Here is a 44,290-nt window from a genome sequence, read left to right on the forward strand (position 1 = left end):
CGGGTGCTGCGCGACGGCGTGGAGGTCGGCCGGGTCACCAGCCTGGCCGTGCGGCCCGACCTCGTCCCGGAGGTGCGGCTGCTCACCGTCGGCGAGCGCGGGCTGCGCGCCGCCCTGCTCTACCCGACCGGGCACGTGCCCGGCACCAAGGTCCCCGTGCTGCTCGACCCCTACGGCGGCCCGCACGCCCAGCGCGTGCTCTCCACCCGCAACGCCTACCTGATGCCGCAGTGGCTGGCCGACCAGGGCTTCGCCGTGCTCATCGCCGACGGCCGGGGCACCCCCGGGCGCGGGCCGGAGTGGGAGCGGGCCATCCACCACGACCTCGCGGGCGTGACGCTGGCCGACCAGGTCGACGCGCTGCGCGCGGTCGCCGCCGAGCACTCCGACCTGGACCTGGACCGGGTCGCCATCCGCGGCTGGTCCTACGGCGGGTACCTGTCGGCGCTGGCCGTGCTGCGCGCGCCCGAGGTCTTCCACGCCGCGATCTCCGGGGCCCCGGTGACCGACTGGACCCTCTACGACACGCACTACACCGAGCGGTACCTGGGCCACCCGGACGAGCAGCCGGAGGTCTACACGCGCAACTCGCTCATCGACGACGCCCCCGGCCTCGACCGGCCGCTGCTGCTGATCCACGGCCTCGCCGACGACAACGTGGTGGTCGCGCACTCGCTGCGGCTGTCGTCGGCGCTGGTCGCGGCGGGCCGCCCGCACACGCTGCTGCCGCTGCCCGGCGTCACGCACATGACGCCGCAGGAGGACGACGTCGCGGAGAACTTCATGACCCTGCAACTGCGCTGGCTCAAGGACGTCCTTGGCGCGTGAGGACCGTCCGAACAGGCCGGTCGTGGTCTGCGGCGATCCGGTTCATCAGGTTCACCGAATCGGAGTCATCCAGCGCGGCGGCGGAGATGGTCGCGGTGATCGCGGTGAACACCTCGACCGGGCCCGGGGTGTCCAGGAAGCCCGACGACCCCTCGTGCTCCAGGTACACCAGCGGGGTCGCCTCGCGGAAGCGCAGCACCGAGAACCGGCCCGGGTTGCGGTAGCCGCCGTGGCGGAACGGCACCACCCGCACCGAGATGTGCGGCTCGGCGGCCCGCGAGACCAGCCAGCGGATCTGCTCGGCCATCGCCGCGCCGCCGCCCACCGGCCTGCGCAGCACCGCCTCGTCCAGCAGCGCCGCGTACCGGGGCGCGCTCAGCCGCGACAGCACCCCCTGCCTGGCCACCCTGGCCGACACCCGCTGCTCGGGCGCCTGCCGGTCCGGCGCGTCGGCCACCGCGTCGGCCTGGGTCAGCAACGCCCTGGCGTACGCGCCGGTCTGCAGCAGGGCGGGCACGGCGGTGGGCGCGAAGTCCAGCACGGCGCTGGCCTGCGCCTCGAACCTGGCCAGCACCGCGGGCTCGGGCGGCAGCCCGAGCCAGCCGGGCAGCGGCAGCTCCCCGGCCAGCTCCAGCACCGCGTGCCGGTCCCGGTCCGTCGCGCCGTAGACGGCGAGCATCCCGCCCAGCTCCTCGGTGGAGGCGGCCCGCTTGGCCTTCTCGGTGCGGTTGAGACTCGCCGAGGAGATGCCCAGCGCCCGCGCCGCGACCCGGGTGGTCATCCCGGAGCGCGCCCGCAGGTCGGTCAGCTCACCGGCCAGCGCCCGCATCCGCGCGGGCAGTCGATCGCTCATGCGCTCAACTGTGGACACCCGGGCCGGGGCGGGCAACCAGCACCGGCGGGGGACGCGTTCGGGGGAGTGAAATCCGTCGGTGGGTTGTGCTAGGGCGTGTCCTAGTGCTTGGGGGACAACGCCCGCACCAGGTCCACCGGGTCCGCCCCGGTGGGCAGCACGGCGATGACCGGCGTGGTCAGCCCGTTGTCCACGTAGGACTGGATCTTCTCCCGGCAGGCCGCGGGCGAGCCGTGCACGATCAGGTCGTCGACGACCTCGTCGGGGATGGCGGCGTTGGCGCCCTTGCGGTCGCCCGCGGCCCACAGCTCGTGCATGGGGCGCAACAGCTCGCCGCGGCCGAGCCAGTCGTGGAACGCGGCGTAGGCCGGGACGGTCAGGTAGCTGCTGATCAGCAGCCTGCCCAGGCCGCGCGCGGCGTCGGCGTCCTCGGTCGGGCAGACGAACACCCGCGCCACCAGCTCGGTGTCCGGCCCGGTCTCCGCGCGCACGGCAGGCACGTCGGACGGGGCCAGCCAGTTGGTGATCGCGCCGTCGGCCTCGCGGGCGGCCAGCCGCAGCATCCCGGGCCGCAGCGCGGCCACCATGATCCCCGGCGGGGTGTTCGGCGGGCGCTCGAGCCGGAACTTCGAGACCGAGAACGTGTCGTAGTCCGCGCTCACCTTCTCCCCCGCCAGCGCCGAGCGCAGGAACCGCAGCGTGTCGCGGGTGCGCTTGAACGGCTCGGTGAACTCGGCGGCGTTCCAGCCCCGCACGATGGTCGGCGAGGACGTGCCGATGCCCAGGGTGAACCGGCCGGGGGCCAGCTCGGCGATCGTCGCCGCCTGCATCGCCAGCAGGCCGGGGCCGCGAGTGTAGACCGGCACGATCGCGGTGCCCAGCCGCAGCTCCGGCGCCCACTCGGCGGCCAGCGCCAGCGGCGTGAACGCGTCGGCGCCCGCGGTCTCGGCGGACCAGGCGTCGGTGTAGCCCAGGTCGGGCAGTTCCCTGACCAGGTCCCGGTGGGCGGCCAGGGGCACCCCCGTCAGCGGGAGCGTGATACCCCAACGACTCATCCGACCTCCTCGTCAGCGCCTGCCCCCCGACCCTACCGGGAAGTAGCGGGAATTCACCCGACGAGCAGCGCCCGCGCCCGCCCTACCAGGTAGAGCGACCCCGTCACCAGCCGCACCGGTTCCGGCCTGGCCCGCAGCGCGTCCAGCGCGTCGACCAGCCCCGGGCGCGCCTCCACCGAGGCGAACCCCAGCCCCCGCGCCCGCTCGGCCAGATCCCCGGCGGGGACCGAGACCTTGCCCAGGTCCCCCACGACGGTGAAGTCCGGGACGATCAGGTGCGCGGTGACCGGCAGCAGGGCCCGCAGCGCGGCGTCGAGCTTGGCGGGCGGGGCGCTGAGCAGGTTGGCCAGGACCGCCGCGGACCGCACCCCGTCGACCGCCAGGCTCGCCCGCAGCGCGGTGAGCTTCTGCGGGTTGTGGGCGCCGTCGAGCAGCAGCCCCGCCACCCGCTCCAAGCGCCCGGGCGGCTGCGCCGAGACCAGCGCGGGCGGGTCCAGGTCGCGCCCGGCCACCAGCGACGCGGCGGTCCTGGCCACCGACCAGTTCGCCCGCTGGAACAGCGGCAACTCCTCGGGCCCGTCCCCGCCCGCCACGACCAGCCGCGCGCCGACCCGCTCGGCGTGCGCGCGCACGACGGCCATCGCGGCCGGGTCCTGCGGGGCCAGCACGACGTCGTTGCCCGCGTGCGCGATCCCGGCCTTCTGCGCGGCGATCTCCGACAGCGTCTCGCCCAGGACCTCGGTGTGGTCCAGGCCGATCGCGGTGATCGCGCACACCTTGTCGGCCCTGGTGACCGTGTTCGTCCCGTCCAGCAGCCCGCCCAGGCCGGTCTCCACCACCGCCACGTCCACGCCCACCTCGGCGAAGGACCAGAAGGCGAAGGCGATGAGCACCTCGAAGTAGGTCAGCGGCACCGCGGCCGCGGCCACCCTCGGCAGGAACCGCGAGAGCAGGTCCAGGAAATCGCGCTCCGGCAGCGGGGCCCCGCCCACCTGCACCCGCTCGGTCAGCGACGTCAGGTGCGGGGAGACGGTCAGCCCGGTGCGCAGCCCGGCGTCCTCGAGCATCGCGCGGGCGAAGTACGCGGTGGAGGTCTTGCCCGACGTGCCAGCCACGTGCAGCACCCGCACCGCGTCCTGTGGCGAGCCCACGGCCCGCAGGAAGGCGGTGAGCCGGTCGAGGTCGTACCCCGCGCGGAGGGACGTGGTGTTGGCGACGAACCGGAGCAGTTCGGCCTGCGCCTCGTCGAGGGAGGTCACCATGCCCGCTCCCGTACTATCCGGGGCCATGAAGGAATCCACAATCGGGTCGTGGCTGGCCGACCTCGGCGATCGTACCCCGACACCGGGCGGGGGCGGCGCCGCGGCGCTGCTGGCCGCCACCGGGGCGTCGCTGGTCGGCATGGTCAGCTCCTACACGACCGGCGGCAAGTGGGCCGACCGCGAGGAGGACATGCTCAAGGTCAAGGCGGAGGCGGACCTGCTGCGCGACCAGGCGCTGGCGCTGGCCGACGCCGACGCCGACGCGTTCGCCGCCGTGGGTTCGGCCTACGGGCTGCCGCGCGGCACCGACGAGGACAAGGCCGCGCGCCGCGAGGCGATCCAGGCCGCGCTCAAGGGAGCCGCGCAGCCGCCGGTCGACACCGGGGGCGTCGCCGCCCGCGTGGTGGAGCTGGCCGAGGGCCTGGTCGAGCGGGGCAACCCGAACGTGGTCTCCGACGTGGCCGTCGCCGCGTCCAGCGCCGCCGCGGCGCTGGAGTCGGCCATCGTGAACATCGAGATCAACGCTGGGTCCATCAAGGACACCGAGGTCGTCGACGGGCTGCGCGCCGAGGTCGACAAGCTCACCGGGGCCATCGAGCGGGCCCGCCGGGTCGTCGAGCGCGTGCGGGAGGGCCTCCGTGGCTGAGTCGCTGTCCGGCAAGGCCCTCGCGGCCCAGATCCGCGCGGACGTCACCGAACGCGCGGCCAAGCTGGCCGCCGACGGGACCACCCCGACCCTGGCCATCGTCGTGGCCACCGAGGACGAGGGCACGCTCTGGTACGTGCGCTCGATCGTCAAGGCCGCGGCCAAGGTCGGCGTCGAGGCGGTCATCCGCACCGTCGGGCCGACCGCCGAGGCCATCGCCGCCGAGCTGTCCGAGCGCGCGGCCGACGACGCCACGCACGGGATCATCCTGCAGACCCCGCTGCCCGACGGCGTGTCGCTGTCCGACCTGGCGCACCTGGTCCCCGCGGCCAAGGACGTCGACGGGGCGAGCCCGGTCAGCGCGGGCAACCTGGTCATCGGCACCCCGGCGTTCGCCCCCGCCACCGCCCAGGCGTGCCTGGAGCTGCTGGCCCACCACGGCGTCTACCTCACGGGCAAGCGGGCCGTGGTCGTCGGCCGCTCCGCCGTCGTCGGCAAGCCGGTCGCGCAACTGCTGCTGCGCGCCGACGCGACGGTCACCGTCACCCACTCCCGCACGGCCGACCTGCCCGCCGTGGCCCGCACCGCCGAGGTGCTGGTCGTGGCGATCGGCCGGGCGAACTTCGTCAGCGCCGACCACGTCGCCCCCGGCGCGGTCGTCGTCGACGTCGGCACCAACACCGCCGAGGACGGGTCGCTGGTCGGCGACGTGCAGGCGTCCTCGGTCGAGCCGGTCGCCGGGGCGCTCTCCCCGGTCCCCGGCGGGGTCGGTCCGGTCACCACCGCGCTGCTGCTGCGGCACACCGTGTCCGCCGCCGAGGGCGGGTTCGACCGGTAGCCGCGGCGGGTCGGTGGTGCGGGCCAGGGCATGTCCTAGGTCACCCTCGCCCGCTGGTGATCCACTCGTATTGTCGGGTGGGGCCGCCGGTAAGGGTAGCCTCACTTCCCGACTCGAAGGGGTCCGATGACGCACGAGATCGCCGCGCTGGCCGAGCCGGACGCGGTCCGCGCGTTGGTGTCGGTCGCCCTGGACGCGCTCGCCGCCGGGGTGGCCGACCGCGGCGGCCCGCTGCCCCGGGGCGGCCCGGACGCGCTGGTCTCGGTCGACGACCCGCTGCCCGCCGCCGGCATCGGCGCCGCGGCCGCGCTGGCCGGGCTGACCCGGCGGCTGGCCGCGGGCGCCGCCGACCCGGCCGACCCGTGGTGCGCCGCGCACCTGCACTGCCCGCCGCTGGCCGTGGCCGCCGCGGCCGACCTGGTCGCCAGCGTGCTCAACCCGTCGATGGACTCCTGGGACCAGGCGCCCGCGGCCAGCAGGCTCGAGGCCGAGCTGACCAGGGGCCTGGCCCGGCTCTGCCACCCCGGCGCCGCGGCCCCGGACGCGCTGGTGACCACCGGTGGGACCGAGTCGAACCTGCTCGGGCTGCTGCTGGCCCGGGAGAACCTGGGCCCGGTCACCGTGCTGTGCGGGCGCAACGCCCACCACAGCGTCGCCCGCGCCGCCTGGCTGCTCGGCCTGCGCGAACCGGTCGCGGTGGACTGCTCCGGCGACCGCGTCGACCCGGCCGCGCTGACCGCCGCGCTGGCCGGGGTCGACGGGCCGACCGCGGTCGTCGCGACGATGGGCACCACCAACACCGGCGCGCTGGACCCGCTGCCGGAGATCACCGCCGCCGCCCGCGCCGCGGGCTCCTGGCTGCACGTCGACGCCGCCTACGCGGGCGCGCTGCTGTTCAGCGACCGCCGCCGCGACCTGGTCGCGGGGCTGGCCGGGGCCGACTCGGTGGCCATGGACCTGCACAAGTTCGGCTGGCAGCCGATCGCCGCCGGGCTGCTGACCTGCGCGGACGCGGGCGTGCTCGCCACCATGACCGCCCGCGCCGACTACCTGTCCGCCGACGACGACACCGAGGCGGGCCTGCCCGACCTGCTCGGCCGCTCGCTGCGCACGTCCCGGCGCCCGGACGCGTTCAAGATCGCCGTGACGCTGCGCGCGCTCGGCCGCTCCGGGGTCGGCGCGATGATCGACCACTGCTGCGACACCGCCACCGCCGTCGCCGCCGAGATCGCCGACCGGCCCGACCTGCTGCTGTGGGGGCCGCCCGCGCTGTCGACCGTCGTGTTCCGCCCGTCGGAGGCCGCCGACGAGGCCGTCGCCCGGTTGCGGCGCGACCTGCTGCTGTCCGGGCGGGCGGTGCTGGGCCGGGCCACGCTCGACGGGCGGCTGTGGCTCAAGCTGACCCTGCTGCACCCGCACGCCACCGCCGACGGGTACCGGCCGCTGCTCGACCTGGTCGCGGGGGCGGCATGACCGTGCGGGTCCTCGACCTGGCCGGGGTCGGCGCGGGTCCGTTCAACCTGTCGCTGGCCGCGCTGGCGTCGGGGACCGGGCTGGCCACGGCGTTGTTCGAGCGGGAGCCGGAGTTCCACTGGCACCCGGGCATGATGATCGAGGGCGCCACGCTGCAGGTGCCGTTCCTGGCGGACCTGGTCAGCCTGGTCGAGCCCGCGCACCCGCTGTCGTTCCTGAGCTACCTGCGCGACCGCGACCGGTTGTTCCCGTTCTACTTCGCCGAGAAGTTCCACATCCCGCGCGCGGAGTACGACGACTACTGCCGCTGGGCGGCGCACCGCTTGCCGTGCAACTTCTCCAGGAATGTTCGCACTGTCCGGTGGTCAGACAGGGATGAGTTGTTTGAGCTCGATGTGGACGGTGAGCGTGTTCTTGCGCGCGCGGTCGTCCTCGGTGTGGGAACAGGGGCACACGTTCCGGAACCGCTGCGGGGCATGGACCGTGTGACGCATTCCGCGCGGTACCTGGAATCCCGCGACCGGTTGGTCGCCGCTGACGACGTCACCGTCATCGGCTCTGGGCAGTCTGGGGCCGAGGTGTTCCTGGACTTGTTGCGCAGACGCGCTGGTGGGGTGCGCTGGCTGACGCGCACCCGCGCGTTCGCGCCGATGGAGTACTCGAAGCTGGGGCTCGAGCAGTTCACCCCCGACTACACCCGCTACTTCCGTGGGCTGCCCACCGCTGTCCGTGACGCTCTAGTCCCTTCGCAGTGGCAGCTCTACAAAGCAATCGATGCCGACACCATCGCTGAGATCCACGAAGAGCTCTATCGGCGCACCGTCGGCGGCGGATGGCCCTCGGCCGTGCTCGCGCCGGGCGTCGAGGTCACCGCGGCCACCGCTGTCGACGACGGGCTTGAACTGGCATTGCGCCACGTGGACCAGGGCGGTGACTTCACGCTGCGCACCTCCGAGGTCGTCTGCGCCACCGGATACGCGGAGCGGGACCTGGGCGAGCTGCTCGGCGACCTGCCCGCGCCCGACGCGTCCGGCAGGCTGGTCATCGACGCCGATTTCCGGGTGGCCCTGCGCACGGGGATCACCGGCAGCCTCTACGCGCAGAACGCGGAGAGGCACACGCACGGGGTGGGAGCCCCGGATCTGGGACTGGCGGCGTGGCGCGCCGCCACCATCCTGAACGCGGTGTGCGGGAGGGTGGTGCACCGGCTCCCGGACCGGACGGCGTTCACCACGTTCGGACTGGGCGGCGAAACCGAGGGGAGCGGTCTGTGACCGGGACGTGGCGCGAGGCGGGGTCGCTGGTGGCCCACAAGGCGCTGGGCGAGCTGAGCTACGAGGGCCTGCTGCGGCCGGAGCCCGACGGCGAGCCGGACGAGCGCGGGCACCGGCCCTGGCGGCTGGGGCTGGCGGGCGGCGCGGTCTACCGGTTCGCCGCCCGGCGCGGCGCGTTCGAGTCGTGGTCGGTGCTGGCCGGGAGCGCCACCCGCGACGGCGAACCCGTCGACGACCCGCGCGCCCTGCTGCTCGACGCCCGCGCCGAGCTGGGCCTGACCGGGTTGCGGCTGGCGGACGTGCTCTCCGAGCTGACCTCCACCGTCGCCAACGAGGCCGCGCGCCTCGACCGCGCCGTCACCGCCGCGGAACTGGTCGACATCGACTACGACAGCGCCGACAGCCACCTCACCGGCCACCCGCGCATCCTCGTCAACAAGGGGCGCGTCGGCTTCTCCGCCGCCGACCGCGCCCGCTACGCCCCGGAGTCCGGCGCGACCTTCGCCCTGCCGTGGCTGGCCGTGCACCGCGACCACGCGTCCTTCCGCGGTGTCGAGGGCCTGTCCGCCGACGGGCTGCTGACCGAGGAGCTCGGCCCCGAGCTGCTGGCCGCGTTCCGGGCCAAGCTCGACAACCCTGACGACTACGTCCTGGTGCCCGTGCACCCGTGGCAGCTCGACGACGTCATCGGCGTGCTCTACGCCGCCGAGATCGCGGAGGGCTCGGTGGTGCTGGTGGGGGAGAGCACCGACCACTACCGCCCGCACCAGACCGTGCGGACCCTGGCCAACGCCACCGACGCGGTCCGCCGCGACGTCAAGACGGCCGTGTCGGTGCGCAACACGCTCGTCTACCGGGGACTCGCGGCGGCGGCGACGCTGGCCGCGCCGGAGGTCACCACGTGGCTGCGGCGGGTGCACGAGTCCGACCCGCTGCTGCGCGACGAGTACCGGTTCGACCTGCTCGGCGAGGTCGCCAGCGTGTCGGTGCGGCACCCGGTCTTCGGCGCGGTCGACGAACTGCCCTACCGGTTCCACGAGACGCTGGGCGCGTTGTGGCGCGAACCGGTCCGCACCACCCTGGAGCCGGGGGAGAGGGCGCTGTCCTTCGCCGCATTGCCCTATCGCGGCCCGGATGGTGTCTCAGTCGTCTCTTATCTGATCGAGTCATCGGGGCTGTCGGCTGACGAGTGGATGGGGCATTTGCTCGACCTGGTGCTCACACCATTGCTGCACTGGCTCCTGGAGCACGGTGTCGGCTTCTGCCCGCACGGCCAGAACCTCATCCTCGTCACCGATGAGGAAGGGGTGCCGCTGCGGGTCGCCATCAAGGACTTCGCGCAGGGCGTCGACCTGTTGGACGAGGAGCTGCCCTCCTACGCGTGGCTGGGCGCCGAGGCGAACGCGGACATGCTGCGCTGGCCCGCGCACCTGTTGGTGCAGTCGCTGTTCAGCTCTGTCTTCGCGGGGCAGTTGCGGTTCATCGCTGAGGTCCTCTACGACGACTTGGACTACCCGCGCGCGCGGCTGTGGGAGCAGGTGCGCCAGATCGTCGGCCGCTACCGCGACGCGCACCCGTCCTCGGCCGCCCGGTTCGACGCGTGCGGGCTGTTCGCCCCCGACCTCGAACGGGTCTGCCTCAACCGAGAGCACCTCGCGGGCGAGGGATTCGACAAGGTCGACCGCGACGACGAGTTCGACGTCCGCTTCGGCCGCGCCCCCAACCCGCTGGCCGGTCCCGACCCCGAGGGGGCGTGGTGATCCTCGACCACCGCAGGCCCGTCGGCCCGCGCACCCTGGCCGACCGCGCCCGCAAGGCCTCCGCCCTGTCCGGGGTGCTGCGCGACGCCGTGTCCGCGGGCGAGGTCCGGCGGATCGCCTGCCTCGTGCCCGACCCGCACGCCCGCTTCGACGCGGTGGAGCTGGGCGCGACGTTCTTCGTCGACACCGTCCTGGCCTCGGGCTACGGCATGTGCGCCTACCTGTTCGGCACCGACGCCGAGCGCCGCGTCATCAACGCCCACGCCGTCGACCAGTTCCTCGGCGGCTACGGCGACCTGCGCCTGCGCCCCGACCTGGCCACCCTCGCCCCGCTGCCGGGCCGCGCCGGGGTGTGGGCCGTGGTCTGCGACGTCGAGTGGCCCGACGGGCGCCCGGTCCCCGAGGCCCCGCGCACCTTCCTGCGCGACCAGCTCACGGCGTTGGAGCAGGTCGGAGTGGTCCCCTCGGTCGGCATCGAGCACGAGGTCACCTTCACCGAGCCGGACGGCACCCCCCTGGTCCGCGACGGCCTGGACTACTCCGTGCAGGCCCTGAGCCCGCTGCGCCCCCTGCTGTCCCGAGTGGACGAAGCCCTCGACGAACTGGACCTGGGCCTGGAATCCGCCCGAGGCGAGGTCCACCCCGCCCAGTACGAGTACGTCCTCCGCCACCGCGACGCCCTGGCCGCCTGCGACGACGCCATGCTCCAGCAGATGGCCATCCGCTCCACCGCCGCGGCCGCGGGCCTGCGCGCGGGCTACCTCGCCGCCGAGTCCCCGGACACCGGCAGCTCCTGCCACGTCCACCTGTCCCTGGCAGACCCCAACGGCGCCCCTCTCGGCGCGGGCTCCCGCCCCACCGAGCTGTCCACCCTCTTCGGCCACTTCCTGGCCGGGGTCCTGCGCGCGGCCCCGGACCTCACCCCCTTCTGGGCCCCCACCTGGAACTCCTACGTCCGCCTGCGCAACGCCCCGTTCTCCCCCCGTGTGATCAGTTGGGGCATCGACAACCGCACCGCCTCGGTGCGCATCGCGGGCCACGGTCCCACCCTCCGCGTGGAAGCCCGCTTCGCGGGCGCCGACGCCCAGGTCCACCAGGTCGTGGCCGCTCTCATAGCCTCCGGCCTCTCCGGCGTCACCGACCGCCTGGACCCCCCACCCGAAGGCCGGGTCCAAGGCGACCTGGCCCGAACCCCCTGGGACGCCCAAAACCGCCTGGCCACCTCGAAACTGGCCCCCACCCTGCTGGGCGAGGCCGTCGTGGAGCACAAACTCGCCATCTTCACCGAGGAGATCAACCAAGCCATCGACGCCGTGACCCCCTGGCACCGAGCCCACGGCGACCTGCGCGCCTAGCCGATGCCGTGCCAACGGCCACCGCGCCAACTGGAGTACTCCTGCGCCACCTCGGTGACAAGGTCTCGCCAGCCGCTGGGGGTGGCCGGGAACCGGCGGTGGCGGGGCGAGATCAGCCAAGCCCGCGCCTGCTTGTCGACCACTAGGAGGACAACAGCGCGGAACTCGTCGTAGTCGTGCGTGACCGTCCAGAGCAGGCCGAGGGTGTACCGCCGAGTGACCAACCGCGGGCGCGCCAAGTCCAGGTCGTCAGGCCCGCGCTGATCCGAGTGCCACAGCGGCGTGATGCCGAGGCCACCGGTGTTGATCTCGGTGGGTTCCCGGGAGTGCTGGGTCAATTGGAAGAACGACCGACCGGTCCACCGGCGGAGCTTGTGCAGGACGCGCGTTCGGCGAACCGACCACCGCAGATCGCGGGACGCCATGCGGACGATCTCTCGCGTTCGCGCCAACGCGCTCGCCTGGCCAGTGCCCATGCCTGCGCCCCCTGCCGATGGTATGACCTGCGGAGGGTACGGCTGGGAATGGCGTAGACGTGCCACCTTGACCGGTTCAAGCCACGGCCATTCGGCCACTGAGGTTCGGCTGGGCGGGACACGGATTGCTTTCCGTCTCCGCCCTACGGGTTCTCCGGTACTGGCTTACGGTGCGGGAGTTTCTTCAGCCTGTCGTATGCGGGCGGGCCCGCGGTTGACGTAGGCGGCCAGGCCGCCGAGTTCCTCGCTGGCGATGAACGCCGTCCGCACGGTGAGGATGGCTTCCTCGACGTGGGCGGGGCAGCCCCATGCCGCGTCGCCCCACGAGTCGGCGACCTTGAGTTCGGCCGGTGCGGTGCACCCGTCGCCACCACCGAGTTGGCAGTGCTCGGGGTGGGGCAGGGCGGCCTGCGCGGCCGCGGCGGCGCGCATCCGGGTGTTCAGGTCCGCGGCGGCGGCGGCGCGCTGCTCGGCCTCGGCGCGCAGTTCGCGCTCGGTGCCGATCGCCTTGGCCAACTCGGCGTGCGCCGCCTCGGCGCGGGCTTCGGCGTCTCGCCGGGCCTGCTGGTCGTGGTGGCGCTCGATGGCCAGGGCCGCGGTGCCCGCGAAGACCCGGGCGAGGGCGAGGTCGGAGTCCTGGGGGACGCGCGGGACCCGGTGGTACATGGCGAAGGTGCCCAGCAGGCTCCCGTCGCGGGCCAGGATCGGGGTGGACCAGCAGGCGGCCAGGCCCGCCTGGTCGGCCAGGCCCCGGAAGTCGTCCCAGAACGGGTCGGTGGCGATGTCGGTGACGATCACCGGTTCCCGCCGGTGGGCGGCCGTGCCGCACGAGCCGACGCCCTCGCCGGTGGCGATCCCGTCGATGGCCTCGTTGTAGAAGTCGGGCAGGCTGGGCGCGGCCCCGTGGCGCAGGCGCAGGCCGTCGGGTTCGGCGAGCAGGACCGAGACGAGCACCTCCTGCGGTGCGAGGTTCTCGATGCAGCGGGCCATCCCGTCCAGGACCTCGGTCAGCGGTGCCTGCCGGGCGATCTGCTCCAGCAGGGCGCGGTGTTCGGCCATCAGCCGCTGGGCGTGCTTGACCTGGGTCGTCTCGACGCCGATCACCCGGATGCCGGTGACGGCGCCCTCGGCGTCGCGGCGCGGGTCGTAGGTGAGGTCGAAGAACGCCTCCCGGGCCTGCGGTCCGGTGCCGAGCACGACCCGGACATCGCGACCGGTGTAGGACTCACCGGTGCGGTAGACCTGGTCGAGGAGGGCGATGAACCCCTGACTGGCCAGTTCCGGCATCAACTCGACGAGCGGGACCCCGGTGCGCGCTCGCTGCTCGCCGATCGCGGCGAAGAACGCCGGGTTCGCCGTCTCCACCAGGTGCGTCGGCCCGGCGAGCGAGGCGAACACGGCGATGGACTGCCCGAACAGGACCCGCAGGTCCTCCGCCTCCTCCTGCCCGGCATCGGCGAGCCGCGCGGCGAGGGGGTGCTGGCCTGATGCCGCCGTCATGGTGTGGTCCGTTTCCGTCGGTGGGGCTTCACCTTAGACCCGGTCTCAAAACTTAAGGGTGTGTCACTGCGTAACCTGCCGGTCCTGGTCGTCGATCGTGGGCAGTCATGGCGAAGACGACGCAGCAGCGGCGGGTCGAAGACCGACTCCGGGAGCTGATCGAACCCCTGATCCGTCCCGACCAGCGCCGCGCGGTCCGGGTGGGCGGCCCCGGATCGATGACCGTGCCGCGCTAGAGGGGATCTTGTTCGTGCTCGACACCGGCTGCCGCTGGCGAGACCTACCCGAGCAGCTCGGATGCGGTTCCGGGCACACCGCGTGGCGGCGGTCACGTGAGTGGCAGGACGCCGGCGTGTGGGACCGGCCGCACCAGCTCGTGCTCGACGAGCTGTCCAACATCGACGAGCTCGACTGGACCAGAGGCTGCATCGACGCGGTGTCGGTGCGGTCGAAAAGGGGGGCGAGCTGACCGGCCGCAGCCCCACTGACCGGGGTGAAGCCGGCTCCAAGTACCACGTTCTGTGCGACGCGAACGGGCTACCGCTGCACATCATGTTGTCGGCGGCAAACACCCACGACAGCCTGCTGTTCGAGCCGCTGCTGGACACGAACCCGACCGTGCGCGGCCACCACGGCCGGGCGGGCCGGCCACGATGCCGACCGGACAAGCTGCACGTCGACAAGGGCTACGACTACCGCCGCTGCCGCCGCTACCTGACCCGCCGCGGTATCAAGGTCCGTATCGCCCGGCGCGGGATTGAGGGCAAGTCCCGCCTCGGCCGGGTCCGCTGGGTCGTCGAACGCACCATCTCCTGGCTGCTGCGGTTCAACGCCTCGGGCTGCGTTACGACCGGACCGAACGCACCACACTGGCGCTACTCACGCTGGCCTGCACCGTGGTCAACGTCCGCCCTTCTGAGCGCGGAGCAGGTCCTCGGGTCGGCACGGGGCCCCGTCACCACGAGGGAGATCGATCTCCGGGAGGAGGCTGCAGCCGCGTTGCTGACGGCACCATCGACGGGGATGAACGAGCACTCTCGTCGGGAAGTGGTCAGCCATCGGCGGGACCGCCTCTTCAGAGGCGTTCGATGCGGTCGGCCTGCGGGCCCCGGTCGCTCTGACGCACCGCGTACCGGACCCGGTCACCCTTCTGCAGCGGCTCCGACCCCATGATCACGGACACGTGGGCGAAGAGATCGTCGCCGCCTGCGTCCGGGGTGATGAAGCCGAAGCCGCGGTCGCCGTCGTAGCGCGCGACGACGCCCTCGCCGCCTCGTACGGGCACGTCCCGCGCGGCCGGCCCTGCGGCCGCGGCAGGTGCCGACCGCTGCGGCGCCGTCTGGGGCTCGGCGCCCCGGACCAGGTGCACGTCGCGGGCCTGCGGGCCCTTGTCTCCACTAGCCACCTCGTAGGCGACGCGGTCGCCCTCCGCGAGCCACGTCAGCCCCTCGGCCAGGGCCCGGGCGTGAACGAAGATGTCCCCGGCGCCGGAGTCGGGGTTGATGAAGCCGAAGCCCTTGTCCTCGTCGTACCAGGCCACCGTGCCGTCGGCACCGTCCGCGGTACCAGCCGCAGCGGGTGAGCCGGCCCCTGCTCCCAGCGGGATCACGTGCCCGGCCTGCGGGCCGCGCTCGCCTTCGACGATCAGGAAGGCCACCCGCTGCCCCTCGGTGACCACGCCGCCGGTCACGATGGCGGAGCTGTGCACGAAGATGTCGGCGCCGCCGCCGTCCGGCGACGCGAAGCCGTACCCCTTGCCCGGCTCGTACCAGTTGACGGTGCCGAGCAGGCCCACGGCGCTGCCGGTGGCCGCATCGGCGGTGACGCGAACGCGCAGCGCCTGGGGCCCGCGGTCGTTCTCGCCGACCTCGAACACGACGGCCTGACCCTCGCGGAGCATTTTCGCGCCGCCGTCCTCGACGATCTCGGAGGCGTGCACGAACACGTCCGGCGAGCCGTCCTCGGGCGCGAGGAAGCCGAAACCCCGTTCGGCGTCGAACCAACGGACGGTCCCTTGCGGCATCAAAGGCTCCAGGTCGAGAGGGCGGGCACTGGCCCCCAGTCTCTCTGACGGACTTCCGGTCCGTCGGGCCGGGCCCACAGGCGGGCGGTGCGGAGCCAGGGGCGGGCCGTTGGTTCACCTAGCGACACGCCGAGTTTTGAGACCAGGTCTTGATGTCGGGAAGGCGATCGGGCGCGCGATGGTCCTGTCCACGAGATCAAGACAAAAACAATCAAGCATGAATGCTTGCTTTCGCTGTCGTCCCGTGCCACGGTGAACCCGTGGTCGACCTCAGCGCACTCCTCGCGGACCTGCGGGCCGAATCGGACGAACTCGACTCCTGGGTCGCGGACCTGCCCGCCGACGCCTGGCGCACGCCCACGCCCGCCGAGGGGTGGACCATCGCGCACCAGATAGCGCACCTGGCGTGGACTGACGAGCGGTCGCTGCTCGCCGCCACTGACCCCGACGCGTTCCAAGCCGAGTTCGCTGAGGCGCTCAAGTCCGGGGTCGATCCTCAGCGCTTCGTGGACCAAGGGGCCGAAGAGGGGGCTGAGCGCGAAGACCTCTTGCAGCACTGGCGTGACAAGCGCAACGCTCTCAACGCCGCGCTTGCCGCAACACCCGCTGACGCCAAGCTGGCTTGGTACGGCCCGCCGATGAGCCCCAAGTCGATGGCCACCGCGCGGCTCATGGAGACCTGGGCGCACTCGCACGACGTCGCCGGCGCCTTGGGGGTCGCCAAGCCCGCCACCGACCGCATCCGGCACGTGGCCCACCTCGGGGTGCGCACCCGGGACTTCGCCTTCCTCGTCCGGCAGAAGCCCCCGCCGGGCCACCCCTTCCGCGTCGAGTTGATAGGACCCGGCGGCGACCTCTGGACGTGGGGCCCAGAGGACGCCCCGGACCGGGTGACCGGGACCGCGCTCGACTTCTGCCTGCTGGTCACCCAGCGGGTGCACCGGGGCGACACCTCGCTCGTCGCGACCGAGGGGGCCGAGGAGTGGTTGGGGATCGCCCAGGCGTTCGCGGGCGCGCCGGGGAAGGGCAGGGGTAAGCGGTGATCCGCGTCGGCAACGCCTCCGGCTTCTACGGGGACCGCCTCTCCGCGGTCCGCGAGATGCTCGACGGGGGCGATCTGGACGTCCTCACCGGCGACTACCTCGCTGAGCTGACCATGCTCATCCTGGGCCGCCAACGCCTCAAAGACCCCAACGGCGGGTACGCGAAGACGTTCGTGCGGCAGTTGGAAGACTCTCTGGGCACCGCCGTCGAGCGGGGCGTCAAGATCGTGTCCAACGCGGGTGGCCTCAACCCCGCCGGGCTCGCCGACGCCGTGCGCGCACTCGCGGACCGCCTCGGCCTCGTTGTCTCCGTCGCCCACGTCGAGGGGGACGACCTGCTGCCCAGGGCCGCGGAACTCGGCCTCGACGGCGCGCTCACCGCCAACGCCTACCTGGGCGCGTGGGGGATCGCGGAATGCCTCAAGGGCGGCGCGGACGTCGTGGTCACCGGCCGGGTCACCGATGCCTCGCTGGTCGTCGGGCCCGCCGCCGCGCACCACGGGTGGTCGGTCGACGACTACGACCGGCTCGCCGGGGCCACCGTGGCCGGGCACGTCATCGAGTGCGGGACCCAGGCCACCGGCGGCAACTACGCCTTCTTCACCGAGATCCCCGACCTGGCCCACCCCGGTTTCCCGATCGCGGAGATCGGCGAGGACGGGTCGGTGGTCATCACCAAGCACCCCGGGACCGGCGGCGCCGTCACCACCGGCACCGTCACCGCCCAACTGCTCTACGAGATCCAGGGCGCGGACTACCTGGGCCCTGACGTCACCACGCGGTTCGACACCATCACCCTCGCCGAGGACGGCCCGGACCGCGTCCGGATCTCCGGCGTGCGCGGTGGCCCCCCGCCGGAGACGGTGAAGGTCTGCGTCAACACCCTCGACGGCTTCCGCAACAGCGCCACCTTCGTGCTCTGCGGCCTCGACGTCGACGCCAAGGCGGACCTCGCCCGCCGCCAGCTCGAGACCGCCGTCGGCGCCGAGGGCCTGCACTGGGCCCTCGCCCGCACCGACCACGCCGACGCGGACACCGAAGAGACCGCAAGCGCTTTCCTGCACTGCGCCATCCGCACCCCGGACCCCAAGCGCGCCAAGGTGTTCTCGCGAGCGACGGTGGAACTGGCTCTTGCGAGTTATCCCGGTTTCACGCTGACAGCGCCACCGGCCGATGGGACACCCGTGGGCGTCTACCGCGCGGAGTACGTTCCCCGCGACCAGGTGACCACAGTCGCTGTGGTCGGATCGGATCGCAAAGCAGTCGAGTGGGGCCCTTCGACCTCGGTGCGGCCGCGCAGCCTTGATGAGGTCTTCCCAGCGGGTGACCACGGTCCGACCACCCGCGTCCCCCTCGGCCGCGTCCTCGGCGCCAGGTCCGGGGACAAGGGCGGGGACGCCAACCTCGGCGTGTGGTTGCGCGACGAGGCCGCCTACCGGTGGTTCGTCGGCGAGTTCGACACCGACCGGATCCGCGAACTGCTGCCGGAGACCGCGGGCCTGGACATCGAGCGGCACCTGTTGCCCAACCTCAACGCCGTCAACTTCGTCATCCGCGGCCTGCTCGGCCAGGGCGTCGCCGCGTCGACCCGGTTCGACCCGCAGGCCAAGGCACTGGGGGAGTGGCTGCGGTCCCGTGTGCACCCCGTCCCGGAGGAACTGCTGTGAACCCCTTCGACACACCGGAACGCCGCGGCCTCCGCGAGACAGTCCGGCGCTTCATGGCCTCCGACGTCCTCCCGTACCTGGACGAGTGGGAGCGCGCGGGTGAGCTGCCGCGCTCGTTGCACAAGTCCGCTGCGGCCCTGGGCCTGCTCGGCATCGGCTTCCCCGAGGCGGTGGGCGGCGAGGGCGGATCGCTCGTCGACGCGATGGTCGTCGTCGAGGAGATGCACTACGCGGGCGGCTCCGGCGGTCTGATCGCGTCCCTGCTGACCTGCGGGATCGCCGTGCCGCACCTGGCCGCCGCCGGGGATGGAGGGCAGGTGGAGAAGTGGGTCAGGCCGACCCTCGCGGGTGATCTCATCGGCTCGTTGGCGATCACCGAGCCCGACGGCGGCTCGGATGTGGCTGGTCTGCGCACGACCGCCGTGCGCGACGGGGACCACTACATCGTCAACGGCTCCAAGACCTTCATCACCTCCGGCGTCCGCGCCGACTTCGTGACGACCGCCGTGCGCACCGGCGGGGAGGGTGCCCACGGCGTCTCCCTGCTGGTGGTCGAGAAGGGCACGCCCGGTTTCACCGTCGGGCGCAAGCTGGAGAAGATGGGCTGGCACTGCTCGGACACCGCAGAGCTGTCCTACGTGGACTGCCGGGTGCCCGTGGCCAACCTGGTCGGCGCGGAGAACACCGGGTTCGCCCAGATCGCGCAGAACTTCGTCGCCGAGCGGCTGACGCTCGCGGTGCAGGCCTACGCGCACGCCCAGCGGGCGCTGGACCTGTCGTTGCAGTGGTGCCGGGCGCGCTCGACGTTCGGCAGGCCGCTGATCTCGCGGCAGGCGGTGCAGAACACGTTGACCGAGATGGCGCGGCGAGTCGATGTCGCCCGCGTCTACACGCGTGACGTCGCCCTGCGCCACCTCGCGGGGGAGAACGTCATCGCCCAGGTGTGCTTCGCGAAGAACACCGCCGTGGAGGCGGGCGAATGGGTTGTGCGTGAGGCGGTCCAGCTGCACGGCGGTCTTGGCTACATGCGCGACGCCGAGGTCGAGCGGCACTACCGGGACCTGCGCATCCTCGGCATCGGCGGTGGCACGGACGAGATCATGACCATGCTGGCCGGGCGCACGCTGGGGTTCACGGCATGACCCGGTCGGGGGATGTGGACAGTCGTTTGACGGCCTGGCCCCGGGCCGGGATCGTATGCCGTGCCAAGGAGAACGAAGGAGGTGCGCGATGACGGTGCTCAGGTCCGCTGTGGACTCCGCCGCGCCCGAGTTCCTGCACAACCGCGAGGCGATGCTGGACAAGATCGCCGCCATCGACGCCGAGCACGCCAAGGCGGTCGCGGGTGGCGGGGACAAGTACGTCGCCCGCCACCGCGAGCGCGGCAAGCTGCTGGCGCGCGAGCGGGTCGAGCTGCTGCTCGACCCGGACTCGCCGTTCCTGGAGCTCTCGCCGCTGGCCGCGTGGGGCACCGACTACCAGGTCGGCGGCAGCCTCGTCACCGGCATCGGGGTCGTCGAGGGCGTGGAGTGCGTGGTCAACGCCAGCGACCCGACGGTCAAGGGCGGGGCCATCAACCCGTGGGGCATGCGCAAGGGCTTCCGCGCCGCGGACATCGCCGCGCAGAACGGGCTGCCGACGATCAACCTCGTCGAGTCCGGCGGCGCCGACCTGCCCACCCAGAAGGAGATCTTCATCCCCGGCGGGCGGACCTTCCGCGACCTGACCCGCTCCTCGGCGGCCGGGGTGCCCACGGTGGCGCTGGTGTTCGGCAACTCCACCGCGGGCGGGGCGTACCTGCCCGGCATGTCCGACCACGTCGTCATGGTCGAGGACCGGGCCAAGGTGTTCCTCGGCGGGCCGCCGCTGGTCAAGATGGCCACCGGCGAGGAGTCCGACGACGAGTCGCTGGGCGGGGCGCGGATGCACGCCTCGGTCTCCGGCCTGGCCGACTACCTCGCCGCCGACGAGCGCGACGCCATCCGCCTCGGCAGGCGGATCATGGCCCGGCTCAACTGGCGCAAGAAGGGCCCCGCCCCCAGCGCCGACTACGCCGAGCCCGAGCACGACGCCGAGGACCTGCTGGGCATCGTGCCCACCGACCTCAAGACCCCGTTCGACCCGCGCGAGGTCATCGCCCGCGTCGTCGACGGCTCCGACTTCGACGAGTTCAAGCCGCTCTACGGCGCCAGCCTGGTCACCGGCTGGGCCCGGTTGCACGGCTACCCGGTCGGTATCCTCGCCAACGCCCGCGGCGTGCTCTTCTCCGAGGAGTCGCAGAAGGCCACTCAGTTCATCCAGTTGGCCAACCAGGCCAACACCCCGCTGCTGTTCCTGCACAACACCACCGGCTACATGGTCGGCAAGGAGTACGAGCAGGGCGGCATCATCAAGCACGGCGCCATGATGATCAACGCGGTGTCGAACTCCAGGGTCCCGCACATCTCCGTGCTCATGGGCTCCTCCTACGGCGCGGGCCACTACGGCATGTGCGGCCGCGCCTACGACCCCCGCTTCCTGTTCGCCTGGCCCAGTGCCAAGTCCGCGGTCATGGGACCGCAGCAGCTCGCGGGCGTGCTGTCGATCGTGATGCGCGCGGGCGCCGAGGCCAAGGGGCAGCCGTACAACGAGGAGCACGACGCCGCCATGCGCGCCATGGTCGAGAACCAGATCGAGGCGGAGTCCCTGCCCACCTTCCTGTCCGGGATGCTCTACGACGACGGGATCATCGATCCCCGCGACACCCGCACCGTCCTCGGCATCGCCCTCTCGGCCATCCACACCCAACCCGTGCGGGGCGCCGAGTCCTTCGGCGTCTTCCGGATGTGACCGGCGATGCCCACCCGCTTCCCGCGCCACCGGACCCAGAAGGGAGCCACCCCGCGATGACCCCGCCCACCCCCATCACCTCCCTCCTGGTCGCCAACCGCGGCGAGATCGCCCGCCGCGTCTTCCGGACCGCCCGCGACCTCGGCATCGCCACGGTCGCCGTCTACTCCGACGCCGACGCGGACTCCCCGCACGTCCGCGAGGCCGACGCCGCCGTGCGGCTCCCCGGCGCGTCGCCGAGCGAGACCTATTTGCGCTCGGACCTGCTCATCCAGGCCGCGCTCGACGCGGGCGCCGACGCCGTGCACCCCGGATACGGGTTCCTGTCGGAGAACGCCGCGTTCGCCCGCGCGGTGATCGGGGCCGGGCTGACCTGGGTGGGACCGCCGGTCGAGGCGATCGAGAGCATGGGGTCGAAGATCGAGTCCAAGCGGCTGATGGCGGCCGCGGGCGTGCCCGTGCTCGCCGACCTCGCCGACCCGACCGAGGACGACCTGCCCCTGCTGGTCAAGGCCTCCGCGGGCGGTGGCGGGCGCGGGATGCGGGTCGTGCGGGAGCTGGGCGCGCTGGCGGGGGAGGTCGAGGCGGCCCGGTCCGAGGCGGCGTCCGCGTTCGGCGACCCGACGGTGTTCGTCGAGCCGTACCTCGAGACGGGCCACCACATCGAGGTCCAGGTCATGGCCGACCGGCACGGCACGGTGTGGGCGGTGGGGGAGCGGGAGTGCTCCATCCAGCGCAGGCACCAGAAGGTCGTCGAGGAGGCGCCGTCCCCGCTGGTCGAGCGGATCGCGGGGATGCGGGACACGCTGTTCGACGCCGCCCGCAAGGCCGCCGCCGCGATCGGCTACGAGGGCGCGGGCACCGTGGAGTTCCTCGCCGACGACTCCGGCCGCTTCTACTTCCTGGAGATGAACACCCGGCTGCAGGTCGAGCACCCGGTCACCGAGTGCGTCACCGGCCTCGACCTGGTCGCCCTGCAACTGTCGGTCGCCGAAGGCGCGCCGCTGGACCCGCGGCCGCCCGCCACCACGGGGCACGCCATCGAGGTCCGGCTCTACGCCGAGGACCCCGCGCTGGACTGGCGGCCGCAGAGCGGGACCCTGCACCGGTTCGAGGTCCCCGGCGCCACCGCCGAGTTCGCCTGCCCCGGGCCGCGCGGGCTGCGACTGGACTCCGGCGTCGAGTCCGGCTCGGTCGTCGGCGTGCACTACGACCCGATGCTGGCCAAGGTCATCGCCTGGGCGCCCGACCGGACCGCGGCCGCGCGGGCGCTGGGCGGGGCGCTCGCCAAGGCCCGGCTGCACGGCGTGGTGACCAACCGCGACCTGCTCGTGCGCGTGCTGCGCCACCCCGCGTTCCTCGCCGGGGACACCGACACCGCGTTCTTCGACCGGCACGGCCTGGCCGCGCTCGCCGCGCCGTTGGCGGACGAGGACACCGAGGCGCTGTCCGCGCTCGCCGCCGCACTGGCCGACGCCGAGGCCAACCGGGTCGCCGCGCCCGTGCTCGGGCGGGTGCCCGGCGGGTGGCGCAACGTCGTCTCCCAGCCCCAGGTCAAGTCCTACACCGGCGTCCGCGGCGAGCACGAGATCCGCTACCGGGTCAGTCGCGCCGGCCTGGTGGCCGACGGCTTCCCCGGCGCCACACTGGTCTCGGCCGCGCCGGACGAGGTCGCGCTGGAGGTCGGCGGGGTGCTGCGGCGGTTCGCGGTGGCAGTCGCGGGCCGGTCGGTGTGGGTGGAGTCCGCGCTCGGGCCCGTCGCGCTGTCGGTGGTGGAGCGGTTCCCGGACCCGGCCGACCAGGTGGCCGCCGGGTCGCTGCTCGCGCCGATGCCGGGAACGGTCGTGCGCGTCGCCGCCCGGGTCGGCGACACCGTGGCCGCCGGGCAGCCGCTGCTGTGGCTGGAGGCCATGAAGATGGAGCACCGCATCGTCGCCCCCGCCGACGGGGTGGTCGACGAGTTGCCGGTGGCCGTGGGGGACCAGGTCGACGTCGGCCGCGTGCTCGCCGTGGTGCGCGCGGCAGAACAGGAGGGGTCATGACCAGCTTCACCGAGACCGAGGAGCGGCAGGCGCTGCGCCGCGCCGTCGCCGAGCTGGGGCGCAAGTACGGCCACGAGTACACGCTCAAGGCCGCCCGCGCGGGCGGGCACACCCCCGAGCTGTGGGACGAGGCCGGGCGGCTGGGCTACCTCGGGGTCAACGTGCCCGAGGAGTACGGCGGCGGGGGCGGCGGCATCGGCGACCTGGCCGCGGTGTGCGAGGAGTTGGGCGCCACCGGGACCGGCCTGCTGCAGATGGTCGTCTCGCCCGCCATCTGCGCCACGATCATCGCCCGCTTCGGCACCGCCGAGCAGAAGGGGCGGTGGCTGCCCGGGTTCGCCGACGGCTCGCTGCGCATGGCCTTCGCCATCACCGAGCCCGACGCGGGCTCCAACTCCCACCGGCTCACCACCACCGCCCGCCGCGACGGCGACGGCTGGGTCCTCAACGGGCGCAAGGTCTACATCTCCTGCGTCGACGAGTCGCACTCGGTGCTGGTGGTCGGGCGCACCGAGGACGCCAAGACCGGCAAGCTCAAGCCGGTGCTGTTCGTGGTGCCCACCGACACCCCCGGGTTCAGCTACCACCGCATCGAGATGGACATCATCGCCCCCGACGACCAGTTCCAGGTCTTCATCGACGACGTGCACCTGCCCGCCGAGGCGCTGGTCGGCTCGGAGGACGCGGCGCTGATGCAACTGTTCGCCGGGCTCAACCCCGAGCGGATCATGGCCGCCTCCTACGCCATCGGCATGGGCCGCTTCGCCCTGGACAAGGCCGTCGAGTACGCCAAGACCCGCACGGTGTGGAAGGACCCGATCGGCGCGCACCAGGCCGTGGCCCACCCGCTCGCGCACGCCAAGGTCGAGCTGGAACTCGCGAAGCTGATGACCCAGAAGGCCGCCGCCCTGTTCGACTCCGGCGACGACATGGCCGCGGGCGAGGCGGCGAACATGGCCAAGTACGCCGCGGGCGAGGCCGTGGTCAAGGCGGTCGACGCGGCCGTGCAGACCCACGGCGGGAACGGCCTGGCCAGCGAGTACGGCCTCGGCGCCCTGGTCGCGGCGTCCCGGTTGAGCCGGATCGCCCCGGTGAGCCGGGAGATGATCCTCAACTTCATCTCCCAGTTCTCCCTGGGCCTCCCGAAGTCCTACTAGGGCGGCCCTGGCCGGCAGGATGGCCGGGTCCGTGCGCCGTGAACCCGAGACCCGTGAGGAGGCCGACGGTGGCCGAGGTGGTCCGCGAGCCGCGCCAGGACCGCAGCCGGGCGACCCGGCAGCGGTTGCTGGCGGCCGCCGTGGACTGCCTGGCCGAGGTCGGCTGGTCCGGCAGCACGGTGTCGGTGGTCGCTGAGCGCGCCGGTGTCTCCCGCGGCGCCGCTCAGCACCACTTCCCGACCCGTGAGGACCTGTTCACCGCCGCCATCGACTACGTCACCGAGGAACGCCTGGCCCACCTGCGCGCCGACCTGCCCAACCTGCCCCCGGGCGAGGACCGCACCGAGGCCGTCGTCACCACCCTCGGTGAGATGTTCACCGGCAAGCTCTTCCGCGCCGCCCTGCAACTCTGGGTCGCCGCCGCCTCCGACCCCCTGCTCAAGGCCCGCGTCGTCCCCCTCGAGGCCAAGGTCGGCCGCGAGACCCACCGCCTCACCCTCGAGGCGCTCGCCGCCGACGAGTCCCACCCCGGCGTCCGCGCCGCCGTCCAGGCCACCCTCGACCTCGCCCGCGGCCTCGGTCTGGCCAACACCCTCACCGACGACACCAACCGCCGCCGCCGCGTCCTCGCCCAGTGGTCGGCCATGCTCTCCGCCGCCCTCGCCACGGACCCGGAGAGTTAACGGCCGGTGCTGAACGCGCGCCGGTAGCGCTGCGGGGTGGTCTCGGTGAGGCGGCCGAAGTGGTGGCGGAACGTCGACGTGGAGCGGAAGCCGACGTCGTGGGCGATGCGGTCGACCGAGAGGTCGGTGCTCTCCAGGAGTTCCTGCGCGCGGCGGATCCGGGTGCGCAGCAGCCAGTGCATGGGGGTCGTCCCGACGCCCGCGGCGAAGCGGCGGCTGAAGGTGCGCTGGCTCATCGCGGCCTGGCGGGCGAGGTCGGCGAGGCTGAGGTCCTCGGCGAGGTGCTCCTCCGCCCAGTGCAGCGTCGCGGCCAGCTCGTCGGGCCGCGCGGGGGTGTCGTAGGCGATGTACTGCGACTGGCCCCCGTCTCGTCGGACGGGGGCGACCAGCATGCGGGCCACCCCGGCCGCGACGGCGGCTCCCCGGTCCAGCTCCACCAGGTGCAGGCAGAGGTCCAGGGCGGCGGTCACGCCTGCCGCGCTGTAGACCCCGTCCTGGCCGACGAACAGGCTCTTCGGGGACAGCAGCACCGCGGGGTGGCGCCGCGCGAACTCCGCGCACCAGTACCAGTGCGTGGTCGCGGGCCTGCCGTCGAGGAGTCCGGTGGCCGCGACGGTGAACGCGCCCGCGCACAGCGAGGCGATCCGGGCGCCCCGCTCGTGCGCGGCGAGGAGCAGCTCGAGGACGTGTTCGGGTGGGGGGTCCAGGAACGACGTGTGCGCGGGGACCACGACGGTGTCCGCCCGCGCCGCCCACCGCCAGTCGTATTCCGGGCGCACGGCGAACGAGGACGGCCCGGACAGCGACGCGCTCGCGACCCAGTCGCCGTCGCCCGCGACCCCCACCTCGTACGCGTCAGCGCCCAGCCGCACGTTCGCGGCCTCGAACACCTGGACGGCGGTCGCCAGCTCGAGGGCGACGACCCCCTCCTGCGCGAGGACCGCCACCCGGTGCATGGCGCGATCTTAGAACAAGTTGGCCTTCGTGCCACTACTTCGATCACCGGACCCGGGCCGATACTCGGCTGGGACACAACCACCGAGGAGGCCCGCCCATGGCGCCCGACCGCCCTGTAGTCGCGATGCTGCTCTACCCCGGCCTCACCAACCTCGACCTGGTCGGGCCGCACGCCGTCTGGTCGTGGGCGATGGACGTGCACCTGGTCTGGAAGGACCTCGACCCCGTCGAGACCGACAGCGGCATGAAGATCCTGCCCACCACCACGCTCGCGAACTGCCCCGCCGACGTCGACGTCCTGTTCGTCCCCGGTGGGGCGGGCACGTCGGACGCGATCGCCGACCCCGAGGTCCTCGACTTCCTGGCCGACCGGGGCTCCCGGGCCCGCTACGTCACCTCGGTGTGCACCGGCTCCCTCATCCTCGCCGCGGCGGGCCTGCTGCGGGGCTACCGCGCGGGCACGCACTGGGCGTTCCGGGAGCACCTCGCCCCGATGGGCGCCGAGTGCGTGGCCGAGCGGGTCGTGGTCGACCGCAACCGCGTCACCGGCGGCGGTGTCACCGCGGGCATCGACTTCGGCCTGACCGTCCTGGCTGAGCTCGCGGGCGACGACCGAGCCCGCTTCGCCCAGCTCGTCCTCGAGTACGACCCCGCCCCGCCCTTCGACGCGGGCGCCCCGGAGAAGGCCGACCCCGCCACCGTTGAGGCGGTCCGCTCGATCCTCACCGAGGACCACGCCACCCTGCGCCGGATCATCAGCGGGCTGGCCTAGAACCGGGTGCCGCCCGTCTCAGACGGCCTCGAAGACCACGGGGAGGTTGTCGGTGGGCAGCGGGTTCGGCGAGCAGCGCCACTGCGGCGCGTACTCGCGCGGCAGCGCCCACCGGTGCGAGCGCAGGATCGCGTGCAGGACGGCCTTCACCTCGTGCAGCCCGAAGTACGTGCCCAGGCACTTGTGCGCGCCGCCGCCGAAGGGCAGCCACGCGAACGGGTGCGCCCGCTCCTCCCTCCGCCCGTCGCCGAACCGGTCCGGGTCGAAAGTGGACGGTTCGGTCCACGTGGCCGGTGCGTGGTGGGTGGCCCAGACCGAGAACGCGACCAGCGTGCCCGCCGGGATGTGGCGGCCCTGCAACGAGGTCTCGCGGACCGCCCGCCGCAGCAGGTGCGGCACCGGGGCGGCCAGGCGCAGGGCCTCCTTGGTGACCAGGTCGAGCGCGGTCAGGCCCGCGAGCCGGTCGACCGAGGGCGGGTCGACCGACAGGCACTCGACCCGGGCCCGGTCCTGCCACTCGGGGTCGCGGCCCAGGTGCAGCACGGCCGAGGCCACCGCGGTGACCAGGGTCTGGGCGGCGGTGCGGGTGAGCAGGTCGAGGTGGTCGACGACGTCGGCGTCGGTGAGCATGTGGCCCTCGGGGGTGCGGGCCTGGCACAGCGCGGTGAGCAGGTCGTCGCCGTTGCCGCGGCGGCGGGCCGGGACCTCGGCCAGCGGGGCGGAGGCGCCGTCGAGCAGGACCCCGGTGGTGACGGAGTCGGCGAGGTCGCGCAGCCGGGGCACCAGCGGGCCCGACGACCAGCGCGGCACGTCGCGCTTGGCGATGTCGTCCACGCGGCGCAGGTAGGCCGCCACCCGGTCGGCGGTGAAGGCCTCCTGCAGCAGTCGGCGGTGGTGCAGGTGGTCGTCGCCGTCGCGGGCGAGCAGGCCGGTGTTGGCGTGCGGGGCGGGCCAGCCGGACTGGCTGAACGCGCGGCCCCGGTCGGCGAGCAGCTCGGCGGCCGCCTCCGCCCCGGCCACGAGCACGACCCGCGACCCCGCCGCCGCCACCCACGACACGGGCCCGTGCCGCTCGACCCGCTCGACGGTGAACCCGGGGTCCCGCAACGGGAGCTGGCCGTAGCCCACCAGCGGCGGGCCCGCGTCGCCAGGCACGGCGAGCAGGCCCGCCGGGGCCGCCGCCAGCTCAGCCGACGGCCACTGCCGGTCCCGGGTCCACCGGTCGAGCAACCCCACGTCCACTCCCGCCGAGTCCGAGAAGAACTCCGGACTCTACTGGCGGGCCCACCGCGCGGTGAACGGAGTGCGGGAAGCCGCCACCGCGGCCGGGGGACGCGGGGGAAGTAGTGTCGCTATTCGAGTAAGGGGGCTATGACCGTTCCGCCGCTGCCCCGGCCGCCGCGAGCACCGCCGCCGCGATCGCGGCCAGTTCGGCGGCCAGTCCGGGGCGGTCGGCGAACCGGGCGGTCCGCGGGATGTCGTTGACGACCGTCAGCGCGGCGTGCACCGCCACGCGCGCCGTGGCCTCGTCCAGCTCCGGGGAGACCGAACGCGACAGGCGCACCCATTCGGCGACGTAACCGCGCTGCATCGCCCGCAGCTCGCGGCTGTCGCGCTCGGGCAGGTTGGCCAGCTCGGTGGTGTAGACGGCGATCAGGTCGTCGGACCGCAGGACCGTGTCGACGTAGGAGCGGGCCAGGCGGCCCAGGGCGTCCGCGGGGTCGGCGGCGGTGGCCAGGGCGTCCTCGAGGCCCAGGGTGAGCCGGTCGGCCATCCGCCGGGACGCGGCCAGCAGCAGCTCGGACTTGCCCGCGAAGTGCCGGTACACGCTCGGCCCCGCGATCCCGGTCGCCGCGCCGATGTCGTCCATGCTCACCGCGTGGAACCCGTGCTCGCGGAACAGCCGGGTGGCCGCGGTCAGCAGCTCCTCGCGGCGCGAGGGCGGCGGCGCGACCCGGGTGCGCCACTCGTCCGAGCGGGGCCGGGCGGTGGGCAGGTCGGTGTGGACCACGGCGCGGGCGAGCCGGGCGAGCAGCTCGGCGAACCCCGCGCGCGGGGTGGCGTGGTGGTCGCCGACGCTGCCGAACACGCTCAGCGCCGCGAAGCACAGGAGCTGGGTCTGCCCCGCGTCGAGACCGGGGCGCAGCGCCCGCAGCCCGGCCAGCCAGTCGGTGAGCAGGCTGCCCGCTCGGCCGCGCAGGTCCTTCTGGTCGGCCTCGCGCATGTGCCTGCCCTGCCAGCGCCACAGCGCGGTCAGCTCGCGGTGCTCGACGGAGACCTCGGCGGCGGCCAGCAGCAGCGGGCCCAGCCTGTGGCCGGGGTCGTCGGCCAGGCCGCCGACCGCGGCGCGCAGCCGGTCGGCCAGTTCGTCGACCCCGGTCAGCAGCACATGGCCCAGGACGTCCTGCTTGTTCTGGAAGTGCCGGTAGAGCGCGGAGGCGGTCACCCCGCCCGCGGCGGCGATGTCGCCGACGCCGACGTTGTGGAACCCGTCGCGGGCGAACAGCCCGGCCGCGGCGACGGCGAGGAGCTGCTTGCGGTTGCGCGGCCTGGCGCCGGTCACCAAATCTCCTCCCGTGTGAGCTGTCCGTTGCACTTTATGGTCGGCCTGCGACATTGACAAGCTGCGGATTCGGGGCAGAATGTGAATCGTCATTAGCGCACACGTACCGTCGGAAGGACTGGACGAGCGTGAGTAACGAAGCCTTCATCTACGAGGCGATCCGCACGCCGCGCGGCCGTGGCAAGAAGAGCGGCAGCCTGCACGGCGTCAAGCCCATCACCCTCGTCACCGGCCTGATCGACGAGCTCAAGACCCGCAACCCCGACCTCGACCCGGCGACGATCGACGACATCGTGCTCGGCATCGTGTCCCCGGTCGGCGACCAGGGCTCGGTGCTGCCGCGCACCGCCGCCATCGCCTCGGGCCTGCCCGACACCGTCGCGGGCGTGCAGCTCAACCGGTTCTGCGCCTCGGGCCTGGAGGCGGTCAACACCGCCGCCGAGAAGATCCGCGCGGGCTGGAACCAGTTGATCATCGCCGGTGGCGTGGAGTCCATGTCCCGGGTGCCGATGGGCTCCGACGGCGGCGCGTGGGCGATGGATCCCGAGACCTCCTACGAGAGCTACTTCGTCCCGCAGGGCATCTCCGCCGACCTGATCGCCACCACCGAGGGCTTCACCCGCGACGACGTCGACTCCTACGCCGTCGAGTCGCAGAAGCGCGCGGCGGCGGCGTGGTCGGCCGGGTACTTCACCAAGTCCGTGGTGCCGGTCAAGGACCGCAACGGGATCACCCTGCTCGACCACGACGAGCACATGCGCCCGGAGTCCACTGTGGAGGGGCTGGGCAAGCTCGGCCCGTCCTTCGCGGGCATCGGCGAGATGGGCGGCTTCGACGCCGTGGCGCTGCAGAAGTACCACTGGGTCGAGAAGATCAACCACGTGCACACCGCCGCGAACTCCTCCGGGATCGTCGACGGCGCCGCGGTGGTGCTGGTCGGCACCGAGGCGGCCGGGCAGGCCGCCGGGCTGACCCCGCGCGCCCGCGTCGTGGCCGCGGCGGTGACCGGCGCCGAGCCGACCATCATGCTCACCGGCCCGACCCCGGCCGCGCAGAAGGCGTTGCGGCTGGCGGGCCTGACCCCGGACGACATCGACGTCTGGGAGCTCAACGAGGCCTTCGCGGCGGTGGTCCTGAAGTTCATGAAGGACCTGGACATCCCGCACGAGAAGATCAACGTCAACGGCGGCGCCATCGCCATGGGCCATCCGCTGGGCGCCACCGGCGCGATGATCACCGGCACCGTCGTCGACGAGCTGGAGCGCCGCGGCGCCCGCCGGGGCCTGGTGACGCTGTGCATCGGCGGCGGCATGGGCGTGGCGACCATCATCGAGCGAGTCTGAGGCACCGGGACATGACCGAGAACATGATCAAGTGGGACGTCGACGGCGACGGCATCGTCACCCTCACCCTCGACGACCCCAACCAGTCGGCCAACACGATGAACGACACCTTCCGGGAGTCGTTCTCCGCCACCATCGACAAGCTCGAGGCGGAGAAGGACGGCATCACCGGCGTCGTCGTCACCTCCGCCAAGAAGACCTTCTTCGCGGGCGGCGACCTCAACCTGCTGTCCAAGGCGGGCCCGGAGAACGCCGCGGAGATCACCGCGCAGGTCGACGAGATGAAGGCGCGGCTGCGCCGCCTCGAGCAGCTCGGCCGCCCGGTCGTGGCCGCGGTCAACGGCGCCGCGCTCGGCGGCGGCCTGGAGATCGCGCTGGCCGCCCACCACCGGGTCGCGCTGGATGCCAAGGGCAGCGAGATCGGCCTGCCCGAGGTCAGCCTGGGCCTGCTCCCCGGCGGCGGCGGCGTCACCCGCGTGGTGCGGCTGCTGGGCATCCAGAGCGCGCTGCTCAACGTCCTGCTCCAGGGCCAGCGGCACAAGCCCGCCAAGGCCAAGGAGTTGGGCCTGGTCGACGAGCTGGTCTCGACCCCGGAGGAGCTGATCGCCAGCGCCAAGGCGTGGGTGCGGGCCAACCCCGAGGCCCAGCAGCCGTGGGACGTCAAGGGCTTCAAGATCCCTGGCGGCACCCCGTCGAGCCCGTCGTTCGCCGCCACGCTGCCCGCGTTCCCGGCGAACCTGCGCAAGCAGCTCAAGGGCGCGCCGATGCCCGCCCCGCGCAACATCCTCGCCGCGGCGATCGAGGGCGCGCAGGTCGACTTCGACACCGCTACCAAGATCGAGACCCAGTACTTCGTCGACCTGGTCACCGGCCCGGTCTCGAAGAACATGATCAAGGCCTTCTTCTTCGACCTGCAGGCCATCACCAAGGGCAAGTCGCGCCCGGACGGCCCGGCGAAGTACACCGCGCGCAAGGTCGCCGTGCTCGGCGCCGGGATGATGGGCGCGGGCATCGCCTACTCCAGCGCCCGCGCGGGCATCGAGGTCGTGCTCAAGGACGTCACCCTGGAGGCGGCGCAGAAGGGCAAGGCGTACTCGGAGAAGATCCTCGCCAAGGCCGTGGGCCGGGGCAAGCTCACCCAGGACAAGGCCGACGAGGTCCTGGCCCGGATCACCCCGAGCGCCGACCCGGCCGACGTCGCGGGCGCCGACCTGGTCATCGAGGCCGTGTTCGAGTCCCCCGAGCTGAAGAAGAAGGTCTTCGGCGAGGTCGAGGACCTGGTGGCGCCGGACGCGCTGCTGGGCTCCAACACCTCGACCCTGCCGATCACCCTGCTCTCGGAGGGGGTGAAGCGGCAGGAGGACTTCATCGGCCTGCACTTCTTCTCCCCGGTCGACAAGATGCCGCTGCTGGAGATCGTCGTCGGCGAGAAGACCTCCGACGCCGCGCTGGCCAAGGCGTTCGACTACGCGCTGCAGATCAAGAAGACCCCGATCGTCGTCAACGACAGCCGCGGGTTCTTCACCAGCCGCGTGATCGGCACCTTCATCAACGAGGCCATCGCCATGGTCGGCGAGGGCCTGGTCCCGGCGTCGATCGAGCAGGCGGGCATCCAGGCCGGGTATCCGGCCCCGCCGCTGCAGCTCCTCGACGAGCTGACGCTCACGCTGCCGCGCAAGATCCGCGACGAGACCAAGGCCGCCGTCGAGGCCGCGGGCGGCGAGTGGCCCGGCCACCCCTCCGACGGGGTCATCGACCGGATGCTCGACGAGTTCGAGCGCAAGGGCCGCTCGACCGGCGCGGGCTTCTACGAGTACGACGACGAGGGCAAGCGCGCCGGCCTGTGGCCGGGGCTCGGCGACGCGTTCGGCAAGCCGGGCGCGGGGATCCCGTTCGCCGACATGCAGGAGCGGATGCTGTTCGCCGAGGCGCTCGAGACCGTCAAGTGCTTCGACGAGGACGTGCTGCGCACGGTGCCGGACGCCAACATCGGCTCCATCTTCGGCATCGGCTTCCCGCCCTGGACCGGTGGCGTGATCCAGTACATCGACAACTACCCCGGCGGGGTCGCGGGCTTCGTCGCCCGCTCCCGCGAGCTGGCCGCCGCCTACGGCGACCGGTTCCTACCGCCTTCTTCCTTGGTGGAGAAGGCGGAGAACGGGGAGACCTACTCGTAGAGCTCCCTTCGGTCCCCTGGAAGGCCCGTCGACCCTCGTGGTCGGCGGGCCTTCCGTTTTGTTCCCTACTTAATGGCTGATAGAGTCATATAGGGAAGTTTAGGGAGCGTCGATGTTGTCGTTGGAACAGGTGGCCGAGCGGTTGGGCCTGCACGTGCGGACCGTGCGCGGGTACGTGCGCGACGGTCGGCTCAAGGCCGTGCGGATCGGCAAGCAGTACCGGGTCGCCGAGGACGACCTCGCCGAGTTCACCGGCGAGCCATCGGGGCCGGTGTCGATCGAGGTGACCTCGGTGGTGCAGGTGGACCACCTCAGCCGCAAGGGCGCCGACCGGCTCGGCGTGCTGCTCATGTCCGGGGTCGAGACCGTCCGCGTGCAGACGGTGCACGACCCGGAGCGCTCCCGGCTGCGGATCGTGTTGTTCGGACCAGCGGAGGAAGTCGCCGACGTCCTCCGGCTCATCGCCGTCGTGCGGGGGGAACTGTGATCGACCAGAGGATCGTCGCCGCCTACGAGGACATGCTCGGCGACGTCGAGCGGATCACCGTGCCGACCCGCTTCGGCGACACCTTCGTCGCCGCCGCCGGTCCCGCGGACGGCCCGGTGGTCGTGCTGGTGCACGGTTCCGGGGCCAACACGGCGATGTGGCAGGTCGGGGAGTGGGCGGCCAGGCACCGGGTCTACGCCCTCGACATCCCCGGCGAGCCGGGGCTCAGCGTCGACAACCGGCTGCCCATGGGCGAGCACGTCGACTGGCTCGACGACGTCCTCGGCGGGTTGGGCGTGCGGGAGGCGGCTTTCGTCGGCATGTCACTCGGCGGGTGGCTGGTCCTGGACTACGCCCAGCGCCGGGCCGACCGGGTGACGCGCCTGGTGCTGCTCAACCCGGCGGGCCTCGGGCGGATGCGCGCCGGGTTCATCCTCAAGGCCGTGTTCTTCAAGCTCCTCGGCGAGCGCGGGCTGCGGATGTCGCTGCGCGCGGCGCTGGGGGAGGTGCCGCCCGCGCAGGTCGAGTACCTGTCGCTGGTGTTCCGGCACTTCAGCCCGAGGGCGGACGTGCCGGTGCTCGGCCCGCTGGCGCTGACCATGCCGGTGCTCGCGGTGGTCGGCGACCACGACGCCATGCTCGACGGCTCGCTGACCGCCCGCCGGCTGCGCGCGGAGGTCCCGCACGCCCGCGTGGACGTCGTCGACGCCGGGCACCTGCTGCCCGACCAGACCGCCACCGCGCTCGAGTTCCTGGAGGAGTCATGATCCTGCGCGTGCCCGCCGAGGGCCCCACCCTCGACGTCGCCGGTGCGACCGACCTGATCGGCGACGCCTGGGCGACCGAGGCCGAGTGGGTCGTGATCCCGGCGACCCGGCTGGGACCGGACTTCTTCACGCTCAAGACCCGGGTGGCGGGCGAGATCGCGCAGAAGTTCGCCAACTACCGGCTCAAACTCGCCGTGGTCGGCGACACCTCCGCCTTCGACTCCGACTCGCTGCGCGCGTTCATCGCCGAGAGCAACCGGGGCTCCCAGCTCTGGTTCGCCGCCGACGAAGCCGAGTTCGAGGCCCGGCTGCGCTCAGCAGCCACCCCCGGTCACGGCGCCTAGCGGGCGACGCGCTCCTGGGCCTCGGCCAGGTCCTCCGCCGTGGGGGCGTCGTCCTGGGTGAGGGTGTGGCGCCAGTAGCCGGTGAACTGGATGCGGGACTTGGGAACACCCCGCTCGACGAGGTGGCGGCGCAGGGAGCGGACGATCCCGGCCTCGCCCGCCAGCCAGACCACCGTCTCGGCGGTGACCTCGGCGTTCGAGACGGCGTCGAGCAGCAGCGTGCTCCCGGCCGCGGGCGCGTCGTCGCGGGGCAGCCAGGTGACCGGGCGCGACAGGTCCTGGGCGTCGTCGAGCGCGGGGACCTCGACGAAGGCCTGCGCGGTGGCGGCCGCGGGCAGCGAGTCCAGCAGGGTCGCGATGGCCGGGAGGGCGGCCAGGTCGCCCGCGAACAGGTGGTCCGGGCCCGGGGGCAGCGCCTGGTGGTAGACGCGGGACGGCCCGTAGCGCGCCAGCACGTCGCCGACCTGGGCCCCGGCCGCCCACCGGGTCGCGGGACCGGCGTCGGGGTGCAGGACGAAGTCGATGTCGATCTCGGAGCCGCGGTGGGCGCGGACGGTGTAGCTGCGCATCCACGGGCGCTCGTCGGAGGGGATGGCCATGAACGCCTGGTACCAGCGCATCACCTCGGACGGGTCGGCGGCGGGGACGCGCGGCTCGGTCTGGCCCGCGCGCGGGAAGCAGAGCTTGAGCTGCTGGTCGGGCCAGGTCCCCGTGCCGGTCAGGCCCACCCCGGCGAAGGTCACCCGGACCAGGTGCGGGCTGAGCCGGACGACGGCGGTCACCCGCAGGGTCGACACCAGGTCATCGGTCGGCACCCGACCAGTCAACCGGAACCGGGCGCGCGGCGCACCCCCCGAGGTGTGTTCCCGCCCTCCGGCACTGGCCGGGTCGCACCAGCCGGTGTTGACTGGTCCGGTGGCCGCCATCCTCTCCACCCTCAGCACCGCCGACCTGCTGGCCTGCTGCGCGTCCCGCCGCTGGGCCGACGCCGTCGTGGCCCAGCGGCCGTTCGCCGACCTCGGCGACCTCGTCGCCGCCTCGAACGAGGTGCTCGCCGCGCTGGACTGGCCCGACGTGCTCGAGGCGGTCGAGGCCCACCCACGCCTGGGCGAGCGCACGGGCGGCGAGGACCGCGAGTCCGCCTGGTCGCGCCAGGAGCAGTTGGCGGCGGAGAGCCCGGACGAGGGGCTGCGCGCGGACGTGGTCGAGGGCAACCGCCGCTACGAGGAGCGCTTCGGCCACGTGTTCCTGGTCTACGCGACCGGCCTGCCCGTCGAGGCGGTCCTGGCCGCGCTGCGCCACCGGCTGAGCAACGACGACGAGACCGAGCGCGCCGTCGTCCGCGACGAGCTGGCCAAGATCGTGGAGCTGCGCCTCGGGAAGCTGGTCGACACCGATGTCTGAGAAACCGACGCCGGAGAGGACGACCCTGTCCACGCACGTGCTCGACACCAGCGTCGGCAAGCCCGTCGCGGGCCTGCGGATCGCCCACGACCGCCACGACGGCTCCGGCTGGGCGCGCCTCGCCGAGCACGCCACCGACGCCGACGGCCGGGTCCCCGGGTGGGAGGTCGAGCCGGGCACGCACCGGCTGACCTTCGAGACCGGCCCGCACCTGGGGCCGGACGCGTTCTTCCCGGAGGTCGCCGTGGTCTTCCGGGCCGCCGCCGGGCACCACCACGTGCCGCTGCTGATCAGCCCGTTCGGCTACTCGACCTACCGGGGAAGTTGATGACGTTCCAGCTCGGCGAGAACCAGTACGGCAAGGCGGAGACACGGCTGGTGCGCGTCGACCGCGGCGACACCCACTCGATCACCGACCTCACCGTCACCACGACGCTGGCGGGCGACCTCGCCGCCACGCACCTCAGCGGCGACAACACCGGCGTGCTGCCCACCGACACGCAGAAGAACACCGTGTACGCCTTCGCCCGCGACGGCGTCGGCGAGATCGAGGACTTCGCGCTGCGGCTGGCCAGGCACTTCGTCGACAGCGCCCCCGCCATCGAGCGGGCCAGGGTCCGGGTCGAGCAGGCGTCCTGGGACCGCATCCCGGTCACCGGGCACTCCTTCGTCCAAGCCGCGGGCACCCGCACCGCCACCGCCGCCTACGACGGCGAGACCGCGTGGGTCGTGTCCGGGGTGCGGGACCTCACCGTCATGAACACCACGGGCTCGGAGTTCCACGGCTTCCCCAAGGACAGGTACACCACGCTCGCCGAGACCTCCGACCGCGTCCTGGCGACCGCCGTGACCGCGCACTGGCGCCACAGCGAGCCCGGGACCCGCGACTGGCAGGACTCGTTCGACCGGGCCAAGGAGCGGCTGCTCACCGCCTTCGCCTCCACCTACAGCATGTCGCTGCAGCAGACCCTCTACGCCATGGGCCAGTACGTGCTCTCCGGCGACGACGGCCTCGCCGAGATCCGCCTGGAGCTGCCCAACAAGCACCACTTCCTGGTCGACCTGGAGCCGTTCGGCCTGGACAACCCCGGCGAGGTCTACCTGGCCGCCGACCGCCCCTACGGCCTGATCGAGGGCGCCGTCCTGCGCGAGGGCGCGCCGGACGCCGGGCTCGCCTGGTGGTGACCCGGACGGTCATCCAGGGCGCGGCGATCGCCACCGTCGACGGCGCGGGCACCGAGTACGTCGACGGGCACCTGGTGGTCGAGGACGGCCGGATCACCGCCGTCGGCGCGGGCCCGTCCCCACCCGGTCCGCAGGACACCGTCGTCGACGGGCGCGGGTGCCTGGCCACTCCTGGCCTGGTCAACACCCACCACCACCTCTACCAGTGGGCCACCCGCGGGTACGCGCAGCAGTCGAGCCTGTTCAACTGGCTCGTCGAGCTGTACCCGGTGTGGGCCGGGCTCGACGAGGACATCACCCGCGCCGCCGCCACCGCCGGGCTGCTGCGGCTCGCGCAGACCGGGTGCACCACCGCCGCCGACCACCACTACGTCTTCCCCGCCGACGGCGGCGACCTGCTCGGCGCCACCGTCGACGCCGCCGCCGGGGTCGGGCTCCGGCTGCACGCCGTGCGCGGCTCGATGGACCGGGGCATCTCGCACGGCGGCCTGCCCCCGGACTCGCTCATCGAGACGACCGACGGCGCCCTGGCGGGCACCCAGGCCGCCATCGACCGCTGGCACGACCCCGCCCCGGACTCGGCCGTCCGGGTCGCCGTGGGCCCCTGTTCGCCGTTCTCGGTCAGCCCGGAGCTGATGTCCGGGGCCGCGGAGCTGGGCCGGGCCGCGGGCGTGCGCCTGCACACCCACCTCGCCGAGACGCTCGACGAGGAGGTCCAGTGCCTGGCCGAGTACGGCTGCACGCCGGTCGAGTACGCCGAGCGCACCGGCTGGCTCGGGCCGGACGTGTGGCTCGCGCACGGGGTGCACCTGTCCGACGCGGGCATCGCCGCGCTGGCGGCGGGCCGCACCGGGGTCGCGCACTGCCCGACCTCCAACGCCCGGCTCGGCGCGGGCGCGGCCCGGATCGCCGACCTGCTCGCCGCCGGGGTCCCGGTCGGCCTCGGCGCGGACGGCGCCGCGTCCAATGAGGACGGTGGGCTGGGCGGCGAGCTGCGCCAGGCGACCTACCTGGCCCGGATGCAGGGCGGGGCCGACGCGCTCGACGTGCGGCAGGCGCTGTGGCTGGGCACCCTCGGCGGGGCGCTGTGCCTGGGCCGGGCTGACGAACTGGGCTCGCTGGAACCGGGAAAGCTCGCCGACATCGCGCTGTGGGACCTCGCAGGCGTCGCGCACGCGGGCATCGCCGACCCGGTCGCCGCGCTCGTCCTCGGGGCGCTGCCGCCGCTGCGACTGCTGCTGGTCGGTGGCCGGGCGGTCCTCGCCGACGGGCGCCCGGTCCACGTCGACGAGGACGCCGCGGCCCGCGACCTGGCCGCCGCGAGCACCCGGCTGGCGGCCGCGGCGGGTCTCATCCGCCGGTGAGCACGCCACGCCGACCTGTGGCATGTGTCACCAAAGCGCGTCGCGCTCCGTGATCGCCACCGGTCGGCGGGAGCCCGGTTGGTCGCCCCCCGATCGCCGCAAGATCGTCTTCGGCGTGCCGGACCGTGTTGTGAAAGCCCGTGTTCGCAATAGCCGCAACGGATGCGCCCCTCGGCGGCGCGGGACAAAGGCACCGGTACCGGCGTCTCCGCTCCCGCGACACCTCGATCGCGACACTCACCGAACGAGACCACCGGAACACGGCTCAGCCTGCCCGCGCCGGGGCGGGACGTGCTCCGCCCACCCCGCCACGGCGTCCCGGCCCGTGTCCAACCACCCGTTCGGCCTATCGACGGTCGATCCGCACACTCGCGAGGGTCTGGCACTCGGCACCCGATCGGGTGCACAGTGATCCCGACACTGCCCCCTGCCCCGCACCGAGGTTCGACCATGCCCAGCCCGCCGCGCGCCGACCTGGCCGTGCGCTGGGCGGCCGCGCTGGCCGAGGTCATCTACCTGCCGCGCCCGCGCGAGACCGTCGAGGCCGAACTCGCCGCGCACCTCGGCGAGCTCGACCGGCACGCGCGCGCCGACGACCCCGCGCCCGCCGCCGCGGTCGGCCGCGCGCTCGTCGAGTCCGGCTTCGCCATCCCCGACTGCCTGCGCGCCTCGCTGGTCGTGCTGGCGCCCGGGGCGGACTCCTGGTCGCCGGTGCTCGGCTGGTTCGCGAGCGGGTTCGCCGAGGCGTGCAAGGAGCGCGTGTTCGACGAGCAGCAGCTCGTCCGCGACGCGATGCTGCGCGCCCGCGCCGACGACGCCCGCGACCTGGCCGCGAGCGAGGCCCGGTTCGACGCGGTGTTCGCCGCCTCCGCCGCCGGGATGGTCCTCAGCGACCTCGACGGCACGGTGCTGCGGGTCAACGAGGCCCTCGAGACGATGCTCGAGCACCGGCCGGGCGCGGTGTCCGGCCGCGTCGCCGACCTGTTCCACCCCGACGACCGCGGGTACCTGCTCAGCCGCTACGCCGAGCTGGCCGGGGGCGCCTTCCCCTCGATCGACGAGGAGACCCGCTTCCAGTCCGCCGACGGCGAGCCGGTCTGGGTGCGCATCGCGGTCACCCCGCTGCTCGACCGCGACGGCCTGCCGTCCCGGCTGGCCACCACGGTCGTCAACATCACCCACCAGCGATTGCTGGAGTACCGGGTCAGCTACCAGGACTCGCACGACCCGCTGACCCGGCTGCTCAACCGGGGCGCGTTCGGCGGCAGGCTCGAGCACGCGCTCGAGTCCGGCGCCGAGGTCACCGTGCTGCACCTGGCCCTCGACGACCTCGCCGCGGTCAACGACGGCGTCGGCCGCGAGGCGGGCGACCACCTCCTGCACGCCACCGCCCTGCGGCTGACCGACCTGTTCGACGGCAGCGGCGCCGTCCTCGCCCGCGTCGCCGGGGACGAGTTCGCCGTCCTGCTCCCGCACACCCCCGACGTCGGGGGCGTCATCGTCAAGATCAACGCCGTGCTCGCCGAGGCCGTCTGGGTCGAGGGCATCGGCATCGCCGCCTCCGCCAGCGTCGCCGTCGCCCGGCTGCCCGCGGCGGGCACCCAGCCCGAGGACCTGCTCGCCGCCACCCACATCGAGCTGCGCTCCCTCACCACCCAGGGCCGCCGCCAGTGGGGCCTGGTCGACCCCGCCGCCAGCCGCGACCGCCGCGCCCACCTGCGCCTGGCCGCCTCCCTGCCCGGCGCCTGGGAGGAGGGCCAACTGCGCGTCGACGGCGAGCCGGTCCTGTCCGTCCCCTCCGGCGAGCAGTCCGCCGTCCGCGCCCGGCTGCGCTGGGACCACCCCACCCTGGGCCTGATCGACGAGGACCGCTGCCGCGCCCTCATCGCCGAGACCGGCCAGGGCGTCCCCCTGGGCCACTGGGTGCTCACCCAGGCCGCCGCGCGGGCCACCCCCGGCGGTCCCCGCCCCTACGTCGAGCTGACCGCCGAACAGGCCGCCGACCCCGACCTCATCGCCGCGGTCCGCTCGGCCCTGGACCTGTGCCCCACCCTGGAACTGGGCATCCCCGTCGCCGCCGTCTGCGAACGCGACAGCCCCGCCGAGGACAACCTGGGCGTCCTCCTGGAACTGGACGTCCACACCGTCCTCACCGGCTTCGGCCGAGCCCGCGGCGACCTGGCCTGCCTGGAGGACCTCCCCGTCCACGCCGTCGCCCTGGACCCCGCCGTCATCGCCCGCGTCGACGCCGCCGCCCCCGACTCCCTGTTCACCCGCACCATCCGCGACCTGCTCCCGCTGGTCCGCGCCACCGGCACCTCGATCCTCGCGGGCGGCATCACCACCCACCCCCGCCTCACGTGGTGGACCGACGCCGGCGTCGACCGAGCCCACGGGCCAGTGTTCGCCCACCCCGCTCCTTGACCAGGGACTTGTGGACAACCCATCCCTGGCGAGCCAGAACTGTCGTCCTCCGTCGGTAGCATGGAAACCGGGGGGCCGACGGCCGCGCCCGCTCACCCGCTCCCGCGACCTTTTGTCTCACCTCTGCCCCAACACTGCTTCCGCAGCCCCGGTTTCGCTCCACGCCACCCGCGCGGAGTCCTGACCGCACGCGGTTCCCGGTGCGCTGGACCGAAAGTGCCGCTCGGGAGTTGTCCACAGTCATGATCGACTTCGGGGCACTGATCGGGGTGGGCCGGTAGAACGGGCTGAGGATCGCCCTGGAGGCGCGGTGGGGTTGGAGCGATGCGCGGGCCCGGAAACGCGAAAAGCCCCCGGTGAAGGGGGCTTGTTCGCGAGCGACCTCGTCAGGCGGCGATCAGCGCGGCCGACACGGCCGCCGTTCCCGCAGGCGTCAGGGTCGCGGGCACCAGCTGGCCGAAGCGGCCGGTGGCGGGGGTGACGAGCCCCTGGTGCGTGAGCAGGTGCGCGGTGAACTGGTCGCAGCACGGCACGCCGTCGATGTAGAGGTCGGGCTCGCGGCTGCAAGCGAGCTGGGCGCGGCCCTCGGCCACGGCGCGCAGCATCGCCAGCGCTCTGCGGTTCAGGTCGGTGGGTTCGTTCGGGTCGGTGGTGCTCATCGCTCCCCCTGGGTGCGGCTCTCGTGTCGTCGTCGTCGGGCGGGCATCGGTCAGATGCGCGACCCCGTCTAACGGTTTCATCGGATTGAGACCCCGACCACGTTACGGCTGGTTGGCGGTCAGCGATTCGCCTACCGCGCGAATCCGACAACCACCGCCGTTTGGCTGCGTTCATTACTCCGTTCGTTATCGCCCGTATGGGTGAGATCAAGTGTAAGTTATGGCTTTGGCCTGCATAGATAGGAGATTGCGAAGAGATGACGGAGTCCCACTCGCGAATTCTCATATCCCGGGATGAATCGGACGGCGCGTGGGACCGGTCGCACGCCGAAGAGGGGCCGCGACCGTGGTCGCGACCCCTCTCGGTGAGCTGGTGGTTACTTCTGGTGCTTGCTGCTGTTGAGGCCGTACAAGATCCGACCGAGCACGTCGGGGTCCGGCGGGTGGGTGCCCGCGGCTTCCTCGGCGGCCAGGCGGGCGGCCTCGGGGGAGGGCTTGCGCTGGCGGCGCGGCAGCGGGACCGCGCCCGCGTCCATCCCGCCGGGCAGCGGCATCATCGTCCACAGCATGTGCCTGCCGGGGCCCAGGTCGTCCACGCCGCTGCGCCCGCCGGGGGGCGCGGTCGGCGCCTGGACGGGCCGCGCGGACTCCAGTTCGATGACCAGGTTGCCACCGGACAGCCGCACCCGAGCGGTGATGATGCCCGGTTGGTCGGGGTCGGCCGCCGCGACGACCGCCCTGGCCAGGTCCGCCGCCACCGCCCCGGCGTCGTCGCGCATCGATCGCAGCTTCCACTCCGTGAGGGAAAAGCGCACGAACATCTCCGTGCACCCCACGGCACTGGGTAGGGCGACCAACTGCAGGTCGTCCATCTGCTCGGTCCGGTCGGTCATCGGGTGGAGCCTCCTTCCCCGCGTGCGCCAGATGCTCCCACGACATCCCCCGATGGTGGGATGGCAGGTCCGCATCTCACTCACGGTGTTTGCGGCCCGGGCGTTCGATCACGCACCGCCACTCGTCACATCAAGTGAAACAGTGGTGTATCAGTAAATCTCGTGCGCGCAAAACGCTCTGACGGCAGCGACCTTATCGCCGAGTTCACCATCACCCCGGGCGACGACACGCTGACGCTGGTCATCGATCCCGCCGAACCGGACAATCCGGACTACATTGAGGCTCTGACCACCCTCCTGCGCAGGCTCGCCGTGCGCCGCGCGGTCATCACCGCCGCCGCCACCGACACCAAGGACCTCGGCGTCGAGCACCTCGTCCTGGGCGCCGACGCCGAACCGGAGAAGGTGCGCATGCGCCTGACCCGCGAGCAGAGCACCACCGGCGACAACCGCCAGCGCATGCGCCTGACCCTCGCCGTCCCCGGCTACACCCCCGCCGACGCCGACCGCCTGGCCGCCGACCTGGCCGCCCCGCCGCGCACGGCCCCCGACGCGATGGACGTGCTGACCCCGCTGCTCGGCGTCGAGCTGCCGACCATCTCCCGGCGCGCCGTCAACCGCATCGTCGGCTTCGCCAACGGCGCGGTCACCGTCGCCACCGGCAAGTCGCCCGCGGGGGAGCGGGTCCCGGTCGCCTGGGTGCAGGACGCGCTCGACCTGCTGTGGCACCGCGGCACGGTGCGGGTGTCGGTGGAACAGTTCGGCCACGACAGCTCCTTCCTCGGCGCGCTGCTGTCCGCCCTGCCCGGCACCACCACCCACGACACCCCACCCACCGTCACCCTGGCCAAGACCACCCCCGACAGCCCCCGCGAGAAGACGTTCGCCACCCTCGACCAGATGACGCTGGTCAAGTACCGGCTCGAACAGGGCGACCTCCGCGCCCACCTCCTCAACGGCCGCGCCCACGCCGACTGCGCCCTCTGCGGCCACGTCTTCCCCAAGCGCCTCCTGGTCGCGGCCCACATCAAACAGCGCTCCGAGTGCACCGACACCGAACGCCGCGACCTGGCCAACGTCGCCATGCTCGCCTGCGCCTTCGGCTGCGACGCCCTCTACGAACTGGGCCTCGTCACCGTCACCCCCGACGGCCTCCTCCGCATCGCCGACACGGTCGACCACATCCCCGGCCGCTTCGCCGAACACCTGACCCTCCTGGCCGGCCGCCGCTGCACCGCCCACCGCCCCGAGACCGAGCCCTACTTCGCCTGGCACCGCGACCACCGCTTCGCAAGCTGGCCGACCGCGTCTTAACTTCCAAGACGATCATGTATCGGTAATCCAGTACGAACCCATCGCGCTTCGCGAGCACGAGATGCTGACGGCTGCGCGCATCGAGAAGCGCTTGGCCGTCATCGAAAGGGCGGGGGAATCAGTACGTACCGACCCGGGACGGCCGTGAACCCCCGATAGCACTGGGCCGCTGCCAGGAGTGGACGCATCACGTTGTCACCGGCGCCGCATCCATGGTCGCCGACTGGTGGAAATCGGCCACGCCGCGCAACCGGCGTGCTCCGCCTGGGAATCCCGACCCACGGCGCGGCGTTGCCAGGGGGACTGACTCCGCACGGAAGGGACTCCCGCATGGCCAAGGGCCACACCATCGAGGTCAAGCAGGGCACGCAGAAGGTCACCGTCACCATCGGCGGGGAGACCGTCGCCGAGTCGACCCGGCCGTTGCTGGTGTTCGAGACGGGGTTGCCGGTGCGCTACTACCTGCCGCCGGAGGACGTGCGCACCGACCTGCTCGCCCCCACCGACACGCAGACGACCTGCCCGTTCAAGGGTGTCGCCGCCTACTGGAGTTACACCGGTCCCGGCGAGCGCCGCGACGACGTGGTCTGGGGCTACCCCGAGCCGATCGACAGCGTCGCCCAGATCAAGGACCACCTGTGCTTCTACGACTCCGTCGCCACCGTGACCGTCGCCGACTGAGTTCACAGGTTCGCCGCACCCAGGACTCAGGAGATCCACAGCCTCCGGGACCACTCTGGTGGAACACCACCCGATGAGGAGGAGGTCCCGATGCCCACCACGACCGCCCGGACCGCGGGCGCCCAGGGCCCGCGCGACGTGAACGCCGACGCGGTGGCCTCCTCCTCCGGTGTGTACGCCCTCGCCGACGGC

39 protein-coding genes and 1 pseudogene (1 of these 40 running past the window's edge) are annotated in these 44,290 nt (G+C 73.0%); 28 read left to right on the plus strand and 12 right to left on the minus strand.

What is annotated here, in order from left to right:
• Positions 1–828, plus strand: partial view of a S9 family peptidase gene (locus tag GCL84_RS06100; protein ID WP_156754368.1) — the end only. 1,248 nt of this gene lie to the left of the window's left edge; only the last 828 of its 2,076 coding nucleotides appear in the window; the start codon falls outside the window, past its left edge; it ends in the stop codon at positions 826–828.
• On the opposite strand, the gene GCL84_RS06105 is transcribed toward GCL84_RS06100, so the two are convergent.
• The 3 genes from GCL84_RS06105 to GCL84_RS06115 form a co-directional block, all read right to left on the minus strand.
• Entirely contained in the window at positions 806–1,681 is an 876-nt protein-coding gene (locus tag GCL84_RS06105) for a helix-turn-helix domain-containing protein (RefSeq protein WP_156754369.1), read from the minus strand. The genes GCL84_RS06100 and GCL84_RS06105 overlap by 23 nt on opposite strands.
• A 101-nt stretch (positions 1,682–1,782) precedes the next feature.
• Complete coding sequence (locus GCL84_RS06110) at positions 1,783–2,736, minus strand: LLM class F420-dependent oxidoreductase (protein ID WP_156754370.1); 954 nt, start codon at positions 2,734–2,736, stop codon at positions 1,783–1,785.
• Between the two features lie 53 nt (positions 2,737–2,789).
• Positions 2,790–3,998 carry a bifunctional folylpolyglutamate synthase/dihydrofolate synthase gene (locus GCL84_RS06115; RefSeq protein ID WP_197523044.1) on the minus strand — a complete coding sequence of 403 codons (1,209 nt, stop codon included), beginning with the start codon at positions 3,996–3,998 and terminating at the stop codon, positions 2,790–2,792.
• Positions 3,999–4,023: 25 nt separating this feature from the next.
• Here GCL84_RS06115 and GCL84_RS06120 point away from each other — a divergent pair, with 25 nt between their 5' ends.
• The 6 genes from GCL84_RS06120 (at position 4,024) to GCL84_RS06145 (ending at position 11,344) form a co-directional block, all read left to right on the plus strand.
• Positions 4,024–4,644 carry a cyclodeaminase/cyclohydrolase family protein gene (locus GCL84_RS06120; RefSeq protein ID WP_197523045.1) on the plus strand — a complete coding sequence of 207 codons (621 nt, stop codon included), beginning with the start codon at positions 4,024–4,026 and terminating at the stop codon, positions 4,642–4,644.
• Positions 4,637–5,482, plus strand: coding sequence for a bifunctional 5,10-methylenetetrahydrofolate dehydrogenase/5,10-methenyltetrahydrofolate cyclohydrolase (locus GCL84_RS06125; protein WP_156754373.1), 846 nt, complete (start codon positions 4,637–4,639; stop codon positions 5,480–5,482). Before GCL84_RS06120 ends, GCL84_RS06125 begins: the two co-directional genes overlap by 8 nt.
• Positions 5,483–5,608: 126 nt before the next feature.
• Positions 5,609–6,955 carry a pyridoxal phosphate-dependent decarboxylase family protein gene (locus tag GCL84_RS06130; protein ID WP_156754374.1) on the plus strand — a complete coding sequence of 449 codons (1,347 nt, stop codon included), beginning with the start codon at positions 5,609–5,611 and terminating at the stop codon, positions 6,953–6,955.
• Positions 6,952–8,229: a lysine N(6)-hydroxylase/L-ornithine N(5)-oxygenase family protein gene (locus tag GCL84_RS06135; RefSeq protein ID WP_407924370.1), complete on the plus strand. Its 1,278-nt coding sequence runs from the start codon at positions 6,952–6,954 to the stop codon at positions 8,227–8,229. The genes GCL84_RS06130 and GCL84_RS06135 overlap by 4 nt, the downstream gene beginning before the upstream one ends.
• Positions 8,226–9,989 carry an IucA/IucC family protein gene (locus GCL84_RS06140; RefSeq protein WP_156754375.1) on the plus strand — a complete coding sequence of 588 codons (1,764 nt, stop codon included), beginning with the start codon at positions 8,226–8,228 and terminating at the stop codon, positions 9,987–9,989. The genes GCL84_RS06135 and GCL84_RS06140 overlap by 4 nt, the downstream gene beginning before the upstream one ends.
• Positions 9,986–11,344, plus strand: coding sequence for a type I glutamate--ammonia ligase (locus tag GCL84_RS06145; protein WP_235926026.1), 1,359 nt, complete (start codon positions 9,986–9,988; stop codon positions 11,342–11,344). Before GCL84_RS06140 ends, GCL84_RS06145 begins: the two co-directional genes overlap by 4 nt.
• Here GCL84_RS06145 and GCL84_RS06150 read toward each other — a convergent pair.
• Positions 11,341–11,769 carry a hypothetical protein gene (locus GCL84_RS06150; protein WP_156754376.1) on the minus strand — a complete coding sequence of 143 codons (429 nt, stop codon included), beginning with the start codon at positions 11,767–11,769 and terminating at the stop codon, positions 11,341–11,343. The genes GCL84_RS06145 and GCL84_RS06150 overlap by 4 nt on opposite strands.
• 216 nt (positions 11,770–11,985) lie before the next feature.
• Positions 11,986–13,320 carry a GAF domain-containing protein gene (locus GCL84_RS06155; RefSeq protein WP_156754377.1) on the minus strand — a complete coding sequence of 445 codons (1,335 nt, stop codon included), beginning with the start codon at positions 13,318–13,320 and terminating at the stop codon, positions 11,986–11,988.
• Positions 13,321–13,427: 107 nt separating this feature from the next.
• On the opposite strand from GCL84_RS06155, the pseudogene GCL84_RS06160 reads away from it, so the two are divergent.
• A pseudogene (locus GCL84_RS06160) lies at positions 13,428–14,222 on the plus strand (IS5 family transposase); the annotation flags it as partial.
• 173 nt (positions 14,223–14,395) lie between these two features.
• On the opposite strand, the gene GCL84_RS30790 reads toward GCL84_RS06160, so the two are convergent.
• Positions 14,396–15,343, minus strand: a complete 948-nt coding sequence (locus GCL84_RS30790; protein WP_156754378.1) for a cold-shock protein — start codon at positions 15,341–15,343, stop codon at positions 14,396–14,398.
• 260 nt (positions 15,344–15,603) lie between these two features.
• Between GCL84_RS30790 and GCL84_RS06170 the strand changes: the two genes are divergently transcribed.
• The 7 genes from GCL84_RS06170 (at position 15,604) to GCL84_RS06200 (ending at position 24,764) form a co-directional block, all read left to right on the plus strand.
• Complete coding sequence (locus GCL84_RS06170) at positions 15,604–16,386, plus strand: TIGR03084 family metal-binding protein (RefSeq protein ID WP_156754379.1); 783 nt, start codon at positions 15,604–15,606, stop codon at positions 16,384–16,386.
• Positions 16,383–18,053, plus strand: a complete 1,671-nt coding sequence (locus GCL84_RS06175; protein WP_156754380.1) for an acyclic terpene utilization AtuA family protein — start codon at positions 16,383–16,385, stop codon at positions 18,051–18,053. Before GCL84_RS06170 ends, GCL84_RS06175 begins: the two co-directional genes overlap by 4 nt.
• On the plus strand, positions 18,050–19,195 hold the full coding sequence (locus tag GCL84_RS06180; protein WP_268891330.1) for an acyl-CoA dehydrogenase family protein: 1,146 nt from the start codon (positions 18,050–18,052) through the stop codon (positions 19,193–19,195). Before GCL84_RS06175 ends, GCL84_RS06180 begins: the two co-directional genes overlap by 4 nt.
• A gap of 88 nt (positions 19,196–19,283) precedes the next feature.
• Positions 19,284–20,882, plus strand: coding sequence for an acyl-CoA carboxylase subunit beta (locus GCL84_RS06185; protein ID WP_197523046.1), 1,599 nt, complete (start codon positions 19,284–19,286; stop codon positions 20,880–20,882).
• A 56-nt stretch (positions 20,883–20,938) separates the two neighbouring features.
• The gene (locus tag GCL84_RS06190) at positions 20,939–22,924 is read left to right on the plus strand and encodes an acetyl/propionyl/methylcrotonyl-CoA carboxylase subunit alpha (protein WP_156754381.1); all 1,986 of its coding nucleotides are present in this window, start codon (positions 20,939–20,941) and stop codon (positions 22,922–22,924) included.
• Positions 22,921–24,081, plus strand: a complete 1,161-nt coding sequence (locus tag GCL84_RS06195; RefSeq protein ID WP_156754382.1) for an acyl-CoA dehydrogenase family protein — start codon at positions 22,921–22,923, stop codon at positions 24,079–24,081. The genes GCL84_RS06190 and GCL84_RS06195 overlap by 4 nt, the downstream gene beginning before the upstream one ends.
• Positions 24,082–24,158: 77 nt before the next feature.
• Positions 24,159–24,764 (plus strand): TetR/AcrR family transcriptional regulator, encoded by a 606-nt coding sequence (locus tag GCL84_RS06200; protein ID WP_197523049.1) that lies wholly within the window; start codon positions 24,159–24,161, stop codon positions 24,762–24,764.
• Here GCL84_RS06200 and GCL84_RS06205 read toward each other — a convergent pair.
• Positions 24,761–25,720, minus strand: coding sequence for a GlxA family transcriptional regulator (locus tag GCL84_RS06205; protein ID WP_156754384.1), 960 nt, complete (start codon positions 25,718–25,720; stop codon positions 24,761–24,763). The genes GCL84_RS06200 and GCL84_RS06205 overlap by 4 nt on opposite strands.
• Before the next feature lie 98 nt (positions 25,721–25,818).
• Here GCL84_RS06205 and GCL84_RS06210 point away from each other — a divergent pair, with 98 nt between their 5' ends.
• Positions 25,819–26,493 carry a DJ-1/PfpI family protein gene (locus GCL84_RS06210; RefSeq protein WP_156754385.1) on the plus strand — a complete coding sequence of 225 codons (675 nt, stop codon included), beginning with the start codon at positions 25,819–25,821 and terminating at the stop codon, positions 26,491–26,493.
• A gap of 18 nt (positions 26,494–26,511) precedes the next feature.
• Here GCL84_RS06210 and GCL84_RS06215 read toward each other — a convergent pair whose 3' ends face one another.
• Both GCL84_RS06215 and GCL84_RS06220 read right to left on the minus strand, forming a co-directional pair.
• Positions 26,512–27,729 (minus strand): cytochrome P450, encoded by a 1,218-nt coding sequence (locus tag GCL84_RS06215; RefSeq protein ID WP_197523047.1) that lies wholly within the window; start codon positions 27,727–27,729, stop codon positions 26,512–26,514.
• Between the two features lie 133 nt (positions 27,730–27,862).
• Complete coding sequence (locus tag GCL84_RS06220; protein WP_235926027.1) at positions 27,863–29,056, minus strand: TetR/AcrR family transcriptional regulator; 1,194 nt, start codon at positions 29,054–29,056, stop codon at positions 27,863–27,865.
• A 128-nt stretch (positions 29,057–29,184) separates the two neighbouring features.
• Between GCL84_RS06220 and GCL84_RS06225 the strand changes: the two genes are divergently transcribed.
• The 5 genes from GCL84_RS06225 (at position 29,185) to GCL84_RS06245 (ending at position 34,174) form a co-directional block, all read left to right on the plus strand.
• Positions 29,185–30,399: an acetyl-CoA C-acetyltransferase gene (locus GCL84_RS06225; protein WP_156754388.1), complete on the plus strand. Its 1,215-nt coding sequence runs from the start codon at positions 29,185–29,187 to the stop codon at positions 30,397–30,399.
• 11 nt (positions 30,400–30,410) lie between these two features.
• Positions 30,411–32,576 carry a 3-hydroxyacyl-CoA dehydrogenase NAD-binding domain-containing protein gene (locus tag GCL84_RS06230; protein ID WP_156754389.1) on the plus strand — a complete coding sequence of 722 codons (2,166 nt, stop codon included), beginning with the start codon at positions 30,411–30,413 and terminating at the stop codon, positions 32,574–32,576.
• Positions 32,577–32,688: 112 nt separating this feature from the next.
• Complete coding sequence (locus GCL84_RS06235) at positions 32,689–33,063, plus strand: helix-turn-helix domain-containing protein (RefSeq protein ID WP_156754390.1); 375 nt, start codon at positions 32,689–32,691, stop codon at positions 33,061–33,063.
• Positions 33,060–33,830 (plus strand): alpha/beta fold hydrolase, encoded by a 771-nt coding sequence (locus GCL84_RS06240; RefSeq protein ID WP_156754391.1) that lies wholly within the window; start codon positions 33,060–33,062, stop codon positions 33,828–33,830. The genes GCL84_RS06235 and GCL84_RS06240 overlap by 4 nt, the downstream gene beginning before the upstream one ends.
• Positions 33,827–34,174, plus strand: a complete 348-nt coding sequence (locus tag GCL84_RS06245; protein ID WP_156754392.1) for a DUF4180 domain-containing protein — start codon at positions 33,827–33,829, stop codon at positions 34,172–34,174. Before GCL84_RS06240 ends, GCL84_RS06245 begins: the two co-directional genes overlap by 4 nt.
• Here GCL84_RS06245 and GCL84_RS06250 read toward each other — a convergent pair.
• On the minus strand, positions 34,171–34,989 hold the full coding sequence (locus tag GCL84_RS06250) for a siderophore-interacting protein (protein ID WP_235926028.1): 819 nt from the start codon (positions 34,987–34,989) through the stop codon (positions 34,171–34,173). The two genes, GCL84_RS06245 and GCL84_RS06250, sit on opposite strands and share 4 nt — an antisense overlap.
• 100 nt (positions 34,990–35,089) lie before the next feature.
• Between GCL84_RS06250 and uraD the strand changes: the two genes are divergently transcribed.
• From uraD to GCL84_RS06275, 5 genes are all read left to right on the plus strand, one after another.
• Positions 35,090–35,578 (plus strand): 2-oxo-4-hydroxy-4-carboxy-5-ureidoimidazoline decarboxylase, encoded by a 489-nt coding sequence (gene uraD, locus GCL84_RS06255; protein WP_235926029.1) that lies wholly within the window; start codon positions 35,090–35,092, stop codon positions 35,576–35,578.
• Positions 35,571–35,906, plus strand: coding sequence for a hydroxyisourate hydrolase (gene uraH, locus GCL84_RS06260; RefSeq protein WP_156754395.1), 336 nt, complete (start codon positions 35,571–35,573; stop codon positions 35,904–35,906). Before uraD ends, uraH begins: the two co-directional genes overlap by 8 nt.
• Positions 35,906–36,763: a factor-independent urate hydroxylase gene (gene pucL, locus GCL84_RS06265; RefSeq protein ID WP_156754396.1), complete on the plus strand. Its 858-nt coding sequence runs from the start codon at positions 35,906–35,908 to the stop codon at positions 36,761–36,763. Before uraH ends, pucL begins: the two co-directional genes overlap by 1 nt.
• Complete coding sequence (locus GCL84_RS06270) at positions 36,757–38,127, plus strand: 8-oxoguanine deaminase (protein WP_407924371.1); 1,371 nt, start codon at positions 36,757–36,759, stop codon at positions 38,125–38,127. The genes pucL and GCL84_RS06270 overlap by 7 nt, the downstream gene beginning before the upstream one ends.
• A 450-nt stretch (positions 38,128–38,577) precedes the next feature.
• Positions 38,578–40,551: an EAL domain-containing protein gene (locus GCL84_RS06275; RefSeq protein WP_156754397.1), complete on the plus strand. Its 1,974-nt coding sequence runs from the start codon at positions 38,578–38,580 to the stop codon at positions 40,549–40,551.
• Positions 40,552–40,937: 386 nt separating this feature from the next.
• Here GCL84_RS06275 and GCL84_RS06280 read toward each other — a convergent pair whose 3' ends face one another.
• Positions 40,938–41,210 carry a hypothetical protein gene (locus tag GCL84_RS06280; protein WP_156754398.1) on the minus strand — a complete coding sequence of 91 codons (273 nt, stop codon included), beginning with the start codon at positions 41,208–41,210 and terminating at the stop codon, positions 40,938–40,940.
• Positions 41,211–41,587: 377 nt separating this feature from the next.
• On the minus strand, positions 41,588–42,103 hold the full coding sequence (locus GCL84_RS06285) for an ATP-binding protein (protein WP_156754399.1): 516 nt from the start codon (positions 42,101–42,103) through the stop codon (positions 41,588–41,590).
• 162 nt (positions 42,104–42,265) lie between these two features.
• Between GCL84_RS06285 and GCL84_RS06290 the strand changes: the two genes are divergently transcribed.
• Entirely contained in the window at positions 42,266–43,417 is a 1,152-nt protein-coding gene (locus tag GCL84_RS06290) for a hypothetical protein (protein WP_156754400.1), read from the plus strand.
• A 330-nt stretch (positions 43,418–43,747) separates the two neighbouring features.
• A complete protein-coding gene (locus GCL84_RS06295) occupies positions 43,748–44,098 on the plus strand; it encodes a DUF427 domain-containing protein (RefSeq protein WP_156754401.1) in 351 nt (116 codons plus the stop codon).
• Positions 44,099–44,290: the final 192 nt, after the last annotated feature.

The organism is Actinokineospora pegani (assembly GCF_009745975.1).
GTDB lineage: Bacteria > Actinomycetota > Actinomycetes > Mycobacteriales > Pseudonocardiaceae > Actinokineospora > Actinokineospora pegani.

What these genes read in the sequence shown, in the direction of transcription:
- GCL84_RS06105 (WP_156754369.1), bottom strand. Translation starts at nt 1,681, where the DNA reads ATGAGCGATCGACTGCCCGCGCGGATGCGGGCGCTGGCCGGTGAGCTG.
- GCL84_RS06110 (WP_156754370.1), bottom strand. Translation starts at nt 2,736, where the DNA reads ATGAGTCGTTGGGGTATCACGCTCCCGCTGACGGGGGTGCCCCTGGCC.
- GCL84_RS06115 (WP_197523044.1), bottom strand. Translation starts at nt 3,998, where the DNA reads ATGGTGACCTCCCTCGACGAGGCGCAGGCCGAACTGCTCCGGTTCGTC.
- GCL84_RS06120 (WP_197523045.1), top strand. Translation starts at nt 4,024, where the DNA reads ATGAAGGAATCCACAATCGGGTCGTGGCTGGCCGACCTCGGCGATCGT.
- GCL84_RS06130 (WP_156754374.1), top strand. Translation starts at nt 5,609, where the DNA reads ATGACGCACGAGATCGCCGCGCTGGCCGAGCCGGACGCGGTCCGCGCG.
- GCL84_RS06135 (WP_407924370.1), top strand. Translation starts at nt 6,952, where the DNA reads ATGACCGTGCGGGTCCTCGACCTGGCCGGGGTCGGCGCGGGTCCGTTC.
- GCL84_RS06150 (WP_156754376.1), bottom strand. Translation starts at nt 11,769, where the DNA reads ATGGCGTCCCGCGATCTGCGGTGGTCGGTTCGCCGAACGCGCGTCCTG.
- GCL84_RS06155 (WP_156754377.1), bottom strand. Translation starts at nt 13,320, where the DNA reads ATGACGGCGGCATCAGGCCAGCACCCCCTCGCCGCGCGGCTCGCCGAT.
- GCL84_RS30790 (WP_156754378.1), bottom strand. Translation starts at nt 15,343, where the DNA reads ATGCCGCAAGGGACCGTCCGTTGGTTCGACGCCGAACGGGGTTTCGGC.
- GCL84_RS06185 (WP_197523046.1), top strand. Translation starts at nt 19,284, where the DNA reads ATGACGGTGCTCAGGTCCGCTGTGGACTCCGCCGCGCCCGAGTTCCTG.
- GCL84_RS06190 (WP_156754381.1), top strand. Translation starts at nt 20,939, where the DNA reads ATGACCCCGCCCACCCCCATCACCTCCCTCCTGGTCGCCAACCGCGGC.
- GCL84_RS06195 (WP_156754382.1), top strand. Translation starts at nt 22,921, where the DNA reads ATGACCAGCTTCACCGAGACCGAGGAGCGGCAGGCGCTGCGCCGCGCC.
- GCL84_RS06205 (WP_156754384.1), bottom strand. Translation starts at nt 25,720, where the DNA reads ATGCACCGGGTGGCGGTCCTCGCGCAGGAGGGGGTCGTCGCCCTCGAG.
- GCL84_RS06210 (WP_156754385.1), top strand. Translation starts at nt 25,819, where the DNA reads ATGGCGCCCGACCGCCCTGTAGTCGCGATGCTGCTCTACCCCGGCCTC.
- GCL84_RS06230 (WP_156754389.1), top strand. Translation starts at nt 30,411, where the DNA reads ATGACCGAGAACATGATCAAGTGGGACGTCGACGGCGACGGCATCGTC.
- GCL84_RS06235 (WP_156754390.1), top strand. Translation starts at nt 32,689, where the DNA reads ATGTTGTCGTTGGAACAGGTGGCCGAGCGGTTGGGCCTGCACGTGCGG.
- GCL84_RS06245 (WP_156754392.1), top strand. Translation starts at nt 33,827, where the DNA reads ATGATCCTGCGCGTGCCCGCCGAGGGCCCCACCCTCGACGTCGCCGGT.
- uraH (WP_156754395.1), top strand. Translation starts at nt 35,571, where the DNA reads ATGTCTGAGAAACCGACGCCGGAGAGGACGACCCTGTCCACGCACGTG.
- pucL (WP_156754396.1), top strand. Translation starts at nt 35,906, where the DNA reads ATGACGTTCCAGCTCGGCGAGAACCAGTACGGCAAGGCGGAGACACGG.
- GCL84_RS06275 (WP_156754397.1), top strand. Translation starts at nt 38,578, where the DNA reads ATGCCCAGCCCGCCGCGCGCCGACCTGGCCGTGCGCTGGGCGGCCGCG.
- GCL84_RS06280 (WP_156754398.1), bottom strand. Translation starts at nt 41,210, where the DNA reads ATGAGCACCACCGACCCGAACGAACCCACCGACCTGAACCGCAGAGCG.
- GCL84_RS06285 (WP_156754399.1), bottom strand. Translation starts at nt 42,103, where the DNA reads ATGACCGACCGGACCGAGCAGATGGACGACCTGCAGTTGGTCGCCCTA.
- GCL84_RS06295 (WP_156754401.1), top strand. Translation starts at nt 43,748, where the DNA reads ATGGCCAAGGGCCACACCATCGAGGTCAAGCAGGGCACGCAGAAGGTC.